This window comes from Zoogloea dura (assembly GCF_012927165.1).
Lineage (GTDB): Bacteria > Pseudomonadota > Gammaproteobacteria > Burkholderiales > Rhodocyclaceae > Zoogloea > Zoogloea dura.
On the sequence record NZ_JABBGA010000029.1, the window covers coordinates 1 to 52,843 of the forward strand.

The 52,843-nt window shown below is 66.9% G+C and carries 40 protein-coding genes and 1 rRNA gene; 25 read left to right on the top strand and 16 right to left on the bottom strand.

Going from position 1 to position 52,843, the window contains the following annotated elements; genetic code table 11:
- Positions 1–119: 119 nt before the first annotated feature.
- A 5S ribosomal RNA gene (rrf, locus tag HHL15_RS22480) occupies positions 120–232 on the top strand.
- Between the two features lie 412 nt (positions 233–644).
- Here rrf and HHL15_RS22485 read toward each other — a convergent pair.
- The 12 genes from HHL15_RS22485 to HHL15_RS22540 are packed head-to-tail and all read right to left on the bottom strand — an operon-like array spanning position 645 to position 13,056.
- Positions 645–2,147, bottom strand: coding sequence for an aldehyde dehydrogenase family protein (locus HHL15_RS22485; protein WP_169148060.1), 1,503 nt, complete (start codon positions 2,145–2,147; stop codon positions 645–647).
- Between the two features lie 46 nt (positions 2,148–2,193).
- The gene (locus tag HHL15_RS22490) at positions 2,194–2,673 is read right to left on the bottom strand and encodes a tellurite resistance TerB family protein (protein WP_169148061.1); all 480 of its coding nucleotides are present in this window, start codon (positions 2,671–2,673) and stop codon (positions 2,194–2,196) included.
- A gap of 16 nt (positions 2,674–2,689) precedes the next feature.
- Positions 2,690–3,655 carry a WD40/YVTN/BNR-like repeat-containing protein gene (locus tag HHL15_RS22495; RefSeq protein WP_169148062.1) on the bottom strand — a complete coding sequence of 322 codons (966 nt, stop codon included), beginning with the start codon at positions 3,653–3,655 and terminating at the stop codon, positions 2,690–2,692.
- A 13-nt stretch (positions 3,656–3,668) separates the two neighbouring features.
- Complete coding sequence (locus HHL15_RS22500) at positions 3,669–6,032, bottom strand: efflux RND transporter permease subunit (protein WP_169148063.1); 2,364 nt, start codon at positions 6,030–6,032, stop codon at positions 3,669–3,671.
- Positions 6,033–6,081: 49 nt separating this feature from the next.
- Positions 6,082–7,860: a DUF1302 domain-containing protein gene (locus HHL15_RS22505; RefSeq protein ID WP_169148064.1), complete on the bottom strand. Its 1,779-nt coding sequence runs from the start codon at positions 7,858–7,860 to the stop codon at positions 6,082–6,084.
- A 32-nt stretch (positions 7,861–7,892) separates the two neighbouring features.
- Positions 7,893–9,266, bottom strand: coding sequence for a DUF1329 domain-containing protein (locus tag HHL15_RS22510; RefSeq protein ID WP_169148065.1), 1,374 nt, complete (start codon positions 9,264–9,266; stop codon positions 7,893–7,895).
- 34 nt (positions 9,267–9,300) lie between these two features.
- Positions 9,301–9,738 (bottom strand): c-type cytochrome, encoded by a 438-nt coding sequence (locus tag HHL15_RS22515; protein WP_169148066.1) that lies wholly within the window; start codon positions 9,736–9,738, stop codon positions 9,301–9,303.
- Positions 9,735–10,193 carry a c-type cytochrome gene (locus tag HHL15_RS22520; RefSeq protein ID WP_169148067.1) on the bottom strand — a complete coding sequence of 153 codons (459 nt, stop codon included), beginning with the start codon at positions 10,191–10,193 and terminating at the stop codon, positions 9,735–9,737. Before HHL15_RS22520 ends, HHL15_RS22515 begins: the two co-directional genes overlap by 4 nt.
- Before the next feature lie 9 nt (positions 10,194–10,202).
- Positions 10,203–10,736, bottom strand: a complete 534-nt coding sequence (locus tag HHL15_RS22525) for a methylamine dehydrogenase light chain (protein ID WP_169148068.1) — start codon at positions 10,734–10,736, stop codon at positions 10,203–10,205.
- 27 nt (positions 10,737–10,763) lie between these two features.
- On the bottom strand, positions 10,764–11,360 hold the full coding sequence (gene mauD, locus HHL15_RS22530; protein WP_169148069.1) for a methylamine dehydrogenase accessory protein MauD: 597 nt from the start codon (positions 11,358–11,360) through the stop codon (positions 10,764–10,766).
- A 2-nt stretch (positions 11,361–11,362) separates the two neighbouring features.
- A complete protein-coding gene (locus HHL15_RS22535) occupies positions 11,363–11,902 on the bottom strand; it encodes a MauE/DoxX family redox-associated membrane protein (protein WP_169148070.1) in 540 nt (179 codons plus the stop codon).
- Positions 11,902–13,056: an amine dehydrogenase large subunit gene (locus HHL15_RS22540; protein WP_169148071.1), complete on the bottom strand. Its 1,155-nt coding sequence runs from the start codon at positions 13,054–13,056 to the stop codon at positions 11,902–11,904. Before HHL15_RS22540 ends, HHL15_RS22535 begins: the two co-directional genes overlap by 1 nt.
- Before the next feature lie 358 nt (positions 13,057–13,414).
- Here HHL15_RS22540 and HHL15_RS22545 point away from each other — a divergent pair, with 358 nt between their 5' ends.
- On the top strand, positions 13,415–14,431 hold the full coding sequence (locus tag HHL15_RS22545; protein ID WP_169148072.1) for a helix-turn-helix domain-containing protein: 1,017 nt from the start codon (positions 13,415–13,417) through the stop codon (positions 14,429–14,431).
- A gap of 32 nt (positions 14,432–14,463) precedes the next feature.
- On the opposite strand, the gene HHL15_RS22550 is transcribed toward HHL15_RS22545, so the two are convergent.
- A complete protein-coding gene (locus HHL15_RS22550; RefSeq protein WP_169148073.1) occupies positions 14,464–15,096 on the bottom strand; it encodes a hypothetical protein in 633 nt (210 codons plus the stop codon).
- 119 nt (positions 15,097–15,215) lie between these two features.
- Between HHL15_RS22550 and HHL15_RS22555 the strand changes: the two genes are divergently transcribed.
- Positions 15,216–17,924 carry a CHASE domain-containing protein gene (locus HHL15_RS22555; protein WP_169148074.1) on the top strand — a complete coding sequence of 903 codons (2,709 nt, stop codon included), beginning with the start codon at positions 15,216–15,218 and terminating at the stop codon, positions 17,922–17,924.
- 16 nt (positions 17,925–17,940) lie between these two features.
- Here HHL15_RS22555 and HHL15_RS22560 read toward each other — a convergent pair whose 3' ends face one another.
- On the bottom strand, positions 17,941–19,983 hold the full coding sequence (locus HHL15_RS22560; protein WP_169148075.1) for a methyl-accepting chemotaxis protein: 2,043 nt from the start codon (positions 19,981–19,983) through the stop codon (positions 17,941–17,943).
- Positions 19,984–20,035: 52 nt separating this feature from the next.
- Between HHL15_RS22560 and HHL15_RS22565 the strand changes: the two genes are divergently transcribed.
- From HHL15_RS22565 to HHL15_RS22585, 5 genes are all read left to right on the top strand, one after another.
- On the top strand, positions 20,036–20,905 hold the full coding sequence (locus HHL15_RS22565) for a class I SAM-dependent methyltransferase (RefSeq protein WP_206198928.1): 870 nt from the start codon (positions 20,036–20,038) through the stop codon (positions 20,903–20,905).
- 144 nt (positions 20,906–21,049) lie between these two features.
- Positions 21,050–21,805 carry a DUF3348 domain-containing protein gene (locus HHL15_RS22570; protein WP_235943613.1) on the top strand — a complete coding sequence of 252 codons (756 nt, stop codon included), beginning with the start codon at positions 21,050–21,052 and terminating at the stop codon, positions 21,803–21,805.
- Positions 21,806–21,807: 2 nt separating this feature from the next.
- Complete coding sequence (locus HHL15_RS22575; protein ID WP_169148077.1) at positions 21,808–24,018, top strand: DUF802 domain-containing protein; 2,211 nt, start codon at positions 21,808–21,810, stop codon at positions 24,016–24,018.
- 2 nt (positions 24,019–24,020) lie between these two features.
- A complete protein-coding gene (locus HHL15_RS22580; RefSeq protein ID WP_169148078.1) occupies positions 24,021–24,713 on the top strand; it encodes an OmpA family protein in 693 nt (230 codons plus the stop codon).
- A complete protein-coding gene (locus tag HHL15_RS22585; RefSeq protein ID WP_169148079.1) occupies positions 24,706–25,389 on the top strand; it encodes a DUF2894 domain-containing protein in 684 nt (227 codons plus the stop codon). The genes HHL15_RS22580 and HHL15_RS22585 overlap by 8 nt, the downstream gene beginning before the upstream one ends.
- A 16-nt stretch (positions 25,390–25,405) precedes the next feature.
- Here the strand turns inward: HHL15_RS22585 and HHL15_RS22590 are convergent, their stop codons facing one another.
- On the bottom strand, positions 25,406–28,123 hold the full coding sequence (locus HHL15_RS22590) for a LuxR C-terminal-related transcriptional regulator (protein ID WP_169148080.1): 2,718 nt from the start codon (positions 28,121–28,123) through the stop codon (positions 25,406–25,408).
- A 274-nt stretch (positions 28,124–28,397) separates the two neighbouring features.
- Here HHL15_RS22590 and HHL15_RS22595 point away from each other — a divergent pair, with 274 nt between their 5' ends.
- From HHL15_RS22595 to HHL15_RS22670, 16 genes are all read left to right on the top strand, one after another.
- Positions 28,398–29,651 (top strand): acyl-CoA dehydrogenase family protein, encoded by a 1,254-nt coding sequence (locus HHL15_RS22595; RefSeq protein ID WP_169148081.1) that lies wholly within the window; start codon positions 28,398–28,400, stop codon positions 29,649–29,651.
- 21 nt (positions 29,652–29,672) lie between these two features.
- Complete coding sequence (locus tag HHL15_RS22600; protein WP_169148082.1) at positions 29,673–31,292, top strand: AMP-binding protein; 1,620 nt, start codon at positions 29,673–29,675, stop codon at positions 31,290–31,292.
- Positions 31,293–31,318: 26 nt separating this feature from the next.
- On the top strand, positions 31,319–32,434 hold the full coding sequence (locus HHL15_RS22605; protein WP_169148083.1) for a saccharopine dehydrogenase family protein: 1,116 nt from the start codon (positions 31,319–31,321) through the stop codon (positions 32,432–32,434).
- Positions 32,435–32,448: 14 nt separating this feature from the next.
- Positions 32,449–33,696: a thiolase family protein gene (locus HHL15_RS22610; protein ID WP_169148084.1), complete on the top strand. Its 1,248-nt coding sequence runs from the start codon at positions 32,449–32,451 to the stop codon at positions 33,694–33,696.
- Positions 33,672–34,490 (top strand): SDR family oxidoreductase, encoded by an 819-nt coding sequence (locus HHL15_RS22615; protein ID WP_235943615.1) that lies wholly within the window; start codon positions 33,672–33,674, stop codon positions 34,488–34,490. Before HHL15_RS22610 ends, HHL15_RS22615 begins: the two co-directional genes overlap by 25 nt.
- 42 nt (positions 34,491–34,532) lie before the next feature.
- Complete coding sequence (acuI, locus tag HHL15_RS22620; RefSeq protein WP_169148085.1) at positions 34,533–35,507, top strand: acrylyl-CoA reductase (NADPH); 975 nt, start codon at positions 34,533–34,535, stop codon at positions 35,505–35,507.
- A gap of 113 nt (positions 35,508–35,620) precedes the next feature.
- Positions 35,621–36,748 (top strand): NAD(P) transhydrogenase subunit alpha, encoded by a 1,128-nt coding sequence (locus HHL15_RS22625; RefSeq protein WP_169148086.1) that lies wholly within the window; start codon positions 35,621–35,623, stop codon positions 36,746–36,748.
- Complete coding sequence (locus HHL15_RS22630) at positions 36,748–37,035, top strand: NAD(P) transhydrogenase subunit alpha (protein WP_169148087.1); 288 nt, start codon at positions 36,748–36,750, stop codon at positions 37,033–37,035. The genes HHL15_RS22625 and HHL15_RS22630 overlap by 1 nt, the downstream gene beginning before the upstream one ends.
- Positions 37,032–38,402, top strand: a complete 1,371-nt coding sequence (locus tag HHL15_RS22635; protein ID WP_169148088.1) for an NAD(P)(+) transhydrogenase (Re/Si-specific) subunit beta — start codon at positions 37,032–37,034, stop codon at positions 38,400–38,402. The genes HHL15_RS22630 and HHL15_RS22635 overlap by 4 nt, the downstream gene beginning before the upstream one ends.
- A gap of 1,399 nt (positions 38,403–39,801) precedes the next feature.
- Positions 39,802–42,237 carry an efflux RND transporter permease subunit gene (locus HHL15_RS22640; protein WP_169148089.1) on the top strand — a complete coding sequence of 812 codons (2,436 nt, stop codon included), beginning with the start codon at positions 39,802–39,804 and terminating at the stop codon, positions 42,235–42,237.
- A 42-nt stretch (positions 42,238–42,279) separates the two neighbouring features.
- Positions 42,280–43,659, top strand: a complete 1,380-nt coding sequence (locus HHL15_RS22645; RefSeq protein WP_169148090.1) for a DUF1329 domain-containing protein — start codon at positions 42,280–42,282, stop codon at positions 43,657–43,659.
- Position 43,660: 1 nt separating this feature from the next.
- Positions 43,661–44,641, top strand: coding sequence for a WD40/YVTN/BNR-like repeat-containing protein (locus HHL15_RS26635; protein WP_169148091.1), 981 nt, complete (start codon positions 43,661–43,663; stop codon positions 44,639–44,641).
- Between the two features lie 44 nt (positions 44,642–44,685).
- On the top strand, positions 44,686–46,509 hold the full coding sequence (locus tag HHL15_RS22655; RefSeq protein WP_169148092.1) for a DUF1302 family protein: 1,824 nt from the start codon (positions 44,686–44,688) through the stop codon (positions 46,507–46,509).
- A gap of 18 nt (positions 46,510–46,527) precedes the next feature.
- Complete coding sequence (locus HHL15_RS22660) at positions 46,528–46,938, top strand: hypothetical protein (RefSeq protein WP_169148093.1); 411 nt, start codon at positions 46,528–46,530, stop codon at positions 46,936–46,938.
- A 36-nt stretch (positions 46,939–46,974) separates the two neighbouring features.
- Complete coding sequence (locus HHL15_RS22665) at positions 46,975–48,789, top strand: acyl-CoA dehydrogenase (RefSeq protein ID WP_169148094.1); 1,815 nt, start codon at positions 46,975–46,977, stop codon at positions 48,787–48,789.
- Complete coding sequence (locus HHL15_RS22670; RefSeq protein WP_169148095.1) at positions 48,779–49,729, top strand: NmrA family NAD(P)-binding protein; 951 nt, start codon at positions 48,779–48,781, stop codon at positions 49,727–49,729. The genes HHL15_RS22665 and HHL15_RS22670 overlap by 11 nt, the downstream gene beginning before the upstream one ends.
- Positions 49,730–49,783: 54 nt before the next feature.
- On the opposite strand, the gene HHL15_RS22675 is transcribed toward HHL15_RS22670, so the two are convergent.
- Positions 49,784–50,623, bottom strand: coding sequence for an SIR2 family NAD-dependent protein deacylase (locus HHL15_RS22675; protein WP_169148096.1), 840 nt, complete (start codon positions 50,621–50,623; stop codon positions 49,784–49,786).
- A 1,014-nt stretch (positions 50,624–51,637) separates the two neighbouring features.
- Here HHL15_RS22675 and HHL15_RS22680 point away from each other — a divergent pair.
- Positions 51,638–52,606 carry a hypothetical protein gene (locus tag HHL15_RS22680; RefSeq protein ID WP_169148097.1) on the top strand — a complete coding sequence of 323 codons (969 nt, stop codon included), beginning with the start codon at positions 51,638–51,640 and terminating at the stop codon, positions 52,604–52,606.
- Positions 52,607–52,843 lie beyond the last annotated feature (237 nt).

Genomic DNA, 52,843 nt, shown 5'->3' on the forward strand with positions numbered 1-52,843 from the left:
TATAACCTTGCATCAATAGAAACGCTCGCAAGAAAATACAGTCACACACCCCAAAGAACACACAAAACACTTCTTCCAGTTTGCGGTGCAGGCCACAGCCAGCACCGGACAAGTTACAGTCTGACGACCATAGCGTCTTGGAACCACTCCTTCCCATCCCGAACAGGACAGTGAAACGGGACCGCGCCAATGATAGTGCACACGCGTGCGTGAAAGTAGGTCATCGTCAGACTCACCAACAAAAACCCCCTGAACAAATGCGTTCAGGGGGTTTATTGCGTCTACAAAGCCGCTTTGTATGCCTGCGGTTCGAACAGCACTACATTCTGATCGCCAGTGCAAAAAGGCCCCGCCCTTTCGGGCGAGGCCTTTCTGAAACGCGTGGCAAGGACCTTCCTCACTTGATTGCGGCCTTGCTGCGGAGCTCTGCATCAAGACGAATGGTCCTGGCCTGGAGAGCAGAGTGGATACGGGTAAAACGTGTGCCTGCAAGTCCCTGTTTTCATTACTGGACTGGCTGGAATACAGGCTTGTCGGGCTGGAGATGAACGAATCTCCCGTTGCGCGGGCTCCATGAAAATGAAAAGGCCCGGCCGGGACATGAATCCCGGTCGGGCCTTTGTTCGTGTTGCGCAGGGATATGGTCAGAGCATCATGACGACCGACTTGGATTCCGTATAGAGATCAAGCACTGCCCGACCCATTTCACGGCCAATGCCGGACTGCTTGTAGCCGCCGAAGGGCATCGAATTGTCGAGGATGTTGTGGCAATTGACCCAGACCGTGCCGGCCTTGATCTTGGGAATGAGGCGGTGCACGCGGGACAGATCGTTGGACCAGATGCTGGCGGCAAGGCCGTAAGGGGTGTCGTTTGCGCGGCGGGCGACTTCGTCCAGGTCCTCGTAGGGCATGGCTACGACGACCGGTCCGAAGATCTCCTCGCGGACGACGCGCATGTCTTCGTGGGTATCGACGAGTACCGTCGGTTTGACGAAGTAGCCTGGTCCGTTGCCGGCGCTGCCGCCAGCGACGGCGCGAGCGCCTTCGTCGAAACCGCTCTTGATGTAGCCGAGGACTCGCTGATGCTGGGCGGCGGAAACCAGGGGACCGATCTGGGTGCCGGGATCGATGCCGGCACCGATCTTCATGCTGTTGGCGATTCCGGAAAGGCCTTCGACGACTTCATCGAAGCGGCTGCGGTGAATGTACAGACGCGAGCCGGCGGTGCACACCTGCCCCTGGTTGAAGAAGATGGCCTGAGCCGCGCCGGCTGCAGCCTGGGCAGGATCGGCGTCATCCAGCACGATTACCGGGCTTTTGCCGCCCAGTTCGAGGGAGAAGCGGGTCATGTTGTCGAGGGCGGCCTTGCCGACCAGCTTGCCGACTTCGGTGGAGCCGGTGAAGGCGACCTTCTCGATGCCCTTGTGGGCGGCCAGGGCTGCGCCTGCGGTGTGACCGTGGCCGGTGACGACGTTAAGTACGCCATCCGGGTAGCCGGCTTCCTGCACAAGTTCGCCGAAGCGCAGGGCAGACAGGGGAGTCTCCTCGGCGGGCTTGAGGATCATGGTGCACCCGGCGGCCAGGGCCGGACCGACCTTCCAGGCTGCCATCAGCAGCGGGAAGTTCCAGGGGATGATGGCACCGACGACACCCACCGGTTCCCGCCTGGTGAAGCCGAAGAATTCCCGGTCGCGCACCAGCGGAACGGAGAGATCCATCGTCGAGCCTTCGATCTTGGTGGCCCAGCCGGCCATGTAGCGCAGGAAGTCGATGGACAGGGCCACGTCCACATGGCGCGCCATGGTGACGGGCTTGCCGTTGTCGATAGCTTCAAGTTCTGCCAGTTCCTGGGCGTTGGCTTCGATCAGGTCGGCGAGGCGGAGCAGCAGGCGCTCCCGGTCGATCGGACGCATGCGGGACCAGTCACCAGCCTCGAAGGCATGCCGTGCGGCGGCCACCGCCCTGTCGATGTCTGCTGCGTCCCCGGCGGGGACCTGGCAGAAGGCTTCGCCGCTGGCCGGGTCGACGACGGGAAGAATGGCGCCGCTCAGCGCCTCGACCCGCTGGCCTCCGATCAGCATGCGCTGGGGACGGGCAAGAAAGGCTGCGGTGCCTTCACTGAGGGGGATGCCGTGGAATGTCTTCATGCGTGTTGTCTCCTTCTATCGGTCTTGTGGTTGTAGTAATGGGTAATCAGCATTCGCCAGGGGTGCCGCGCAGGACTCCGGCGCGGGTGCTTGCCGTGGCCCGGGCCAGTGCCACGGCGTCTTCGTTGAGTTCCAGGTGGGTTGCGAGGCGCTGCATGAGGTGGCCCTCGAGCTTCTCGAGGCCGTCCACATAGGCGACTTCCCAGAGCATGGCGAGGATTTCCTGGCGGTCGGCCAGATCAAAGCCCACCCGCACGGCCTCGGCGAACTCCCAGTCGTCGAGGGCCTCGGCGTAGCGCACCTCGGCGATGCCGAGCAGTTGTTCGACGCGTTCGGGCGGGAGCTGGAAGCGGGCCATCAGCAGTCGTTTGACGGCCTGCTGCTCGACCTCGGAGGCCGAGCGGTCCACATACATGGTCTCCAGCAACAGGGCGGCCACGGCAATCAGGCGGCGCTCGAAGGGGCCCTGCTCGGTGGCTTCTGCCTGCACGTCGCCCCGCAGCAGGCCAATCAGTCTTTCCAGCATGCTTTTTTCCTTCTGCTCAGTGAGTTTGAGGGTCCTGGATCAGGCCGTTCTGACCCAGGAGGATCAGGTTGCCGCCGCTGGCCGCAACGGCAGCCAGGTTCTGTCTGTCATCGCGGATGCCGGTGACGAGCTGGCCGTCCTTGTCCGTGATGGTGGCGCCTCCGGTACCGACCAGCACGAGGTGGCCGTCAGCCTTCTCGACGCCACCGGTCAGGGCCTGGTTGGTGCCGGTCTCGAGCACCTTCCAGTGGTCGCCCAGATCGGTGCTTTCCAGCACCTTGCCGCTCATGCCGAGGAGCAGGAGCTGGCCGCCCTTGCGTTGCAGCCCGCTCCACAGGGAGCCGGTGACGCCGGTGTTCAGGCGCTCCCAGTGTTGGCCGCCGTCCTTCGAGCGGAAGGCGCTGCCGCTTTCACCTGCGGCGAAGAGCGTGCCTTCAGGGCCGGAAAACACATGGTTGAGGTGCAGGTCGGCATCCCGGCCCTCACCGACCTGCATGGGTTCCCAGGACTTGCCGCCGTCGGCGGTTTGCAGGGCGGTACCGTAGGCGCCCACCACGTAGCCGTGGTCGGCGTCGGTGAAGAACACGCTCAGCAGTACCGGCTTGCCGTCGGCAGTGTGCTGGATCGCCCATGTATCGCCGCCATCTCGGGTGACAAGGATGATCCCGCCATGCCCGACGGCCCAGCCGTTCTTGGCATCGGCGAAGCTGACGGAGGTCAGCAGCCCGCTGACGGGCACCGCGGCAGCCTGTTGCCAGGCCTTGCCGCCATCAGTGGAGCGGATGATGGTGCCGTAGTCGCCGACGGCCACGTAGGCGTCGCCTGCGGCGGTGACCGACACCAGGCTGGCGTGGCTGGCGAGCCGGGCCTTCATGGCGGGTACCTCGCCTGCCGGGGAAGTGGGGGCCGGAGAGGTGGCCAGCACGATGCTCGCAGCCAGGCTGGCCAGCAGCGTGAGGCTCGCAGTGAGTTTCAGTTTCATGCGTGCGTCTCCATCAATGCATCATCAGGGGGGCCTTGACCGGTCCGCGCCGAGGGATCAGCACGTCGATCATCACGGCCAGGGCGGGCAGTAGGGTGATGGCCATGATCATGTTCACCATGAACATGAAGGTCAGCAGCATGCCCATGTCGGCCTGGAACTTGAGGGCCGAGAAGGACCAGGTGGCCACACCGATGGACAGGGTCACGGCGGTGAACACGGTGGCTACACCCACCTCGCGAAGGGCCTGCTTGAAGGCGGTGACGATGTCCTCGCCGTGGGACAGGTGCATCTGCAGGCGGTTGTAGATGTAGAAGGCGTAATCCACACCGATGCCCACCGCCAGCACCATCACCGGCAGGGTTGCCACGGTGAGGCCGATGTTCAGGGACTTCATGAACCAGTAGCCCAGGAAGGTGGCCAGGGTGAGCGGCACGCAGCAGGCGATCATGGCGCGCCAGTCGCGATACACCAGGAAGACCAGGATCAGGATGGTGGCATAGACGTAGAGCATCATCGGCAGCTCGGAATGTTCCACCACCTCGTTGGTGGCGGCCTGCACACCGGCGTTGCCGCTGGCCAGCCGGACTGTGACACCCGGGAAGGGGTTGGCGTCCCGGTAGGTCTTCACCGCAGCCACGACCTCCTTGATGGTGCTGGCCTTGTGGTCGGTGAGGTAGAGGTTCACCGGCAGCAGGGTGCAGTCCGCGTTGTAGAGACGCAGGCCTTCCGGCACCTGGCGTACCGCTTCGCCGAGGGTCAGCTCCTCCTGGGGCAGGGAGGCCCACTTGGGATTGCCTTCATTGACGCCGGAGGCGGCCAGCTTGGTCAGGGTCGGCAGGGACTGGGTGGACAACACGCCGGGGACGTTGGTCAGATACCAGGTCAGGCGGTCGGCGTAGGCCATGATCTCGTGCTTGTAGCAGCCGTCCTTGGGCGTCTCGACGACCACCGTGAGCATGTCGAGGCCCAGCCCGAAGCGGCTCACCACGGCTTCCACGTCCTGGTTGTAGCGGGAGTCGTTGTGCAGCTCGGGGGCGCCTGGCAGCACGTGGCCCACATGGCGGCCCTGGCTCTGCCACACCGACACGACCAGCAGCACCAGGCACACCGCGGTGCCGATGAAGGCATTGCGGGGGTTGGCGATATGCACGCCGAGGCCGGCCATCAGGCGGTTGCGCATCTCTTCCACCTTGCTGGCGCGGGCCACGAAGTTCTTGTCGAAGCTGAAGAAGCTGGCCAGCACCGGCAGCATGATGAGGTTGGTGACGATCTTGTAGGCGACCCCCACCGAGGCGGTGATGGCCAGCTCGCGGATCATCGGGATCGGCACCAGCACCAGGGTGGCGAAGCCCACGAAGGCGGTGATCAGGGCCAGCGTACCGGGCACCAGCAGGCCGGTGAAGATGCGCGTGGCGGCGGTGAAGCCGTCGGCGCCGTTGATGACCTCCTTGGCGATGTAATTCACCTGCTGGATGCCGTGGGACACGCCGATGGCGAAGACCAGGAAGGGCACCAGCACGGCCAGCGGATCCAGCCCGAAGCCGAGCAGGGTGATGGTGCCGAACTGCCACACCACCGAGACCAGCGAGGAGGCCAGGGGCAGGAAGGTGAGCACCCAGGAGCGGGTGTACCAGTACACCGCCGCGGCGGTGAGCAGGAAGGCCAGGGCGAAGAACTCGACGACACTGGTGGCGCCCTCGGAGATGTCACCCATCTGCTTGGCAAAGCCGATGATGCGGACGTTGGTGTCGGCATCGGCGAACTTGCTGCGGACTTCATCCTCGAGGCGCTTGCTGAACTCGAAATAGTCCAGGCGCTTGCCAGTGGCCGGGTCCGGGTCGGCCAGCTCGGCCACCACCATGGCGCCCGAGCCGTCATTGGCCACCAGGCTGCCAATGAAGCCGCCGATCACGGCCCGTTCGCGGATGCCGGCGATGTTGTCGGGGGTCAGGGACTTGACCGTCACGTCGCCGCCGATCACGTCCTCGGCCTTCATCCCCTCTTCGGTGATCTGCACGGCCCGGGTATTGGGCGTCCACAGGGAGGTGACGGTGCGCCGGTCGACGCCGGGCATGAAGAACAGGGCCTGGGTGACGTCGTAGAGTTTGGTGAGGGCCTTCTCGTTCCAGATGTCGCCCTTCTTCGCTTCCACCACCACGATGATGCGGTTGGCGCCGAAGAGGACGTCCCGGTACTGGTTGAAGGTCTGGATGTATTCGTGGTCCTGCGGCAGCTGCTTGTCGAAGCCGGCTGACATCTTGAGCTGTGCGGCAAACACCCCCATGAGGGCGGTGAAAGCCAGCAGCACGCCCAGCGTCAGCAGTCGATTTCCGAAGAAGAAGCGCTGCAGACCAATGACCAGTTTCTCGATCATGTTGGGGTTCCTGTCTGGCCGGGGGCGCGAGGCCCCCGGAGTCTGCGGGTCAGAACGAGTAGGAGACGCTGGCGGCCAGGAAGTCCCGGTCGCGCATCAGGTTGTTGTCGCCACCACCGGAGAAGTTGGCGTACTGGAGGGCGCCTTTCCAGCGGTCCCGGTAGTTGGCGAAGACGGACAGGGTCACCGCCTTGCGACCTTCCACGAAGGGCAGGGCATTGGGCGCGGTGCCCTTCACGTCGTGGGCAAAGTCGATCTGCGGTGTGAGGGTGATGCCACTGCCGGCGACGTTAGGGTAGTTGATGCCGATTTCCGCCACATAGCCCCAGGAGGTGCGATTGGGAATGCCATAGTTGGGCAGGAAATAGGGAATGTTGCCGCTGCGGTCGAGGTCAGGGTAGTGGGCCACGGCGGCTTCGGCGAGGATGAAGCCGTCGGTGGCTCCCAGTGCAGTGGCGAGTCCGCCGAGGGGGTCATTGCGGGAGAAGGTGTAGAAGGCAGTGGCGTGATACTGCCACTTCTTGTACTCCACGAAGCCCGGGTGGCGGCCTACGTCATACACGCTGTTCTTGTTGTAGCTACCGCCAAAGATGGAACCGAAGGGCACTGTCGGATCCACCCCCACGCTGTCCCTGGGCCGGAACGACAACTCCATCCCCACCGCCACATCACCGACCTTGGTGTTGCCCGAGATCGCAAACAGGTCGCGGTCTTCTCCGTAGGCCAGGAAGTAGCCGGTCACGGCACCTGTGTTGCTGCCGGTAAAGCCCAGGAAGGGCAGCTTGTCGTGATAGCGCTGGTAGGTGAAGGCGAACTCGGTGTCGATGGACTCGGCGTTGTAGCGGAAGTTGACGCCATACTGACCGCCCTGCTTGGGCTTGGCCTGGCCCAGGTAGGGGACGGCGGTGCCATTCAGGAGCATCTGCCGGTCGGTCAGGCCCGAGCGGTCGCCACAGGGGGTTGGCAGGGCAAAGTCGTTACAGATGGACGTAGGGTAGTAGGCCACCCGGTTGCCCTGCCCGATAACGTCTGCGCCCGAAAAGAAGGTGCCTGCCGGGTCGAACTTGAAGCTGTTCCAGGCAAACTGGTAGTAGGCCTCCATGCCCAGATGCTCGGTCAGGCTGCCGGACCACGACGCCATGGGGGCCGGTATGAACACCTCCTTGATCTGGGTGCCCGGCACGTGAAACTTCTGCAGGTCGATGGCATTGATCTGATTCACGCCACCAAGGATGAAGATGTCCTCACCCCAGGAGATCACCTGGTTGCCCAGCTTCACTTTGCCGCGTTGATCGCCGTAGCGGATCTCCTTGGCCACCCAGGCATCCAGCAAGTTGGCCCGCGAGGTGGCGGACGATTCAGTGACCTCGGTGCGGCGGGTCTGGTCGGCCTTGAAATCATGCAGCCAGTAGAAGCGCGCGAGGGCGCTCCAGCCGTCCGGTGCCTTGAGGGACAGATCGTGGGTACCCTTGAGTGCCATCGAAACGATGTCGCCCTTCTTGTAGTTCAGGGTGCCGTCGTCGAAGTTGGTGTAGTTGAAGTCTGCGTTGGCGTAGCCATTGCTGCCCTGGCGGGCCTGCAGCTGGGTGTTGGAGCCCCGGTTGCTGCCGCCGCTGTCGTTGCCGATGATCCGGGAGTCCGGGGAGGACATGCGCCGGATCGCACCGAACGACACCACCGAGTCGAAACTGCCGGAGAGGCCTTCCTCCGAGCCGAAACGGAAGGCTTGTGAGGGGTCGGACCAGGCCGACAGCGCTGCGGCCACGGCCAGGGTAGCCGGTGCCAGGCCGAGCCGGGCCCGGCGATGGGAAATCGCCTGTGTATTCATGATGGGAATCTCCTGGGTGAGGGCGCGGTGGATCAGCGCTCGCCGCGGCGGCGCAGCTCGTCCTGGCTGAAGGTGCCGGCACTGACGCGGCCTTCCTTGCCGGCGGTGATGTCGAGCACTTCCCCTTCGGCGGTCCAGTTGTCGGTCACGTAGCGGCGGGCCACGAGGTCGTACATCTGGTACTCGTAGGACATGCAGGCGCCCACGTCCGGGGCGGCCCACAAGCTGCCTTCCTGGACACGCCACAGGTTGCCCTTGGCGTCATACATGTCCACGTGCAGCAGGGCCCAGGAGTCCTCGTCGATGTAGAACACGCGCTTGGTGAAGCTGTGGCGCTTGTCACCCTTGACCGTGGCCTCCACGACCCACACCCGGTGATTCTCGTAGCGCATGAAGTCGCGCTTCACGTACTCGGGTCCGAGCATGTCCTTGAACTTGTTCTTCTTGTCGATCAGCTTGTAGTTGTTGTACGGGACGAACATCTCCTTCTTGCCGATCAGCTTGAAGTCGTAGCGGTCGGGTGCCCCGGTGAACATGTTGATCTGGTCGACGAAGTACAGGTTGTCGAAGCCGGCGATCGGGTTGTCATAGGCAAAGGTCGGCGAGCGGCGCACGCGGCGCTGGCCCGGGAAGTAGATCCAGGCGTCCTGCGGCTTGTCCAGGTAGGCGTGGATCAGGTAGCCCTCGCCGGCCCGGGAGGGGGGGCTCTGCACGTCGAAAAGCAGCTTGGAGTCGATCCCTTCGATGTCCTTCAGGGTGTTGTTCTTGGGATCATTGAAGGGATACAGCTCGAAGGCCCACTGTTTGGTCTCGACGAGCGAACCGTCCTTTTCGGGCATCAGGGCAGCAATCTGGGCGCGGCGGCCCAGGCCGGTGTAGCGGGTCTTGTAGTTCCACAGGACCTCGACACCGGTCTTGGGGATCGGGAAGGGCACGCCGGCGGTGTGAGCCTGCTCCAGGCGCCAGCCATCTTCGCCGATCTTGGCGTAAGTGGCGTTCTTCTTGGAGCGCTCTGCCACCAGGTCGGGGGCCGGGCAGCTGCGGTGGGTCGGATAGACGTCGAGCTTGTAGCCCTTGTAGGTCTTGATCAGCGTCGCCTGGCCGGGCGGGATCTTGTCCTGGTACTTGTCAAGGTTGGAGGCGTCCACCGAGAACAGCGGCTTGTCGGCCGCGTAGGGGTCGAGACGGCCGGGCTTCCAGCCGGCGGGCACCTTGGTCATGCCGCCGTCCCAGGCCGGGATGGAACCGTCCTTGTTGCCCGCCTTCTCGGCGCCTATGGGGGTGAGGTCCTTGCCCAGGCGTGCAGCTTCCTGCTCGCTGACGGCAGCATGGGCGGAGGCCGTGAAGGCCAGGGCAAGCGCAAGGCCCAGGGCCCGCGGCCGGAGGTGTGAGGCAGTTTTTTTCATGGGTTACTCCCTGTCGAACGATTAAAGCGGTGGGCTATTGGATCGGGATGCCCCGTTCCGCCAGCCTGGTCACGACCGTCGCCCGGGCGGCGGCCACGTCATCCAGCGGGGCGCTGCGCAGGGCAGTGACCTCGCTTTCGGTGTAAGGGACGAAATCCGCCGGCAGGTTGGCCGGGGCGAAGCTCTGCAGCATCCAGTTGAGAAGGCGGGTCAGCTCGGCGTTGTTGAGGGCCGAGTTGGATGAGCCCGGGACCTTCACCAGGAAGGCCCGGCCTTCCGGAATCTTCACGAAATGGCCGAGCTGGCCACGCATGTCGGGAACGCCGGAATGGGTTGCGCCGTGTCCGTCCGACTGGTGGCAGCCGGCGCAGTGCAGGATGTACTGCAGGCGCGCCGAGCGGTCGCCGTCGGCCATGCCGGTGGCGGGCAGCAGCAGGGTGGCGGTGAGCAGGGCGAGGCGGGCGGCCTTCATGATCCGCTCCCCTTGCGCACGCCGTCCCGCAGCTTGCGCACCTCGTGGGGGGCCAGCTTTTCAGCACGGGCTTCGGCCAGCTCCGCCGCGCTGAAGGGCTGGTGCCCTTCCGGCAGGCTGTCGCCGTTGAAGCCGGTGACCACGTAGTTGAGGACGGCGGCCAGCGCCTCGTCGTCCATCTGGGCGCCGAAGGGCGGCATGGCGCCGGTGTAGCGCTGACCATTCACGGTGATGGGGCCGGTCATGCCGTGGGTCACCACCCGGGGCAGGTAGCCCCGGCCGGCGATCTTCAGGCGTTCACCGAGGGTGCCGGCGAGCGGGGGGGCCAGGCCTGGCACCCCGACGCCGCCGGGTTGGTGGCAGGCCGTGCAGTGGGTGGAGAACAACGCGGCACCGTCTGCTGCCCCCGCAGGCAGGGCCGTGATGCATAGAAGGCTTGCGAGGAGGGCACGCATGACAGCTCCTCAGCCTTGACCGTCGGCGACGCCGACCACCGCTGCCAGGGTGCAATGGAACATCGTCGAGTCGTTGGACATGCACCAGTTGATGTCGTTGTGCACGCCCATCCGGTAGGCCGGACGTTCCCGCTCGTTGGTGTTGCACAGGCAGCGGCCGCAGGCGGTCTTGCCACAGCAGTCGTTGTAGCTGATCAGGTAGTCCTTGCCATCGTCCGGATTGCGGCAGGTGCCGATCCAGGCCACCTTGGACGCCTCGGTGCCCGGCGGGCAGGTGTTGGCGTTGCCGCCGCAGCAGTTGCACAGATAGCCGTCCTGGGCACAGTAGCGCCAGTATTCGCAGTCGGTCTCGCCGGGCTTGGCCTTGGCGGCCTTGCGGGCGGCGCCGGCGGCGGCCTGGGCGCTGCGGTCGAAGGGCAGCACCGGTAGCACGAAGGCGGTGCCCACCAGCAGCTTGCCGACGCGGATCAGGGCGCCGCGGCGCGAGGTCTGTTGCGCCACCGTGCGGGTTTTTCGCTCGAATAGATCATCAAGCCATTTCATGGTTTTCTCTCCTTGGTTGGGGGGCGATCACGCGTGCTGGTGATCGATGAACTCCTGCACGGACGCCACGCCGAGTTCCTTGGCGGTGAACAGGCTCTCGAGCTGTTCGCGGGAGTTCACCAGGCCCTTGGCGACGATGCGGCCCTGTTCGTTCAGCAGCACGGCGTAGGGCAGCTTGGCCACGCGGTAGGCCATGCCGGGTTCGCTGGACAGAAGGTAGGGGAATTCCTTCAGATCGGCCTTTTCATAGAAGGCCAGGTGCTCGGGCTGCTCGCCATCGGAGGTGAGCACCACGCGCAGCCAGTCCTTCTCGGTGTTGTTCACCGAACGGAGGATCGGCAGCAGCTTCTTGCACACCGGGCAGGTGGGCGACAGGAAGAACAGCAGGGTGCTCTTGTCGCCGGGGCGGCCGATGGTGACGCGGGCGTTGCCGACCAGGTTGGGCAGCTCGAAGACCGGCGAGGGCTCGCCGACCTTGGGGCCCGTGTCCATCATCAGCGCGCCCATCGGGGCGACGCGCTCGTACAGCACGCCGATCTGGCGGGCCAGGGCAAACAGTCCGACAAGGGCGGCCAGGACGGCGACCCACAGCAGCACGTTCGAAATCATCAGGGCTTCGTTCATGATCAGTTCCTCAGTTGAATCAGGCGGGGGTGGTTGGCCATCAGCTGGTTGGCCGTGGCGTAGAGTCCGAACAGGGCAAGGGTGCCGCCAGCCACCGACAGGTAGTCGATCCACATCAGTTCGCGGCCGCTGCCGTCCTGGCCACCCAGTACGGCTACAAGCAGCAGCAGGGCGTTGCGGGCGGGCAGGGCCCAAGACAGGGTGGTGTGGCCTTCGGCGCCGCCACAGCCGCAGTCGATCTCGGTGTGGCCGCGCAGCAGGTTGAACACCACGCCGGCGGTGGCCACGCCGAGCACGGTGACGGACAGGAGCAGGCCGATGCTGCGGGTCGAGTCGAACAGCAGCGCCGTGCCGGCCAGCGCCTCGAGCACTGGGAAGCCCCGGGCGAAGAGCGGCACCAGGCTGTCGGGAAGCAGGCGGTAGAGATCCACCGAGGCTTCGAAGACCGCCAGGTCGCGCAGCTTCTGCCAGGCTCCGGTGAGCAGCACCACCGCGATGGCGGCACCGCAGGCGCGGGCCAGGACCGGATCGAGGGCGTCCATCAGTGCAGCTCCATCAGGGTGGGCGTCTCGCCAACGCCTTCCATGCGCTTCGCCAGGCTCAGCTTGCGGCTGGCGTCGAACACGGCGATGGCGGCCTTCACGCCGTCGTAGGCGAACAGCTTCGACCCTTCGCCCTGGCTGACGGCCAGCGCGATGGCGTTCTGGCCCGGGGTGCGCTCGATGCGCTTCCTGCTGGCCAGGTCGATGGTCCAGATCTCCTTGGCCGGGGTCTTGTGGCTGCCTTCCATGCCCTTGTCGTGCATGCCCACATACAGGCGGCCGCTGGCGTTGTGCTGGGCGATCAGCTGGTAGCCGCCCGGGCGCCAGCCCTGCTTGCGGTCGGCGGCGGTGAGGATGGACCAGGGGGTTTCAAAACTAGCCACCTCGGCGCCGACCTTGGCGGTGTAGACGTCGCCGAGGAAGGACACGAAGCGGTAGGTATCCTTGTCCTGCTCCGCGTGGATGAAGATCGGGTCCTTGTCCGCGTCGAAGAACTTGGCGCTGCGCTTCTGGGTGGCGACCTGGCCCTTGTCGTCGAGGCTGACGGTGAGCAGGGTGCCGTCGCCGCACACCGTGGAGAAGCGGCCACCCACGCTGGCGGCGGGCAGGATGCTCCAGCAGCCGGGGGTGGCGATCTCATTGACGGTCTTGCGGGTCTTCAGGTCGATCACCCCCACCGAGGTGGCCGGGGTGGCGTACTGCACGAACAGCCAGCGGCCATCGGCCGACGGGCGGATGGTGCCCTTGTAGTTGAGGGACTGGGCATGGCGGGGCGGCAGCTCCACCTCGCCGGTCTTGGTCAGGGTCTGGGCGTCGTGGATATCCACCACGTCGGTACGCGTGCCGTGGGACAGGCGCGAGTAGTAGGTGGTGGCGACGTAGACCTCGCGGCGGTCGGCCGACAGGATGGGCTGGCCGGCATAGCCGGTGGCGATCACCCCTTCGTAGCGCAGCTTGTCGCCATCGATGACGTGCAGGCGGCCGTCCACGATGTGGCCGATGGAGATGTCCGCCAGGTAGATGCGGTAGGGGCTGGGCGGCGGCAGCTTGCCGACGGTGATGGGTTCCGGGGGCAGTTCGGCGAGCGCACCGCCGCTGGCCGCGAGGGCGAGGGCGGTGGTCAGCAGGCGTCCCGCAAAGGCTTTTCGAAGCACGGTTTCCTCCTTGTTGTCGTGGTGCCCGGGTCAGCCATCTCTCTCTGCTGGGGGGCACCGCCAAGTCCTCCCCCGGCGACGGGATTCGGCCGGGGACCCCGCGGCGCCGGCTGGGGGGCCGGACTGCGGATGAGCGGATCTTGAGCGGGAGCAGGGCAAGTCCGTTATCCGATATTGGCAACGCAAGATTGGTGCAAGTTATTGTCCAAAAAGGGGAATTTCCTGTGCACTGCACCATTTTTGTGCATAGCAGCGCCGTAACTCAAATATCTTGCGGTACTGCCCATAGTGGTATTACTTTAGAAAAATAGAGAGTCGTAAGACCGCGCCTGCACACACCGGAATCGAGAGCCCTGCCATGACACACGCCGCCCAGCCGGACGACGCTGACGCGCATTTTTCCTATGCGCTTGCGCGCTCGGACGATGCGCACGACCACGCCTGCAGCCTGCAGCACTGGAAGCAGCGCTACGAGCAACTTTCCCAGGGGCGCTTCACGGGCGAGGTCGAGGAGGTGTGGTTCGGCAACGTGCAGATCTTCCGGGAGAGCACCAACCAGATCGTTCACGAGGCAGGTGTGGCCTGGGAGGGCTCGCGCACCTTCGGCATTCCGCTGGAGGCCGAAGGTGAAGGCTGGTATTGCGGGGAGATCTTCGACCGGAATTCCATGCTCACCCTGAAGGGCGGCGAAGAGCTGGACTTCCGCACCCCGCGCAAGCTCGACATCCTGGCCGTGACGGCCGACATGCAGGTCTTCAGCGATTACGCCAAACGTGTCGAGGGGCGCGACATCGAAGCCGAAATCGGCAGGCAGCGGGTGATCTGTTCGGTGCCCGAGAAAGCAGAGGAATTGCGCTCCTTCCTGCTCACCGCCCTCAATACCGTCAAGGCCGCGCCGCACCTTCTTGAACACGCAGCGATGCGCAAGGCACTGGAACAAGCCATTTTTGGCAGCCTGCTAGCCGCAATCGGCAACGGCAATGGCCAGGAAGTGGCCCGGCCGGCCTCCACGAGTGAAACCAGGCGCCAGATCGTCAACCGGGCCCGCGACTACATGCGCCAGCATGTGGATGGGCCCATCACCATGGCCGACCTGTGCGCCGAGCTCAATGTGTCCCGGCGTACCCTGCAATACAGCTTCCAGGATGTGCTCGACCTGAACCCGGTCGGTTTCCTGCGAGCGATGCGCCTCAACGGTGTCCGGCGCGCCCTGCGCCAGGCCGAGGAGCATGTGTCGGTGGCCGACGTGGCGGCCAGCTGGGGCTTCTGGCACCTGTCCCATTTCGCGGCCGACTACAAGGCCATGTTCGGCGAGCTGCCTTCCGAAACCCTGCGCGCCGGCAGCGTCCGGCGCCTGTCGGTGCCGTCCGGCTGAGCCTGCGGCAGTCTCCCGCCAATTCCCGGTTTTCAGTGGATGCCGTAGTTGAAGGCCAGTTCGATGCGTTGCTGGCGGTTCAGTCGTTCCAGCCCGATCAGCCTGCCGCCCTCGGTCTTCAGGCCGTAGCGGGCCTGAATTTCCGGCAGATGCCGGGAAGCGCGCCGGAAGCGGCCGGCGTAGGCATCCACCGGCAACAGGTACAGGTGGGACGCCCAGTACAGTGCGCCCGGCTTCAGCGCCAGGCCGTTCAGCTGTCGCACATGGTGGCAATGGCGCACGTCGGTGTATATGACCAGCGCGTTGTAGCCGCGCTCACCCACGAAGTCATAGCAGCGCCGGGCATCCGGAATGAAGAGGCTCCAGCCGTCGCAGGAGAAGGCGTGAGGTGAAAGATCGACGAGCTGTCCCTCCGGCGACAGCCACACCGAATGGAAGGTGAAGCCGTGGGCGCCGCGCTGCAGGTCTGCCGGCGCCGGCACGGAATGCAGCCAGCCATAGCATTGCCGCCCGCCGTGGCGGGCCACCTGGTCGCGGACCACGGCGTGGCAGAACAGGTCACTGCCTTCCCTGGCTGCGCCCGGATGGCGGACCCGCAACGGGCCGTGCCCGGCGAAATCGCGCATGCGCTGCTCGACGAGGGAGGGAAGCGGGGGGATTGGCATGGGGTTCCTTGCGGCATTCCGCACTACGCACTATTTTGGCATGTGCCCTGTGAGTAAGGCGCGGGACGCCGCCATTGGGCGCGATAATGCAAAAAAGAATGTCGGGGAGACGCTGGCGCATGACAAGAATGCCTGGAGCAGGCTGGCTGTTGCCAGGCGCCCTGCGGACGGCCGTGATCGCGATCGTCCTGCTGGTGCCGCCGGTCTACTTTGCCGCGCTGGTCGGCGAGGAAGAGCAGATGACCCACCGCCTGCGCTTCGAGCAGCTCGCCGCCACCCAGGTCAACACCATCCGCCGGGAGGTGCTGGTCACCTACGATCTGCTCAAGACCCTCACCGAGCACTTCGAGATGACCGGCGACGACAGCGCCAGTGGCTTTCGCCGGATCACCGCCCCGCTGCTGCGTGACCACCCCTACCTGCAGGCCATCGGCCTCAATCCGCGGGTGGGGCGTAGCGAGCGGGTGGCCTTCGAGGCGCGTATCCGCAAGGAGATCCCCGACTTCGCCATCACCGAGGCGGTGGCGCCAGGCCAGTTCCGGCCGGCCGCAGATCGTGACGAGTACTACCCCTTCCTGCGCGTCGAGCCGCTCGCCAGCAACCACCAGGCCCAGGGCTTCGACAGCCTCACCGATCCGGGCGGGCCGCGTGGGGCACCGGGCAGCGAGCGGCTGGCTGCATTCCGGCGGGCTGCCCGGTCGGGAGAGATGGCCACCACCGGGCCGATCCGCCTGGCCCTGGAGAGGGCCAGCGGGGCGACCGGCGTGATCGTCTTCTCGCCGATCGAGGGGCCGGCAGACGGGCCGCTGGCCGGTTTCCTCACCCTGGTCATCCGCATCGGCGACCTGGTCGGCGCGGCGCGCGGCAGTGTCGGCGCCCAGAGCGAATCCCTCGCCATCTCGATCGACGACATCGGGGCGGATGGCCGCCCGCAGGCCCTGCACATGGAGGCCGGGGCTGCCACGGCCGCCGCCTACGAGGAGACGATCAAGCTGCCGGACGGCAGGGCCTGGCGCGTGAGCATCCGTGCCCGCGAGGAGGTCCCGGGTCGCGGGCGGAACAATGCCATGTGGGTCACCCTGGCTGGCGGGCTGCTGGTCAGCCTGACGCTGGGCATGCTGATCCATGCCCTGGCCAGCCGCAACCGGGTCATCGGCAGCAAAGTCGAGGAACAGACTGCCAAGCTGACCCGCGCCAATGCCGAACTGGCCACCGAGCGCCAGCGCTACCAGCAGATCCTGCGCACCGCCACCGATCTTGTGCACATCTTCGACGAAGACCGCAGGCTGCACGAAGTCAGCGATTCCTTCGTTGCGCATCTGGGCTACACCCGCGAGGAGCTACAGGGGCTCAAGGTCAGCGACTGGGATACCGGCTTCCCGGAGGCGGCATTGAGCGAGCTGTTCGAGCGCATGAGCCGGGAGCCCACCACCTTCGAGACCCGGCATCGTCGGCGCGATGGCAGCCTGCGCGACGTGGAGATCTTCGGTGGAGCGGTGGTGATCGACGGCAGGCGCTACGTGTATTGCTCCGCCCGGGACATCACCGAGAAGCGCCAGATCGCCGGGGAGCTGGAACAGCACCGCCACCACCTCGAGGAAATGCTCGCCGAGCGGACGCGTGACCTGACCCGCGCCAACGCCCAGCTGATCGAGGCCAGGGACGAGGCCGAGCGGGCCAACCAGGCCAAGAGCAGCTTCCTGGCCAACATGAGCCACGAGATCCGCACCCCCCTGAACGCCATCACCGGCATGGTGCATCTGATCCGCCGCTCCGGGTCCATGCCCGAGCAGGCCGCGCGGCTCGAGAAGATCGACGTGGCGGGGCGGCACCTGCTGGAGATCATCAATGCCATTCTGGACTTGTCGCAGATCGATGCCGGCAAGTTCGTGCTCGATGAAGTTCCGTTGCGCGCCCCGGCGATTGTCCGCAACGTGGCCTCCATCCTGGCCCAGGAAGCCCACAACAAGGGCCTGCGCCTGGACGTGGATGTGGACCCGGAAGCCCTGCCCGAGCCCCTGCTGGGCGACACGACCCGCCTCAGCCAGGCCTTGCTGAACTACGGGACCAACGCGGTGAAGTTCACCGACCGCGGTGCGGTGACCCTGCGCCTGCGCGTGCTCGAGAAGCAGGCCGACAGCGTGGTGCTGCGCTTCGAGGTTCAGGACAGCGGCATCGGCATCCCGGCCGACAAGATCGGCAAGCTCTTTTCCCCCTTCGAGCAGGCCGACAACTCGATCCGGCGCCTCTATGGCGGCACCGGGCTGGGCCTGGTCATCACCCGCCGCCTGGCCCAGCTGATGGGCGGTGACGCCGGTGTGACGAGCACGCCTGGCGAGGGCAGCGTCTTCTGGTTTTCAGCCAGACTCAAGCTGGCGGCCGCGGTGCAGCCCGAGGAGCAGGCAGGCAATGATGCGTCGCCGGAGCTGCAGCTCGGGCGGGCGCATGCCGACTGCCGGGTCCTGCTGGTGGAGGACGAGCCGGTCAATCAGGAGGTGGTCATCGAGCTGCTGGCGGAATTCCTGCCGCACATCGATACCGTGGAGAACGGACTTGAGGCTGTGCGCAAGCTTGAGGCACAGGCCTACGACCTGGTGCTGATGGACATGCAGATGCCGCGGATGGATGGACTCGAGGCCACCCGGCGCATCCGCAGCCTGCCCAACGGCGCCACCGTCCCGATCCTGGCGATGACCGCCAACGCCTTTGCCGAGGACCGGGCGCGCTGCCTGGAGGCCGGCATGGATGATTTCGTCGCCAAGCCGGTCGACCCGGCGCTGCTCTACGCCGCCGTGCTGAGGCAGCTCGAGGCGGCGTCCTGCAGCTAGGCCCTGCCGGGCCCGCTCAGGTCTTGAAGTGGGTCACCGCCTGGCGCAGGCGGGTGGCGAGCTCTTTCATGCCGATCGCCTGGGCCCGGTTGTGGCCGGAAGAGCTGGCATTGCTCTCGGCCATCCGGGATATCTCCTCGACCTGCTGGGCGATGTTGCCGCTGGCACTCGATTGTTCCTGGGTGGCCGCGGCGATGTCGTGTACCACCCCGGTGGCGTGGCTGTTGCGCTCCTCGATGCGAGCCAGCACATCACTGATGCTGCTGATGTGACCCAGGCCGGCATCCATCCGGCTGCGCACCGTCTGCATGCGGCTGGCGGCCTGGTTGGTCTCGGCGCCGATGCTGCTGATCATGCTGGCGATTTCGTGGGTGGACTGGGCAGTCCGCTCGGCCAGCTTGCGCACCTCGTCGGCCACCACGGCAAAGCCGCGCCCCTGTTCGCCGGCGCGGGCGGCCTCGATGGCGGCATTGAGGGCGAGCAGGTTGGTCTGGTCCGCAATCTCCCGGATCACGTCGACGATCCGGGCGATGTCGGCCGATTTGGCACCGAGGGCCACGACGCCTTCTGCGCTGACATGGAGCTCCTCGGCCAGCTGACGCAGATCCGAGGTGGCTACGCCGACGACCTGGCGCCCTTCGGCGGAACCGCTGCGGGCCTGCTCGGCAGCCTGGGCGGCTTCCCGGGCGTGGTCGGCCACCTGGCTGATGCTCACCGACAGCTCTTCCACCGCGGCCGCCATGCCGGTGGCGGCCTGGCTCTGCTGGGCCGAGGCGGTGGCCACCTCGGCGGATGAGCCTTCCTGCTGGCGGGCGCTGGCATCGATCTCCTCCGTTGCCCGGGCAATGTCGCGGATCAGCGCGGCGAGGGCGGCCAGGGTGGCGTTGAGCGCCGTGGACAGCACGTCCACCTCATTGGCGCTGCTGGCCGGCCCTTCGCGGAAGCGGAAGCTGAGCTGGCCCTGCTGCACCTGACGCAGGCCTTCCACCATGCCCTTGAGCGGCGACAGGCCATTGCGGATGGCCAGGAACAGTACCAGGATGATGATCAGGCCGGAGGCCGCCGAGGCGATCATCAGCAGGTTGCGCAGGTGCAGCGCATCCTCGAGGAATTCCGCCACCGGGCCGGTGGCGCCGATGACCCAGTCCCACTTGCTGGAGTAGATGAAGACCATCAGTTTCTTCTCCATCCCGCCGTCGGCGGTGGGCCAATCGTAGATGAGAGTGCCTTCCCTGGCCTTGATCTGGTGGCGGGTCACCGCCTTCACGTAGTCGGGCAGGTCGGCGTCGCTCTTGCCCTCGAGCTTGGGATGCAGGGCGAAGCGCACCGCCTCGGACTTGGGCTCCTGGGCCACCGCGTACAGGTAGCCGGTGCGCGCCACGGAGATCTTGCGCATCTGCTCGCGCAGGGCCTGCAGGCCGGCCTTCTCGAGGTCGAGGCGGATCGCGATGGCGGCGATCACCGCGTTGTGGCTGTCCTTCAGCGGGGCGTAGCCGACCATCACGTACTTGCCGTCACGGATCGCCAGGTCGATCACCGATTCGCCGGCAATCAGCTTCTGGCGCATGTCGACGCGCACCGAGGGCATCAGCTTCTTGCCGAACATGCCGGTGGCGGGCTGGCCCTGCACATAGCCGGAGACATAATGGAATTCGTCTCCCCTGCGCACCATCAGCACGTTGTCCAGCTCGGTCTGCTCCAGGAAAGTCCTCTGCCGTGCCAGGTTGGCGTTGAGGACTTCTCCGTTCAGACTGAGCACCGGCACATCGGCGTCGCCCATGCGGGTGGTGTCGGCACTGCGCTCCAGGCGGCCGTCGTACTGGCGGGCCATCTGGCGCAGGCTGCGTTCGGCGCGGCTGCGTTCGCTGTCGTAGGCAAGGTCGAGCAAGGCCCGCACCGACTCGATCTGGCGCTTCACGTCGGCCTCGGCGTTGTCGAGGGCAAAGCGGGTGACCTGCTGATGCACGACGAAGGCGAGAATGCCGGTCACGATCAGGACGATGCTCGCCGCGTAGAGTGCGAGCTTGCTGGCAAGGGACAGTCTGTGGAAGCGGGTCATGCAAATGGGCTTGAAAATGTTAAAAAGAATTTCTGATGGTAATATAAAAAACATGAATGTTCACGTAATCGAAAGCGCCGGGCCGGGTACCGGCCGGGGCCGCCCGATGCAGTGCCTGAGCCGTCTCCTCCTCGGGCTGGCCCTGCCCTTAGTCCTTGCCGCGCCCTGTCAGGCAGCCGATGCATCCCTGCAGCAGTGGGTGGACGGTGCCCAGCGCAGCGAACGCAACCGGCTCCGTGACCCGGCCCGCAAGCCGCTGGAAACCCTCGCCTTCTTCGGCCTGAAGGACGATCAGACGGTGGTCGAGGTGTGGCCGAGCGTCGGCGCCTGGTGGTTCGAGATCCTGGCACCCTATCTGCGCGACCGCGGCCGCTACATCGCCGCCCTGCACGAGGGTGATCACAACCCCGCCGCGGCACAGGCCGAACACGAAGCCATCAAGGCGCGCATCGCGGCGCAGCCCGGGCTGTACGGCAAGGTCGTGCTGGCCGGCAGCCCCGGCCTGGCCGACGGCGTGGCACCGGCTTCGGTGGACCTGGTGCTGACCTTCATGAACCTCCACAACTGGATCACCGACGGCAATGCGGAAGCCGTCATCCGCGAGTTCCACAGCGTGCTCAAGCCCGGTGGCGTGCTCGGCGTGGTGGACCACCGGGCCCGCCTCGACCGGCCTGCCGACGAGCAGTTGAAGGCCGGCTACCTGCGCGAGGACGCGGTCATCGCGCTGATCGAGAAGGCCGGCTTCCGCCTGGAAGCCCGTTCCGGGATCGCCGACAACCCGCGGGACACCAAGGACCATGCCGCCGGGGTGTGGAGCCTGCCGCCCACCCTGAGGCTCAAGGAGGTGGATCGGGCGCGCTACCTGGCGATCGGCGAGAGCGACAAGTTCACCCTGCGTTTCGTCAAGCTGGCACCCCATTAGGCGGCCTTGCGGCCGTCCAGCCTCCAGCGGGGAGCGGACGGAGCGCAAGGCGGGGCGCGCGATTCCGGCGGGCGCTGCCGACGGCGGCGTTTTGTAGTAGCCTTGCCCGCTTTTTGGACGTCCATTTCCGGTATGGCGCGAGGTTTGCCGCGTACGAGTCTCTCTGCTTCCGCGCTCGTCCGCACCCTCGAGGAACTGGCGGTGGCAGACCCCGCCGACACGCGTCAGTCCTTTGGCGAACGGGTCGGGCAGTGGCTGGATTTCAAGGATGCGATCACGCTCTATTCCGTGCTCAATGGTGGCGCGGGAGGGGCTGCGAGGCCTCCGGCCGGAGCATCGTCCGGGGCGCGTGCCGCCCTGCAGGATGAGCTGGTCCGCGTGAGAAACACCCTGACCGAGGCGATCCAGGCCGACGGCCTGCTGGACCCCGGCCGGACAACGAAGAAGCTGCATCCCGCAGCCATGCCTGGCAGTACTGAGGGCACGGCCGATTTCGTGCCCTGCCACCGGTATTACCTGGCCCATCAACGGAACATGAGTACCAGCATCGGCGCTTTGCGCGCCCAGGCGCGCGCGGTGCTGGCCGAGCATTCACCCTCCCTCAAGCGGCTGGCAGCCCTGGATGGCGTGCTGGAACAGGCCCTGGGGGCCCGTGAGCGCAGCCTGCTGGCGACCCTGCCCCAGCTGCTGTCCAGGCGTTTCGAGCATCTGTTCGAGATGCACCGGCGTGCGCTGCTCGATGGGCAGGCGCCGGACGATCCGGACCAGTGGTTGCAGCCGGGTGGCTGGCTGGCCACCTTCTGCAGGGACATGCATGGCGTGCTGATGGCAGAACTGGAGCTGCGCCTGCAGCCGGTCCTGGGGCTGGTCGAGGCACTTGGCAAGGAAGTCACGGAGTAGCGATGAATACAAGGATGTGTTGGGCGGCCTTTTTCGTGGGCCTGGCTGCCGTGGTCTGGGTCGGTGCCGGCTATATCGGCGGGAGTCCGCTGGCCCTTGCCATGACGCTGGTCATCGGGGTGGTCTACGTCATCGGCGCACTGGAATTGCGGCGCTTCCACCAGGCGACGGCGTCGCTGGCCGGCGCGCTGGCGGCGATTCCCGAGGATCTGCCCAGCCTGGACGAGTGGCTGCGTTCGCTGCATCCGACCCTGCAGAACCCGGTGCGCCTGCGCATCGAAGGGGAGCGGGTGGGCCTGCCCGCGCCGGCGGTCACGCCCTACCTGGTGGGGCTGCTGGTGCTGTTGGGGATGCTGGGCACTTTCCTCGGCATGGTGGTGACCCTCAACGGCGCCGTGCTGGCCCTCGAGAGCACCACCGACCTGCAGACCATCCGTGCCTCCCTGGCAGCCCCGGTGAAGGGCCTCGGGGTGGCCTTCGGCACCTCGGTGGCCGGTGTGGCGGCCTCGGCGATGCTGGGCCTCGTCTCGGCCCTGTGCCGGCGCGAACGGCTGCAGGTGTCGCAGGGGCTTGATGGCCGCATCGCCACCGTGCTGCGCCGCTTCTCCATGGCCCACCAGCGCCAGGAGACCTTCCAGGCCCTGCAGCTCCAGGCCCGTGCCCTGCCCGAGGTGGTGGGCAGCCTGCAGAGCATGATGGCGCAGCTGGAACGGCACAACCAGCAGTTGAGCGAGCGCCTGCTGGCCAACCAGGAAAGCCACTACCGCGAGGCCAAGGGCTTGTACACCGGGCTGGCCGCCGCCGTCGATGTGTCGCTCCGCGAGAGCCTGAGCGAAAGCGCCCGCCTGGCCGGCGAGACCATCCGGCCGGTGGTGGAGGCGACCCTGTCCGGCATCGCCCGCGAGACCCACGCCCTGCAGGGCAGCCTGGGTGCCACCGTGGAGACGCAGCTGAATGGCCTGGCCGAGCGCTTCGACCGCAGCGTGACCGGCGTGGCCGACACCTGGACCCAGGCCCTGGCGACCCACGCCCAGACCAGCGCAGCCCTGCACCAGCACCTCCGCGAGGCGCTGGACGCCTACGCCGACAGCTTCGAGCAGCGCTCCGCCGGCCTGCTGGCCTCGGTGGCGCAAACCCACTCCGCCCTGCAGACAGACCTGGCTACCACTGTGGCTGCGGCGGCCCAGGACACCCGCAGGCTGCACGAGCAACTGGCCGGTGCGGTGGAAGCCCGCCTCGATGGCCTGTCGACCCGCTTCGAGCACAGCGTCGGCACCGTGACCACGGGCTGGACCGATGCGCTGGCCCGCCATGAGCGCACCAGCGGGCAACTGAGCCAGGACACCCGGGACGCCCTGGCCGCCTTCGTGGCCCGCTTCGAGACGGGGGCGACGGAGCTGCTCGCCACCGTCCGCGAGGCCCATGCCGGCCTGCAGGCCGACTCGGCAGCCCATGACCAGCAGCGCCTGGCGGCCTTCACCGGGGTGGTGGAGTCCATCACGGCGTCGCTGCAGCGGGAATGGCAGGAGGCCGGTGTGCAGGCCGCCGCCCGCCAGCAGCAGCTGTGCGAGACCCTGGCCGGCACGGCCCGCGAGATCGGCGCCAGCACCCGGGAGCAGGCTACCCGCACCATCGACGAGGTGGCCCGCCTGATGCAGACCGCCGCCGAAGCCCCTCGGGCCGCCGCCGAGGTGATCGGGCAACTGCGCCAGGAGCTCTCCGCCAGCATGGCGCGGGACAACACCCTGCTCGAAGAGCGCAGCCGCATCATGGAGACCCTGGGCTCCCTGCTGGACGCCATCAACCACGCCTCCACCGAGCAGCGCGGGGCGATCGATGCCCTGGTGGCATCGTCCTCCAGCCTGCTCGAAAGGGTCGGCAGCCGCTTCGAGGCGCGCGTGGACACCGAAGCCGGCAGGCTTGCCGAGCTTGCCGCCCAGGTGAGCAGTGGGGCCGTCGATGTGGCCAGCCTGGGCGAAGCCTTCGGCTTTGCGGTGGAACTGTTCAGCGAATCGAACGACAAGCTGATGAGCGCCCTGGAGCGCGTCGAAACCGCCCTGGGCGCCTCGATGGCGCGCAGCGACGAGCAACTGGCCTACTACGTGGCCCAGGCCCGCGAAGTGATCGATTTGAGCATCCTGTCGCAACGCCAGATCGTCGAAGACCTGCAGCGCCTGGGCAGCCAGCCGGCGGCCGTGGCCGGCGGGGTATGAGCATGGACGAGATCGACGGCGGCATCGAGCACGCCGCGCCGGTATGGGCCGTGTTCGGCGACCTGATGTCGGGCCTGCTCGGGGCCTTCGTGCTGATCCTGGTGGGCGTGCTCGGCGTGCACCTCGAGCTGGCCACCAACCTGGAGGCCGAGGTGAACAAGCGCAAGGTCGAGGAACAGCGGCGGGTGGCCCTCGAGCAGGCCCTGGCCGGCCCGTTGGCGTCCGGCCGGGTGACCCTCAACGACGGCCGCATCGGCATCAGCGGCAGCGTGCTGTTTGCCCTCAACTCCGACCACCTGCAGCCGGAAGGCCGGGAGCTCCTCAAGACCCTGGCTGTGCCCCTCACCGCCTACCTGGCCAGCCGCGACGAGATGCTGATGGTCAGCGGCTTCACCGACGACCGGCCGGTGCGCGACAGCAACCGCCAGTTTGCCGACAACTGGGAGCTGTCGGCCCAGCGTGCCCTGACCGTGACGCGGACCCTGATCGAAGAGGGCATTCCCTCGTCCTCGATCTTCGCCGCCGCCTTCGGCCCGGAACAGCCGGTCGCCTCCAATACCGACGCCCAGGGGCGGGCCCGCAACCGCCGCGTGGAAATGGCTCCGGTGCCCAAGTCGTCGAAGGGGAACACCTCAGCTGCGCCCGCAGAGCCTGCCGCAGCTGCCGCGGCGCCCGGCGAGACGCCACGTGAGTGAGATCCGGTCCGCCAGCGGCGTCGCCCCGGATCCCGGGGCGCGGCTGCAGGCCCTGCGGGCGCGTGGCGCGGACGCTTTCGACCGCGTCCGCTTCCGCCACATGGAAGCCCTGGTGGCCCGCGCGGCAGCGCGCGATGGCCTGGCCGGGCAGTTGCTCGCCGGGAAGCTGCAGGCATTGCTGGCCGACTATGAACAGCGTCTCCAGCATGCCCGGCCGCAGTCCGGCCAGGCGGTGGCGCCGGCCAGGCGGCCGCTCGCCGAATTGCTGGCTCATATCGGACACCGCACCGGGGCGGGCACCGGAAGCGGCTCGCCCGATGCCACCGAGCGCGTCACCGAAGCGGCCGGCGAACTCAAATCCGTCGCCTATTTCCGGGACACCTGGCTGAACATCAGCGTCAATCAGCAGGTCACCCAGGCCCTCGCCCAGGCTCCCGACAATGCCGGCCCGCTCAATTCCCATATCCTCGTGCTGCAATCCCTCGAATTGATGCGCGAGATTGCACCCGAATACCTCAAGCGCTTCATGGCCCACAGCGAAGCCCTGCTGTGGCTGGAGCAGGCCGAGAGCGCCGGACAGAAGAGCGTGCAGAAAGCGGTGCAGAAGCCCGCCCCGCGGGCCGACAAGGGTACGAAGCGCAAGGCGGCGCGGGGCGGCACGGGCGGCCAGGCCTGACGTCCGGATCCGCCCCTCAGATCAGCCCCCTCTCGCGGGCCCGGGCGACGGCCTGGGTGCGGTTGCGGGTGCCCAGCTTTGCGTAGATGCGCCGCAGGTGTGTCTCGATGGTGTTCTCGGTGACGAACAGCTTGCGGCTGAGGTCCTTGTTGGAACAGCCCTCGGCCACCAGGCGGAGGATCTGCAGCTCGCGCTGGCTCAGGTCGCCCTCCGGATTGCGGTTGGCTTCCGCGCTCAAGGTCGAGGGCATGTAGGCCACGTTTGTCTCCGAGGCAGCCTTCAGCAGTGCGGTGATGTAGGTCCGCGGGACCACGTGGGAGCGCACCTCCAGGGCTTCGAGAAGTGGTGCGAGCAGCCAGGAGTCGTCGGCGACGACGCGGAACAGGCCTTTCGACTGGGCCTGCACCAGGGCCCGCTCCAGCACCTCCAGGGCATGCTGGCGTTTGCGCGCCGACTCCAGGGCTTGGGCCAGCAGGCAGCGCAGGCGGATCGCCCGGCGCCCCCGGTTGGCCATCTCGGCGGCCTGGATGGCCTCCTCGAGGCGCCCGGTCAGGCCCGGCGCGGTGCCGGCCACCAGGGCGATGCGCACCTCGGCGATGAAGGGGTCGTCCAGATCTTCCGCGTAGGGGAAGAGGCCCTGCCAGTCGCGCCAGATCTCGGGTTCCGACAACAGGGTCAGCAGCCGCCGCGCCGCGGCGAGGTCGCCTGCCCGCAGGGCCAGCCGCAGCTTGCCCTGGCGGGCCGCCGCCGACAGCCGCGGGATGCCCCGCAGATCGCCCATGTCCTGCAGGCAGTCGAGGGTTTCCAGGGCTTCGCGCTGGCGCCCGCGGATGAAATGGATGCGCGAGGCGGCCCGGTAGGTGACGATCAGGTGATCGGGCAGGCAGCTGTCGCGGATCAGGGACAGGTAGTCGGCGATCAGCATCTCGGCCGAGTCGAGTTCGTTGAGCTCGTAGAAGGCTTCAATCAGGTGGGCCGCGGCCACCGCGGTGGAGCTGGTGAAGCGGTAGCCCCCACTTATGATGCTCGACAGGGTGGCGCGGAAGCGCGCGCAGGCCTGGATGGCGTTGCCCTGCAGCAGGTCGATGGCGCCCTCGAAGCACTGGCTGTAACTCAGGCCGTGGATGGCCTTGATCGGCTCCAGGGCGTGCTTGGCCACCACCAGGTGCTGGTGGGCGGCGTAGTAGTTGCCCACCGCGATCTCGCCATAGGCGGCGGCATTGCTGATCAGCCCGACCATGTAGGGGGCGGCCCGGCCCGGCGCGGGCAGCGCGGCGATGGCCGTGCGCAGGGCCTCGGGGAGGCGGTCCATCCAGGCGCCGAGCATGACCTGCAGCACCAGCAGGTCCTGGGCGAACTCTTCCGAAGCCTTCACCTCCGGGCTGATCAGCCCGACCAGGCGGGTGGCGTCCTGGTAGCGGTGCAGGAAGGCGAGGGTGTAGGCCCCGGCGATCAGCAGGGTCGGCTGGGTCTGCAGGACGGCGTCGGGCAGGGCTTCGAGCCACTTGCTGACGATGCCGAACTGGCCGGTGCGCACGTAGTCGGTGGCGCGCCGGGCCATCAGCCGGGCGGCCAGCTCGGGCGCGCCGGCGGCCAGGGCGTGCTCGATGGCCGGCAGGCTCTTGTCGGCGCCATCCAGCCACTGCGCGGCGCGCAGGTGCCAGCCCTGCCGGTCGTCGGCGGCACCGGGCAGGCGGTGGATCTGAGACTGCAGGAAGTCGCGGAACAGCGGGTGGTAGCGGTACCAGTGCCCCTCGGCGTCGATGATCTGCAGGAACAGGTTGTCCTGGTCGGTCTGCAGCAGCAGTCCGGTGCTGTCCTGGCGATCGAACACCGCGTCGCACATCTCCGGGCAGAAGCTCTCGAACAGGCTCGACTGGATCACGAAGGTCCGCAGGGCAGGCGGGAGGCGGTCCAGCACGTCCTCCGCCAGGTAGTCGGTGATGCCCCGCGACGGGCCGTTGAGCCCCTTCAGCACGGCGCTCGGGTCGGCCTTGCCGATCAGCGCCGAGGTGGTCAGCTGCAGCGCCGCGGCCCAGCCGTCGGTGCTCTCCTGCAGGCGCGCCACGTCGGATTCCCCCAGCTCGGCCTTCAGGCGGTTGCGCACGTAGTGGCGGGTCTCGTCGAGCGAAAAGCGCAGGTCCGGGACTTCCAGCTCCAGGAGCTTGCCCTGCACCCGCAGGCGTCCCAGGGGCAGCATGGTCTTGTGGCGGCTGCCCAGGATCAGGCGCTGGCCCGCATTGAGGCTCGACACCAGGCTCATCACGAAGGCCAGCACCTCGCTGGAGGTGATGTGTTCGAACTCGTCGATGAACAGGGCGAGCGGCCCCTCGTGGAGAGCCAGGGCGTCGAGCAGCTCGAAGCTGCGGCCGCTGGCGGTAGCCGATGAGGCCTCCATGGCCGAGGCCTCGAAGTTCTGCCCCTGGAAAGCGGGCAGGGTGGCGCCGAGGCTGAGCCAGACGTACTGGGAGAAGCGGCCGAGATCGTTGTCGGAAGGGTCCAGGGTCAGCCAGCCGACCACCGCGCCCTGATCCGCCAGGTGGCGGTGCAGCTGCCCCATGGCCGTGGATTTGCCGTAGCCCGCGGGGGCGCTGACCAGCACGAGGTTGGCGCCGGACTCTTCGGTGCGCTGGCAGAAGGCGCTGCGCGCGACCAGATCCTGTCCGGCCCGTGGCGGCCTCAGCTTGAGTGGATTCTGCCTTACGGCGGGCAGGGAATCGGGATTCTGGAACATGGGTCGGCGGCGGTGGCGGTCTGTCCGGCGCAGGCGGGCTGCGCAGCAATGTGTATTGGGCCCGGTATTTCCGATGCTCGGCTTCCTATTGTGCAACGGGTCTGCCGATTGTTGCTTCGCCGCATTTGTCCCGGATTTCCGTGTATTGGCGGAGCGACCCATATCCCGGGTCTCCGCGATTGAGAGGGGAGGGGGGCGTCTCCACAATTCGAAAAAGCCAGATCGGAAATGGAATACCGGTTTGCCCGACGAATGTCATGACTGGAGACTGAGAATGAATAAACCCAATAGCATCAAAAAGTCCCCCCGGCTTGGCCCCCTGGGCGCCGAGCCGCCTCTTTTCGATACGGCGGCGATGTTTCAGGAAAGCCTGCATCGATATGCCGAGGAAATCATGCGCCCGGTGGGGACGGCCCTCGACCGGATGGCCCCCGATGCGGTCGTCGCCGCGGATTCACCCTATTGGGAGGCCCGCCGCAAGTTCGTCGAGCTGGGCTTTGGCGTCGAATTGCTGCTGTCCTTCGAGCCGGCCGAGCGGGCCAAGATGATGTCCATCTTCTTCGAGGAACTCGGCTGGGGCGATGCCGGCCTGTCCATTTCCTTCGGCGCCAGCATGCTGCCCGCGTATATGTGTGCGGCGCTGGGGCGCCAGGATCTGCTGGCGCGTTATCCGGAAAGCCTGATTGGCTGCTGGGGCATCACCGAGCCCGATCATGGTTCCGATTCGCTCGATCCGAACCGGATGATCTTTCATGCCGAAGGCAAATACGGACGCCCCAATTGCATTGCCGCCATCGAGGGCGATGAGATTGTCATCAATGGCCAGAAATCCGCCTGGGTATCCAATGGCACGATCGCCGACGTGTGCGTGCTGTATTGCGCCGCCGCCACCGCCAGCGGGCCGGACCACCGCAACGGCTTTGTCGTCATCGTGCCGATGGATGCCCGCGGCGTGTCCCGCGGCAAGCCCCTGGACAAGCTCGGGCAGCGCGCCCTCAACCAAGGCGAGGTGTTCTTCGACGACGTGCGCCTGTCGCTGGATCACGTGCTGGCCGGGCCGGACACCTTCCAGGAGGCGGTGTACATCATTCACACCGCCGCCAATGGTCTGATGGGCGCGGTGTTCACCGGGGTGGGGCGGGCGGCCTTCGAAATGGCCCTGGAATACGCCCACGAGCGCAAGCAGGGCGGCGTACCGATCATCCGCCACCAGTCGGTGGCCCAGCGCCTGTTCCACATGTTCCGCAAGGTCGAGGCCTCGCGGGCGCTGGTCAACCGCGTCCTGCACTACAACTTCGGCACCGAACCGGCCCTGCATGCGGGCATGGCAGCCAAGATCACCGGCACCCAGACCTCCTTCGAGGTGGCCAGCGATGCCCTGCAGATCTTCGGCGGCAACGGCCTGACCCGCGAATACCCGATCGAGAAGCTGCTGCGGGACGCCCGCGCCTCCCTGATCGAGGATGGCTGCAACGAGATTCTCTCCATCAAGGGCGGCTATTACCTGGCCGACCCGGATCGGCTCTGAGGACGGGAGCGGACGTCGATCATGAGCGAGCGCAACGAACTGATTCTTGCCAACCTGATTGCCAACCGGGCCGAGTCGGACCCGGATCGGGATGTACTCACCTTCGAACACGGCGACGGCCCCGACGAGGTCCGGACCTACCGGCAGCTCTGGGACAACGGCTGCCGGATCGCCGGAGCCCTGGGTGAGGAGGGCATCGGGAAGGGGGATTTCTTCGCCATCCTGATGCAGAACCACCCGGAGTTCGTCGATGTCATGGTCGGCGCGTCGATCAGCGGGGCCGTCTTCGTGCCCATCGATCCGCGCACGCGGGGCGAGAAGCTGCTCTACATGCTCCGCCATTCCGGCTGCAAGGGCGTGGTCTGCGCCGACTACAGCCTGCCGGCGGTGCGCGACGTGGCTGCGCAGCTGCCCAACCTGCGCTGGGTGTGGGTGCTCGGCGAGGCCGGCGAGGCGCCGGCGGGCCTGCGCCTGCGCAGCTTGGCGGTGATCCAGGAGGGCCCGGTGCCGGCTGTCGAGATCGCCGTCAGCGACCCCGCCGAGCCGATGGAGATCATGTACACCTCGGGCACCACCGGTGACCCGAAGGGGGTGGTGATCCGCCACGCCCGCTGGGGCGGGGTGGCCAACTGGAACGCCTTGCTCGGCTACCGGGCGGATGACCGGCCCTACACCGGCCTGTCCCTGACCCACGGCAACGCCCAGCTGGTGACCCTGGCCTGCTCCCTCAAGCTGGGCATGCGCGCGGTGTTCAGCCGGCGCTTCACCAAGTCGCGCCTGTGGGACATCGCCCGCAAGTACGGCTGCACCACCTTCACCCTCCTGGGCGGCATGACCACCGCCATCTACAGCGAGCCGCCACGCCCGGACGACGCCGACAACCCGGTGCGCTTCGTCATCTCGGCGGGCATGCCGGCGGGCATCTGGGAGGATTTCGAGCGCCGCTTCGGGGTGCAGATCCTCGAGTTCTACGGCGCCGTGGAGGGCGGCCTGACCATCAAGCCGATCGGCGAGGGCCCGATCGGCAGCATCGGCAAGGCACCACCCTTCCTCAAGCTGCGCCTGGTGGATGAATACGGGGCCGACGTCCCGCCCGGCACCCAGGGAGAAATCATCTTCCAGCTGGCGGACGGCAGCTCGCCGCTGGTCGACTACCTGCACAACCCGGAAGCCTCCGGCAAGAAGGTGCATGGGGGCTGGATGCGCATGGGCGACATCGGCCACCAGGACGAGAACGGCTGGCTGTTCTTCGATTTCCGGGCCGGCGGCGCGATCCGCCACAACGGCGACTTCATCAACCCGGCGGCGGTCGAGAAGCTCCTCGCCGAGAGCCCGCTGGTGGCCGACGTCTTCGTCTACGGGGTGAAGGCGGCGTCGGGCGCCCCCGGCGAGAAGGACGTGGTGGCCGCCGTGGTGCCGACGGACCCCCGCGGCGATGCCGGCTCCACCGCCGCGGCCCTGTTCGCGCTGTGCCGGGCCGGCCTCGAGCCCAACTTTGTGCCGACCTACCTGCAGTGGGTCGACGAGATTCCCAAGACGGCCTCCGAAAAGCCCATCGAGCGCTTCCTGCTGGAGGCCTTCGGGGCCGACGGGGCGCACATCTTCACCGCAGCGGGCCGGCAGTCGGACCGCGCAGCCTGAACCAGAGACAGAAAAAGGAGACAGCAATGGACGATCGTTACCAAGTCGTGGTGTATGGCGCCAGCGGCTACACCGGCAAGCTCACCGCCTGGAAGCTGGCCGAGCGCGGCATCCCCTTCATCGCCGCCGGCCGCAACCTGGCCCGCCTGGAGGCCGAGATGGCCCAGGTGCCCGAGCTGAAGGGGCACGATTACCGCTGCGTGGCGGTGGACAACACCCGCGAAGCCCTGGGCGAACTGTTCCGTGGCCGCCAGGTGGTGATCAACGTGGTAGGCCCCTTCATGCAGCTCGGGGTGCCGGTCGTGGAGGCCTGCCTCGACGCCGGCTGCCACTACTTCGACACCACCGGCGAGGCCGACTGGATGTTCCTGCTCAAGCGGGAATACGGTGCGCGCTTCGCCGCCAAGGGGCGGGTGCTGTGCCCGGCCAACTCCTACATGTGGACCGAAGGCCTGCTGGCGGCGGAGATTGCCCTCGAGACCCCGGGCATCGACTCCCTCAATCTGGTGTACCTGGCCGACTCGGGCGTCAGCGTGGCGTCCACCAAGTCTTTCCTGCGCATGTGCACCCAGCCCCAGTTCCACATCCACAACGGGGCCCTGGCCCAGTGGGAGTACGCCAGATCCCACGTGGTCAACGTGCCGGGCGAGCACGAGCCCTTCAATGCGCTGCCCTGGGGCGGTGGCGGCGAGCCGGTGTGGTACGAGGGCGATCCGCGGGTGCGCCACTGCAAGACCCTGGTGTCCTTCCGCAACCAGGTGGGCTTTGCCGCGGTGTTCGGCTTGCTGCAGAAGTTCGAGGCCGAGTGCCGTCACCTACCCCCGGCGGAGCAGGAGAGGATCACCAACCAGTGGGGCGGCGAGTTCACCACCAGCGAGCCCGGCCGCGAGGATCCGGACCTCAACCGCTGCGTGCTGTCCTGCCATGCCCGCGGCCGCACCCAGTCGGTGAGCGTGATCCTGCGCGGCAATTCACCCTACGTGCAGACCGGCGTGCTCGGCGCCGAGGCGGCCCGGCGCATCCTGCGCGGGCAATACGAGGCGGTGGGCTTTGCCTCGCCGGCCAAGGTCTTCGGGGCCCGCCGGCTGCTCGGGGCGCTCGCCGAGGAAGGCTTCCTCGAGTGGGAAGTGAAGAACGTCTGAGGGGGGCACAGCCCATGAATTCTCAAGTGTACGTGGCCGGGGTCGGCATGACCCACTTCGGCCGGCATACCGGCACCTCCCTCAAGGAGTTGGCGGCGATCGCCATCGAGCGGGCCCTTGTCGATGCCGGCGCCACTGCCGGCGACCTGGAGGCGGCCTTCTTCGCCAACTCGACCCAGGGGCACATGGACGGCCAGGACATGATCCGCGGCCAGATCGCCCTGCGCGCCTTCGGCATCCAGGGCATCCCGGTGGTCAACGTCGAAAACGCCTGCGCCAGCGCCAGCACGGCCTTCCAGCTGGCGGTGACCCAGGTGCGGGCGGGCGCGGCCGACATCGTGCTGGCCATCGGTGCCGAGAAGATGTTCTCCGATGACAAGGCGCGCATGTTCAGCATCTTCGACGGCGCCTGGGATGTGCATGACAGCGAGGCCAACCGCCAGCGCCTGCTGGAGATGGGCCACGGCATTGTCCCGCCGGAGGGCTCGCAGTCGACGCGGCCCTACTCGGTGTTCATGGACATCTACGCCGCCATGGGGCGCATGCACATGCGTGAGTACGGCACCACCCAGCGCCAGTTTGCCGCCGTGTCGGCCAAGAACCACGGGCATTCCGTGCATAACCCCCTGGCCCAGTACCGGGACGCCTATTCCATCGAGGACATCCTGGCGGCGCCACCCATCACCTACCCGCTGACCCTGCCCATGTGCTCACCGATCTGCGACGGCGCCGCTGCCGCCGTGGTGTGCAGCGAGGCCGGCCTGGCCCGCCTGGCACGGGGAGGGGCGCGCGAGCGGGCCATCCGGGTGCTGGCAGCGGTGATGCAGACCGGTTCCGACCGGGCCGCCACCGACATGGAGCGCCACGTGGTCCGCCTGGCCTCGCGACGGGCCTACGAGCTGGCGGGGGTGGGGCCGTCCGACATCTCGGTGGCCGAAGTGCATGACGCCACCGCCATCGGCGAGATCATCCAGTCCGAGGTGCTCGGCTTCTGTCCCCCGGGGCAGGGTGGCTTCCTGGCCGAGCGGGGCGAAACCCGCATCGGCGGGCGGATCCCGATCAACCCGTCCGGCGGCCTCGAATCGAAGGGCCATCCGATAGGGGCCACCGGCCTGGGGCAGATCCACGAGCTGGTCACCCAGCTGCGTGGCGAGGCCGGCGCCCGCCAGGTGGAGGGCGCGCGGCTGGCCCTGGCCGAGAACGGTGGCGGCCTGCACGGCATCGAGGAGGCCGTGGCATGCGTGACCATCCTGGGGCGCTGAACGCCATGACGGAAGATCTGGCAGGCCAGGTCGCCCTGGTCACCGGGGCGGCCCGCGGCCTCGGTCTGGAGGTGGCCGGTGCCCTGGCCGCCGCCGGCGTGCGGGTGATGCTCACCGACGTGCTGTCCGAGGCCGGGCAGGCCGCCGCGGGCGGGATCCCCGGCGCCCGCTTCATCGCCCATGACGTGACCGTCGAGGACGACTGGATACGCGCCGTCGATGCAACGATGCAGCACTTCGGGCGGCTCGACATCGTGGTGAACAACGCCGGAGTGGAGAGCGCCCGCCTCTTCGCGGACTGTTCCCTCGAGGAGTTCCGGCGCATCCAGGCGGTGAACGTGGACGGCAGCTTCCTCGGCATCAAGTGGGGCATCCGCGCGATGCGGCCGGGCGGCTGTGCCGGGCGTGGCGGCGCCATCATCAACCTGTCGTCGGTGGCCGGCCTGATCGGCGTGCCGGGGCTGGGGGCCTATTGCACGGCCAAGGGCGGGGTGCGCCTGATGACCAAGGCGGCGGCCATCGAGTGCGCCCGGCTGGGTTATGGCATCCGGGTGAACTCCATCCATCCCGCCATCATCCGCACCCGGATGGGCGACGAGGTGGTGCAGGGCCTGGTGGACTGCGGCCTGGCGCCGGATCCGGCGACGGCCGAGGCGGCCATGGCCGGCCTGCATCCGATGGGCTACGGCCAGCCGCAGGACGTGGCTTCGGCGGTGTACTACCTGGCGTCGCCCGCCGCCCGCTGGATCAACGGCGCGGAGCTCGTCCTCGATGGCGGGTTGACCGCGTGCTAGGCCGCCTGCAGAGGCCCATTTCATACATACGAAGGACAAGCCATGTTTCAAGCGATTCAGGTCAATGAAGACGGCAGCGCCGCGCTGCGCGAGCTCGACGAATCCACGCTGCCGGACGGCGACGTGGACATCGATGTCGAGTACTCGACCATCAACTACAAGGACGGGCTGGTGATCACCCAGCGCATGCCGCTGGTGAAGCACTTTCCGATGGTGCCGGGCATCGACCTGGCCGGGGTGGTGCGCACCAGCACCCATCCCGCCTGGCAGCCCGGCGACCGGGTGATCCTCAACGGCTACGGGGTCGGCGAATCCCACTGGGGCGGCTTGTCGACCTGCGCCCGGGTCAGCGGCGAGTGGCTGGTGCCGATGCCGGACAGCTTTTCGTCGCGCCAGGCGATGGCCATCGGCACGGCCGGCTACACCGCCATGCTGTGCGTGATGACCCTGGAGCGCCACGGCATCCGGCCCGACAGCGGCGAGGTGCTGGTGACGGGGGCCAGCGGCGGGGTGGGCAGTGTGGCCATCGCCATCCTGTCCCGGCTCGGCTACCGGGTGGTGGCCAGCACCGGCCGGCCGGAGGAGGCGCCTTACCTCAAAGCCCTCGGGGCCGCGGCGATCATCGACCGCAATACCCTGTCCGCCCCCGGCGTGCCGATGGCCGAGGAGCGCTGGGCCGGCGCCATCGATACGGCCGGCAGCCACACCCTGGCCAACGTCTGCGCGGCGGTGCGTTACGGCGGCGCCGTGGCGGCCACCGGCCTGGCCCAGGGCCTGGATTTCCACACCACCATGCTGCCCTTCGTGCTGCGCAACCTGGCCCTCTACGGGGTGGACAGCGTCCGCGCCCCCCAAGCCCTGCGCCGGGAGGCGTGGGCGCGCCTGGCCCGTGACCTGGACACGGGCTTGCTCGAATCCATGGTCACCGAGATCGGCCTGCAGGATGTCCTGCAGTGTGCCCCGCAGATCCTCGAAGGCCGCATCCGCGGCCGCATCGTGGTCAAGGTGGGCACCTGAGGGCCTGCCCAGCTTCAGCCCACCGCCGCACCCCCCCTCCCCAAAGCGGCCGGTGGCTTTCCGGTTCGGGGGCAATCCCCGAACCATTTTTTCTTCCCGAATCAGGAGTACCTATGCCGCTGACCATTGCAGTGGCGCGAGAGCGCGCGCCCGGCGAAAAGCGGGTCGCCCTGTCGCCCGAGAGCGCACGACGCTTCAAGGATCTCGGTGCCGAGCTGCGCATCGAGGCCGGGGCGGGCCTGAGCAGCCATTTCGTGGACGCGGACTACGCGGACGTGGCATCCGCCCACAGCCTGGAAGAAACCTACGCGGGGGCCGACGTGATCCTGCGGGTCAGCCCGCCCTCCCCGGAGGAGATCGCGGCGATGCCCGTCGGCAGCGTGCTGATCGGCCTGCTGCGGCCCTTCGAGCTGCCGGCCCGCCTGGATGCGCTCAACGGGCGGCGCATCACGGCCTTCGCCCTCGAACTGCTGCCGCGCATCTCCCGGGCCCAGAGCATGGATGTGCTGTCGTCCCAGGGCGCCTGCGCCGGCTACCAGAGCGGCCTGATCGCGGCTGCGCGCTGCGCGAAGTTCTTCCCGATGCTGACGACGGCATCGGGCACCGTCCGCCCGGCGCGGGTACTGGTGATCGGTGCCGGTGTGGCGGGCCTGCAGGCCATCGCCACCTGCCGCCGCCTCGGCGCTGCCGTGGAGGCCTACGACGTGCGCGCCGCGGCCCGCGAGCAGATCGAATCCCTGGGCGCCAAGTTCGTCGACACCGGGGTGCAGGCCGACGGCGCCGGTGGCTATGCGCGGGACCTGAGCGCCGTCGAAAAGCTGCAGCAGGCGGAGCGTCTGGCCCGTGCCGTGGCGGCGGCAGACGTGGTCATCACCACCGCGGCGGTGCCCGGCAAGGCCGCGCCGGTGATCGTCACCGAAGAGATGGTGGCGCAGATGCGGCATGGCGCCCTGATCGTCGACCTGGCCGCGGAAACCGGCGGCAACTGCGCCCTGACGCAGCCGGGTGAGCACGTGGACGTCGGCGGCGTGCATATCCACGGCCCGCTGCACCTGGCCTCGCGCATGCCGACCCATGCCTCCGACCTGTATGCCCGCAACCTCTACAACTTCCTGTCGCCCTGGGTCCGTGAAGGGCAGCTCGCCTTCGACGGGGCTGACGAGATCCTCGCCGGGGCGCTGCTGTGCCGGGACGGCAGCACCGTCCATCCCCTGGTGAAGCACGTTCTGGGAGAAGCCTGATGGACCCCGTACTGACGCTCTACATCTTCATGCTCGCCGCCGTTGCCGGCTTCGAGATCATTGCCCGGGTGCCGGTGATCCTGCACACCCCGCTGATGTCCGGCTCCAACTTCATCCACGGTGTGGTGGTGGTGGGGGCCATGATCGTGCTGGGCAGCGCCGACAGCATGCTGGAAAAGGCTATCGGCTTCTTCGCGGTGGCCCTCGGCGCGGCCAATGCCGCCGGCGGCTACGTGGTCACCGAACGCATGCTGGCCATGTTCCGCAGCAAGGGGGAGGGGAAATGACGCTACCCGCATTCGTCCAGGGGGCGTGGTTCGCCGGCGCCCTGTTCTTCATCTTCGGCCTCAAGGGCATGAGCTCGCCGGCCTCCGCGCGGCGCGGCATCATCGTCGCCGGCTACGGCATGCTCACCGCCATTGCCGGCACCTTCCTGATCCCGGGCCTGCAGAACATCGGGCTGATCGCCATCGCCCTGGGGCTGGGCAGCGCGGTGGCCTGGCTGTCCGGGGCGCGGGTCAAGATGACCGACATGCCCCAGATGGTGGCGATCTACAACGGCATGGGCGGCGGCGCCGCGGCGGCCATCGCGGCCGTGGAGTTCGTCAAGGGCGACACCCACGACCTGGCGACCACCGCGCTGGCGGTGCTCGGCGCGCTGATCGGGGCGGTGTCCTTCACCGGGTCCTGCATCGCCTGGGCCAAGCTGCAGGGCGTGCTCAGGAAGGCCGTGCGCCTGCCCGCCCAGAATGCCCTCAATGTGCTGCTGGCGCTTGGCACCGTGGCGCTGGGGCTGGCCACCGTGATGCTGGCGCCGGCCCGCCCCGAGCTGGTGTGCGCCTTCTTCGCCCTGGCGCTGATCCTGGGCCTGGTGGTGACCCTGCCGATCGGCGGCGCCGACATGCCGGTGGTGATCTCCCTGTTCAACGCCTTCACGGGGCTGGCGGTGGGTTTCGAGGGCTATGTGCTGGGCAATCCGGCGCTGATCATCGCCGGCATCGTGGTCGGCGCGGCCGGCACCCTGCTCACCCAGCTGATGGCCAAGGCCATGAACCGGCCGATCAGCAACATCCTCTTCGTGCCGATGGCCGCCGCCGGCAGCGGCGCGGCGGTGGAGGGCGAACAGAAGGAGATCGGCGCCATGGATGTGGCGGCGCTGATGCGCTATGCCGACCGGGTCATCATCGTGCCGGGCTACGGCATGGCCGTGGCCCATGCCCAGCACAAGGTGTGGGAGATGACCGAGCTGCTCGAGGAGGCCGGGGTGGAGGTGAAGTTCGCCATCCACCCGGTGGCCGGCCGCATGCCGGGCCACATGAACGTGCTGCTGGCCGAGGCCGGCGTGCCCTACGACAAGATCTTCGACCTGGACGAGATCAACGGGGAATTCGCCCAGGCCGACGTGGCCCTGGTGATCGGCGCCAATGACGTGGTCAATCCGGCGGCCCGCAGCGACAAATCCAGCCCCATCTACGGCATGCCCATCCTCAATGCCGACATGGCCCGCAATGTGATCGTGGTGAAGCGCGGAAAAGGCTCCGGCTATTCCGGCGTGGAGAACGCCCTGTTCTATTCGGACAATTGCCAGATGCTGTATGGCGATGCGCAACCGATGGCGGGCGAAATCATTCAGCACCTGAAGGCCATGGGGTGATCCGTGATGGGTTGATTCTATTTCTCTCCGCTGTTGGTTCGTGTGCTTGGGAACCTGCAGGTTTGGCCGGATGGGGGATCCTGTCCGGCCTTTTTTCTGGGCTTTGTCGGGGGGCTTCATTCGCCCGTGGTGCGTTGGGCCTTTGCTGGTCGGTTTTCCTTTGTTTTACGTTGTATTGGCCGGGATTTCGCCCCGGCGGGCGACTTACTTCTTTGCTTCGCCAAAGAAGTAAGCAAGAAAGGCGACCCGCCTCCCCGGTCATTCGCTTACGCGAATGACTGCCCTGCGCTGCTCACGGCAGGCGGCCGGCGCGGAACTCGCCCTTCGGGCTCAAACAGCCGCGCCGGACTTCCCCGCCTGCCGTTCCGCTGCTCGGCGGGTCGGAACGGGCTTTCAGCAAGCACCGAGCCTCTACGGAAAATCCGGCGGATGCGAGACGTTGGGGTTTTGCTTTTGCGTTGATCATCACCCCCTGCTTCAGCAAACGCGCGGTGTTTGCGAAAAGCCCGTTCTGACCCGCCGAGCAGCGGAGCAGCGGGCGGGGCCTTCCGGCGCGGCTGTCTGAGGAGGCGCAGCCGACGAGTTCCGCGCCGGCCGCCCGATGCGAGCAGCGCAGGGGAGTCGTCCGCTACGCGGACGACCGGGGAAGCCGGGTCGCCTTTCTTTCCCCCTTTCTTTGGCGACGCAAAGAAAGGGGTCGCCCGCCGGGGCGAAATCCCGGCCAATCCAACGTAAAACAACGGAAAGCCCCGGAACAACAGAAAGCCCTCCAGCAACCCCCAAAAACCGCCTCAAACACAAAAATCCAGACACTCCCGCTCCCGGATCGCAGAACTCAATCAAGCCACCGCAGAACTGAGTCAAGGATCGCGTTAACTGAGTTAACGCGCCGCTTAACTCAGTTAACGGACCGCAGATGTCAGTTAACGCATCGCGGATGTCAGTTAACGAACTCGTTAACTCAGTTAACGCACAGCGGATTTGAGTTAACCGACCGCGGAATTGAGTTCACGACCGGCGTAACTCAAATCCGCGACCGCGGATGTCAGTTCCAGCACCGCGGATTTGAGTTCTCGCACTCCGGATCTGACATCCGGCCCCGCGGAAGTGAGTTCACGCATGGCGGATGTGACATCCGGCGGCGCTTCATTCAGTTCCGCGGGCCCGGAAGTGACATCCCCGCGCCCTGCACCCCCGAACACCGCGCCTGCAGCCAGTCCCGATGCTGCTGTGCACCGTCCGTCACGGATTTCCGTGCTTTCCGGGATGCGTGAACCTAACGGCTCTCCGTGATTGAGAGGGGGAGGGGGGCGGCAGAAAATTGAATCGTCGGGAATGGCCATTTGCCTCCAGGCAAATAGGCAATGAGCCCGACGTCAATCAAAAGTGGGGAAGGCAATTGAACACTATCAGGCACAAGATCGCGCACTGGACCCTCAAACGGCCCTGGTTGTCGCTGCTGCTGGCATTGGCCGTGACTGCATTCTTTGCAGTGGGGGCGGCCCGGGTGGAGGTGAGGACCATTTTCTCCGACCTGTTTCCGGAGACTCATCCATTCGTCCAGACATTCCGGGATCACGCCAATTTCGGCAATCCGCTCACCGTGACCATCATGGTCCAGCGTACCGACGGCAAGGACATCTATGCCGCCGACACGATGGAGAAGATCTGGAACCTGTCCCGCGACATCGACCTGACGCCGGGTGTGGACCATGACCAGGTGGTCTCCATCGCCACCGAGAAGGCCCGCTACACGGTGCTCACGGCCGACGGGATCTTCTCCAATCCGGTGATGGACGATCACCCGCCGGCGACGCCGGAGGAACTGGAGGAGGTGCGCCGCCGCATCGGCGAGTCGCCGGCGGTGCGGTCCTTCCTGGTCTCGGGTGACCAGACGGCGGCCATCATCAATGCCACCTTCATCGAGCGCCTGGTGGATTACCGCCAGGTCTTCGAGGCGGTGCAGGCGCTGAGCAGCCAGTACTCCGACGGCCAGCACCGCATCCACGTGGCCGGCTGGCCGATGCTCACCGGCTGGATCTACCACTTCGGCGAGGACACCCCGAAGATCTTCGCGGTGACCCTGGGGCTGATGTTCGTGTTCCTGTTTGCCGCCATGCGCAACCTGGCGGGGGTTGTCACCCCGCTGGTGGTGAGCCTGGTGTCGGCGGTGTGGGGCTTTGGCTTCGTGGGCTGGATCCACCAGCCGGTGGAGCCGCTGCTGATGGTCGTGCCCCTGCTGCTGATCGCCCGCTCCTTCAGCCACTGCGTGCAGGCCACCGAGCGCTATTACGAGATCCTGCTGGAGGTGGGCGATCGTCGCAAGGCGGCCGAGATGTCCCTGGCGATGATGTTCGCACCGGGCACCCTGGGCATCTTCACCGACGTGTGCGGGTTGCTGCTGGTGGGCATCGCCCCCATCCCGGCGATGGAGCGCTTCGCCTTGTTCACCGGCTTCTGGGCGATGTGCCTGGTGCCCACCAGCGTGCTGCTGACGCCGGTGATCCTCAGCCTGCTGCCGGCGCCGGGCAACCTGCGCAGCCTGGTGGGAGAGGGCGGTGGCGGTGCCGGGCAGAAGGCCGGCCTGGTGCAGCGTGGCCTGCACGGGCTGCTCTCCGCGGCGGGCTGGCTCAGCACCGGCGGGCGGGCCCGCTTCACCGCCGCCGCCTTTCTGGCGATGACCGGCTACTCGATCTGGATGATGTTCCAGCTGCAGGTGGGTAATCCGGTGGAGGGCAGCAACCTGCTGCGCCACGATGCGGAGTTCAACACGGCGGTGCGCCAGATCAACCGGAACTTCCCGGGCAGCATGACCCTGGAGGTGGTCTTCGAGGGCAAGGAAGGGCGCATCGTGCGCCAGTCGGACACCCTGCAGACCATGCAGCAGCTGCAGCGCTGCCTGGAGGGCAAGGAACATCCGCCGCGCGCCACCCTGTCCTTTGCCGACTACGCGCCGGAGGCCAACCGCCTGTTCAACGGCGGCCACCCGAAATGGCTGCCGCTGGACCGCAACGATGCCGCCGCCTCGGCCGCTTCCGGCGCGCTGATGCTCGGCTCCAGCCCCAACGCCTACCTGCACATCGCCGACTTCCAGCAGAAGAACGCCACCGTGTCCCTGTGGTATTCGGACAACCGGCAGGCCACCGTGGATGCCGCCCTGGCGGATGCGCGCAGCTGCATCGGCGAGGTGGGGGAGGACCACAAGACCTTCCGCATCCGCCTCGCCACCGGCTCCATCGCCTTGCAGCAGTCGGTCAATGAAACGGTGGACCTGTACCAGTGGTACATCCTGGCCGGCCTCAACCTGGCCATCGGCATCGGCTGCAGCCTGGCCTACCGCTCGGTGGCCGCGGCGCTGATCCTGCTGCTGCCGGTGAACCTGGCCAACGCCATGCTCACCGCCTTCATGGCCTTCTTCGGCATGGGGCTGGACGTGAACAGCCTGCCCATCCTGGCCATCGGCATCGGCGTGGGCATCGACTACGGCATCTACCTGCTCAGCCGCATCTGCGAGGAGTTCAAGGACGCCCAGCACTACGGCAAGGCCATCCAGGCGGCGCTGACCACCTGCGGCAAGGCGATCCTCTTCACCGCCGTGCTGATGACCATCGGCATCGCGCCCTGGTACTTCCTGTCCGAGCTGAAGTTCCTCGCCGACATGGGCCTGCTGCTGGTCATCGTGATGTCCATCAACACGGTGCTGGCCCTGGTGCTGGTGCCCCTGCTGATCTACCTCTTCAAGCCCCGCTTCGTATCCGCGGAGCACCACTTCCTGTCCGAGTCGGTGGATGGCTGGCTCGACACCCACCGGCTCGAACAGAAGACCCAGTCCTGAGCCCCCGCTGCGCAATCCACAAGAACCTTCAGGAGACGAGACATGCATCTGCTCAAGTACGACTTCAACTACAGCCGCCGGGCCTTCCTGGCCAAGGCTGGCACCCTGGCCGGCGCCGGCGTGCTGGCCCCCCTGTGGCCACTGATCGCCCGCGGCGCCGACATCGGCAAGGCCTACCCGGACGAGCTGATGTCCATCGAGGCGTGGACCAAGGGCAAGATCAAGACCGGCGACGTGATCACCGCCGCCAACGTGGACGTGGTGAAGGAGCTGCTCACCCCCATCGCCTACCGCCAGATCAAGGAGATGGGCCGGCGCATCCGCATCGTGGCGACCACCCGCGACGTGTCGCGGCTGTTTCCCCACGATTACTTCGAGGCCACCCTGCGCAATGCCGGCAAGGCCAGCTTCGGTGCCGACGGCAATGTGTATGCCCCCAACGGCGAACGCTGGATCGGCGGCAACCCCTTCCCCGACGCGAAGACCCCGGTCGAGGCCTATGCCAACCTGACCCTCAGCTGGGGCCGCCACAACAACGCGGTGTACGCGGTGAAGGACTGGGACATCGGGCCCGACGGCAAGGTGAACTACCAGTACGACTTTGTGTGGTTCGAGGAGAACACCTGCGGCCGCCTCGGCCCCGGGGGCGCTTTCGGCAGCTACACGGGCGACGGGCACAAGGACAAGCTGCGCTACCAGACGGTGATGTTCACCGGCCCCTCCGACGTGCGCGGCACCGCCTACCTCAACACCTGGTACTACGACCAGCGCAAGTTCCCCGAGCTGGTGGGCTATGTGCCGGCCTTCAAGCGGGTGCGCAAGTTTCCCACCAACCAGCGCTTCGAGCCCCTGGCGCCGGGCCTCACCTTCTATTTGTCCGACGCCTGGGCGGCGGGCGATCCGATGCTGATCTGGGGCAACTACAAGCTGGTGGAGCGGCGCCCGATGCTCGGCGCGGTGTCCCACAACCAGGTGGACGACCCCAACTGGGAGCTGGCCACCCATGGCGGCCCGGAGGGCAAGACCTTCTTCGAGTACGACGTGGAGCTGATCCCCGAATGCCTGGTGGTCGATGCGGAGCCGGTGGGCTTCCCGCGTGCCCCCCTGGGCCGCAAGCGGGCGTGGATCGACGCCCGCAACATGATGTACATCGGCTACCACACCTACGACCGGCGCGGCGAGCTGTTCAAGAGCTTCGAGCCGGCCTACGGCCTGTACGAGAAGAAGGGCGTCAAGGATCTCACCGGCAAGCACACCACCTGGTCGTGGACCTCGGTGATGACCCACGACATCCAGAACAACCGCATGTCCCGCTTCGTGCAGGCCAAGCAGATCGCCGGCGGCTACAAGTCCGCCCGCAACGTGGAGGGCATGTACGACAAGTACCTCACCGAACAGGCCCTTGGCCGAATGGGGGCCTGAGGTGCGGCGCCCGGCATGTTTACGCACCCTGGCCCTGCTGACTGCCACGCTGCTGGCCGGCGGGGTGGGGGCCGCGGAGGCACAGGACCCGCAGGTGAAGATCCGCGGCACGCCCCACGACTTCCTGTACGGCATGAGCTTCGAGGGCAGCGCCGGCACCGCAGTGGGCGACCACGGCCTGGTGCTGGCCACCCGCGATGGCGGCCAGACCTGGACGCGCCAGCCGGCGGTGGCCGGCGGACTCGGCCTGCTGACGGTGACCCGCAGCCAGGGGCGTTGCCTGGCGGGAGGGCAGCAGGGCGCCATCCTGCGCTCGGACGATTGCCTCCGCTGGGAAACCCTCAAGGCCGTCACCGACGCCCGCATCCTCGGCATGCACATGAACGCGCGGGGCGTCGCCTACGCCGTGGGAGGCTTCGGCACGGTGCTGCGCTCCGGCGACTGGGGGCGGACCTGGGAAGTGTTGGCCATCGACTGGAAGGCGGTGCTCGGCACCGACGCCGAGCCGCACCTCTATGGGGTGAAGGTGGATGACGAGGGCGTGGCCACCCTGGCCGGCGAGTTCGAACTGGTGCTGCGCAGCCAGGACGGGGGCGCCCGCTGGCAGGTATTGCACCGTGGCGAGCGCGCTTTGTCGGCCCTGGCGACGGGGCCCGGCGGCCGCCTCTACGCGGTTGGCCAGGAGGGCCTGGTGCTGCGCTCCCAGGATGACGGCCGGACCTGGGCCGCCGTGGACACCGGCTCCCACGCCGTGCTCACCGACGTGTGGGCCAGCCCCGACGGGGCGCTGGTGGTGGCCGTGGGGGTGCGCACGGTGCTGGTCAGCCGTGATGGCGGGGGCAGCTTTGCGCCCGCCGCGGCGGCCTTGCGCCAGGGCATCCATTCCACGGTGCACGGCACCCAGGACGCGTCTGGCGGATCCGGCGGCTATGCGGTGCTGATCGGCGGCAGTGCCGGTGCGGTGACCAGGGCCCGTTTCTGAAGCGCAGTTCTAGCTCAATCAAGTGCTTGGAGGAGAACAGAATAATGAATACGTTTCGAATCTGCGGTATCGCGTCGCTGGGCTTGCTGACCTCGATGCACCCGGCGCTGGCGGCCGACTGGACGGTGTCCGGCCTGCTGCGGGAGGAGATCGCGGTCAAGCTGGGCAACGGCCAGAATCCGCTCAATCACGCTGGCAATGTCTACAACGGCGTGGCGGTGCCGAACACCGGGCTGGGGCCCTTCCTCGCGCCGGGCGCTGCGCCGGCCACTCTGACCCGGCCGGCCTCCCAGGCCAAGGGCAGTGACCTGAACATGCTGGCGACCCGGGTCGAGCTGAACCTGGACGGCCAGCTCGACGACAACTGGGCGGCCCATTTCAAGCTGCGCGGTTTCACCGACCAGATCGGCCGCGTCGAGAACGCCTTCAAGAACCAGAACCTGTACGAGCAGAGCTATGGCGGCAACCGCTACGGCGCCGGGCTGGGCGTGGCCGGCAAAGACTGGATGCTGGATCTGCCGCTGGCCTACCTGGACTACAACAAGGGCCCCCTGTGGCTGCGCATGGGGAACCAGCAGATCGCCTGGGGCGAAGCCGTGTTCTTCCGTGTGGCGGATGTGGCGAACGGACTCGATCTGCGCCGCCACAGCCTGTTCGACGTGGCGGCCGAGGAGTTCTCGGACAAGCGCGTGTCGTCGCCGGCGATCCGCGGCAGCTACCGGGTGGGGGAGCAGCTCCAGGTGGAGGGCTTCGTGCAGCAGTTCAGCCCGTCCGTGCTGCCCGGCGCGACCTCGCCCTACAACCCGATTCCGGCCCAGTTCGTGATCGACCAGAAGACGGGCTACGACAAGGCCCGGGGCGACATCAACCTGGGGCTGCGCCTGCAGGCCAAGGTGGACGACGTGGGCATCCAGGCCTTCGCGGTACGCCGGACCAATCCGGACGGGGTGTATCGGTGGACCGAGGCCAAGGGGGCGGGGGCGATTGCCGGCACGCCCTTCTCGGCGGGCTCCGGGGTGGGCGTGTATAGCGCGAAGGAGTGGTTCCGCTACGCCAGCCTGGCCCGCCTGGACGGCGTGGGCGGGCTGATGAGCGCCCTCAACGAGTTCTCGGCGACCCGGCCGGGGGGCGCACTGGCCAGCACCGCCGCGGCGGTGGCTGGCGGCTGCGGCGCCTCCGGCAGCACGCCGGGCGCCATGGCAGGGGGCGGCGCGGCGTCCTCGTGCATCCTCGACACCTTCTTCGACCCGGTGGCCGGCTTCGGCAACCTGCAGGGCTGGCTGGTGCGCGAGTACCTGCGCGAGAACGTCTTCGGCTTCGGGCTGAACACGGTCTTCAGCGGCGAGCCGGACTCGCTGACCGACCAGCTGATCGGCCGCTTCGAGCTGTCGTACACCCCGAACAAGAAGCTCACCAATCCGAACCTGTCGCAGCGCTACCTGGAGCGGGACGAGCTGAACTTCGCCTTCATCGCCGAGAAGTACCACAAGTTCAGCACCTCCCTGCCGGCCACCTACATGGTGCTGCAGTGGATGCACAAGTCCGACACGGACCTGTTCGGCCGCCCCCTGGCGGGCAGCAACAACACGCCCGGCGAGGCGCCCCGGGGCAAGCGCGGCGGGGCCGACTACGTGGCCTTCGTGCTGCAGCAGCCGTCGCCGTCGCTGGAATGGCGCTTCGACCTGGCGGCCCTGACGGACATGAAGGGCGGCTGGTACCTGCAGCCGGGCACCCGCTGGAAGCCGGGCAAGGACTTCCAGCTCGATGTGTATGCCAACTACCTGCGCAGCAGCAACAAGGGCCAGGACTTTGCGGAGGGCTATGCCTATGCACGGGAACTGCTGCTGCGCGGCTCCTGGTATTTCTGAGCGGCACTGGAGGGCGGAATGATGGATGGAGCGATGAACGGCGTGGCGGACGGCCATGCAAGAGCCCTGTTTTCCTCGGCGGCCCTGTTCAACTTTTCGGCAGGCATCACCTTCCTGGTCGGCATGCCCTGGTTTGCGGCCCTGATCGGCATGCAGCCGGTTCCGGCGGATCCGCTGTTCTGGCATTTCGGCGCGGTGCTGGTGCTGGCCTTCGGCTGGGGCTACTGGCGGGTGTCCCGCGACCCGGTGGCCAACCGCCCGATCATCCACATGGGAATCGTCGGCAAATCCCTGGTGGTGCTGGCCGGTTACACGGACTGGGCGCTGGGCAATACCAACTGGCCCTTCGTGCTGCTGATCAGCGGTGATGCGGTCTATGCGCTGCTGTTTGCCCACTACCTGAGGCAGCGGCCCGTCCGGGCTGCATAGGCAGGACGGCGTGATGAACGGGATTGAGGATGGACTATGAGTGACTATCGAGCGCCGCTCGCCGACATGCGCTTCGTGATGAACGAACTCGCCGGCCTGGGCGAGCTGAGCGGGCAGCTGGCGTGCTTCAGCGAATCGACGCCGGACATGGCCGAGGCGATCCTGCGGGAGGCGGCGCGCTTTGCCGAGGAGGTCCTGGCGCCGCTGAACCGCCGGGGAGACATGGATGGCTGCACGCTCGCCGAGGCGGAGGTGAGCACGCCGGCGGGCTGGAAGGAGGCCTACCGGGCGCTCTGCGAGGGAGGCTGGGGCAGCATCAACCTGCCTGCCGAGCACGGTGGCCATGGACAGCCCGAGGCCATCGGGGTGGCGGTCAAGGAGATGATGTTTGCCGCCAACCTGTCCTTTTCCCTGGCCCCGCTGCTGACCCTGGGGGCCGTCGAGGCCTTGCTTGCCTGCGCCGGCCCGGAAGTGAAGGCGGCTTACCTGGCCCGGATGGTGTCGGGCGAATGGTCCGGCACCATGAACCTGACCGAGCCCCAGGCGGGCTCCGACCTGGCCCTCATCCGGACCCGCGCGGAGCCCCACCCGGACGGGAGCCACCGGCTCTTCGGACAGAAGATCTTCATCACCTACGGCGACCACGACCTCTGCAGCAACATCGTGCACCTGGTGCTGGCGCGGCTTCCCGATGCACCACCGGGGGTCCGGGGCATCTCGATGTTCCTGGTGCCGAAGCGCCTGGTGAATGGCGACGGGACGTTGGGGGCGCACAACGATGTGCGTTGCGTGTCCCTCGAGCACAAGCTCGGCATCCATGCGAGCCCCACCTGCGTGATGGCCTATGGCGACGGGGGCGGTGCGGTGGGCTACCTGCTGGGCCGGCCCAATCGCGGCCTCGAGTACATGTTCATCATGATGAACGTGGCCCGCCTGGCCGTCGGGCTGCAGGGGATCGCCCTCGGCGAGCGGGCCTGGCAGCAGGCCCGGGCCTATGCCGCGGAGCGCCGCCAGGGCCGCGACGCCCTGAGCGGGGCGGCGGCGGTCTGCATCGACCGGCATCCCGACGTGCGCCGCATGCTGATGCTCATGAGATGCCAGGTGGAGGCCTGCCGGGCGGTGGCCTATGTGACCGCTGCCCAGCTCGACCGGGCCCAGGCCCATCCGGATGCCGCAGAGCGGGCGCGCCAGCTGGCGCTGGCCGAATTCATGATCCCCATCGTCAAGGCCGGCGGCTCGGAGATGGGCGTCGAGGTGACGTCGCTGGGCATCCAGGTGCACGGCGGGATGGGCTTCATCGAGGAAACGGGGGCCGCACAGTTCTGGCGCGACGCGCGGATCACCACCATTTACGAAGGCACCACCGGCATCCAGGCCAACGACCTGATCCTGCGCAAGCTGCTGCGCGACGATGGAGCCGTGGCGCGTGACCTGTCCGGGCAGATCGGCACTGTGGTGGATCGATTGACAGCCAGCCCGCGGCCGGACCTGCAGCGGTTGGGCACGCGCCTGCGGTCGGCGCTGGAAGCGTGGACCCGGGCCACCGACTGGGTGCTGGCGCAGGCGGGGCCGAACCTGGCGGGCGTGCTGACCGCGGCGGTGCCCTACCTGCAGCTCGCGGTATCGCTGTGCGGTGGCTGGCAGATGGGCAGGGCGGCTCTGGCTGCCGCAACAAAGCTGGCCGATCCCGAGGCGGATCGCGCCTTCCTCAACAGCAAGCTGGCGTCCGCATGCTTCTATGCCGATCACGTGCTGCCGCGGGCCATCGCCTGCGCGGGGACCGTGCAGGCCTGCGATGCCGATTCGATACGCCTGATGGCGCATGACTGGGAGAACGACGATGACAAATAGAAAGACCGTGACCGTGTTTGCCGCCACTGGGGTGGCGGGGTCGGCGTGCGTGGAGGAATTGCTGCGCCAGGACCTGTTCGACGTGCAGGTGCTCGTCCGCGCCTCCGGCCAGCAGGAGAAGTCCTCCTCCGGGTTGCTCAACGCCGAGGACGGCAAGAAGAAGCGCTGGGACGACTGGCAGCGCCGGGGCGTCGTGGTGCGCTCCGCCGACGTGACGGATCACGCCTCGCTGATCCCTGCCCTGGAGGGGACGGACTACCTGGTGTCCTGCGTGCCCCTGTTCGCCACCGAATCCCAGTATCCGTTGATCTGGGCCGCGAAGGAGGCGGGAGTCGAGCGTTTCGTTCCGTCGGAGTTCGGCTTCATCTACGACTGGGAGCAGTTCTGGCCCACGGACAACGCGCACAAGACGGCGGCGCGCCAGAAGGTGTTCATCCGCAAGATGATCGAGATGGCCGGCCTCGATTTCACGATCATTCCGGCGGGCCTGTGGATCGAGTATTTCATGGCCGAGCCGGTCGCCGTGATGGGCGACGGCAATACCCGCTTCTCCTGGTCCACCGGTCGCGACGTGGGGCGCATCATCCCCCACATCCTGGCCCACCCGGCCTCCCGCAACGCCGTGTGCCCGGTTGCCGCGACGGCCTATTGCACCTGGAACGAACTGCTGGAGATCCGCGAAGGCCTGCTCGGCCGCAAGGTCGCCCGCAACTACCTGTCGAACGAGGACTGGAAGCGGATCTACGCCGCCGCGCCCGACGGCCCCATGAAAGCCATCCTGGGCATTGGCGTGGCTGCCACCGAATGCCCCGAGGGCATGGCCCTGTGGGCCAACTGGAATGCCCTGCACCTCCCCGGGTTCAGGGGGACGCCGCTGGAAACGCTGTTCCCGGAGTACATCGAGCCGCGGGTGTCGGAATTGCAGGGGGCTTTGGGCTAGGCGTCCAGGGTGCGTGGAGCGCCCCTGCCAATGGACTGGCAGGGGCTGCCTGGTTCACAGCAGCCTCTCCGCCAGACGCCTGATGCCGTCCAGGGCTCCCAGTTCAAGGACGAGTGCATCCTGCCGGGGGCGTTGGGCATCCCGCGGGTTGATGCGGATGAAGCTGCCGCCCACCCGCTCGCCAAAGTGGCGCACGGTGGGGATGGCGGTGCCAGCGCCCAGCTCGACCACCACCGGCCGCCGGACCCGGGCCAGCCAGTCGTCGATGCGTAGGTGCTGCTGCCGTGTCCTGTTCTCCAGCCAGTTCCAGTCATCGAACATCAGGATGTTGGGGCGGGCGATGCCGCTGCATGCGGGGCAGCGCGGGAAGGCGTTGGTCAGCAGGCATCCGGCTTCATCGATGGCGGGCGCAAAGCCCGCTGCAGGCCAGATGTGGGACGAGCAGGCCGATGACAGGCATTGCAGATGGTGGATGGAGCCATGGCATTCAAGGATGCGTGATTCCGGGAAGCCCGCCTTCTGGAATTGACCATCTACATTGCTGGTGAACACAAAGAGCCCATGCGCCAGGGGCTCGGCGATGCGCTGGAGCAGGGCAAAGCCCTCGTGCGGCCGGGTGTCCCGATAGCGCTTCAGGCGGTGTCCATAAAAGCCCCAGGCAAGCCGCGGATTTGCGAGGAAGGCCGCGGGGTTGGCGATGCGGGTGAAGTCCAGCCGGGCCCGGCCGAGGGCCGGGTAGGCGGCCCACAAGCCTTCGTTACCGCGGAAGTCGGGCAGGCCGGAGTCCACGCCCATGCCGGCGCCGGCAGTGACCAGGAGTCCGTCGGCCTCCCGGATCGCGGCGACGGCGCGGGCGAGGGTGTCGTCGATCTCATCGGGCGCTGGGCTGTTCATGGGTGTCCTTTTCCATGGAGAGAATAGCCTGCCAGAGTCGCCACCGTGTTGCCGCAATTCGCCACCCGGTCGGGTGAGGATCTCTGGAATGACGACGAGGATCGATTGAGCGACGTTCTGCCGAGAATTGCAGGGGCCTGCGGGCGCTTGTGATGCGATTGCTGCATCCAATAAAAAGCGTCAATCCCGTCGGGGATATGGGGTGAGATTGGTGGGTGTGAAATCAGTGAAGGCCATAAAGGCGATGAGTCGGGTCGTCAGGGTAATTGACCGGATGATTCTCCGCACAAAACAAAAATGCCTTCGGAGGGTAGGCTATGTAATCTGTCTTAAACGGATTAGTTTTGAAATATATAGGCTAGATAGTTGAAAATTTGACATATTTAAGGGAGTGGAGCACTGTGATGGCTCCCTATCGTGCCCCATGCATCACAAACATTGACACTTAAAGCCCACCCGGCGGGCCCCGAGGTTCACCCCGCCAAGACGACCCGTGCTCCCACCGACACTTGGTTCCCTCTTGTAGAGTGGGCAAGCGCTGCAGGCTGCTTCAATGAGCTCGGCCTGCTCGCGCTCGTTTGCCAGAGTACAAAGAACCCTGAATGGCTCGGCACCGTCTTCCATCGGATGTCAGCCTTCAAGGCTCGCCAACTCTTGATCGATTGGACTGCCTGCTTACCCGAACTCGAGTCCCTGTACACTTTGGCGTATGAGGTGAGCGTTACCTCTTCGCCAGTGATCCCTTCCGCGTTGCCGGCCTCCGTTCCGCCAGAGCGGCAATTGCGGGGGAGCCTCTCCACCGCCTTCATTGTCGCGTCACTGATCGATCCTGCCCCGCCTGCGCGCCATAGCCGTCAAGCGTCAGCATTTCCAGAGTGGTTTGACACCCTACGCTTGTGGTTGCTTGGCCAGGCCTGGATTCGGGGGTTACGCAGAAATTATCTGGATCAGAATTTGAGGACAGTCACGGATGCTGTCCGGCACGCAGCTGGGCGCGATCCAGGTTGGCTCAAATTGCTGTCGGAACTTTATGAGCCATTGCCGGCTGACTTTGAATCAGTGTCCAACGCCCTTCGGCGAAAAGCTCAGGCACGACTCCTCGCGTCCGATGAGGATCTGGCCGGCGCAGAGCGGCGGGTGCTGCAGGCCATCATTAGGTTGGCGAAGAACGAGGACGCGCCGATCGCAGTTGCGTCGTCCGAAGACGATGAGTTCCGTGTGCAGGTGCCGAACCGTTTTTCCCGGGGTGATGGGGGGGCACCCATACACGCCCTTCCGGGATTAGAAGAAGGCGACAGCGATCTTGTCGTCGATCTGGATGAAGGCGCTGACGCTGATGGCCAGCGTGTCGCTTGCTTTGTCGGCAAGGCTGCGGAGACCCCCACCCAACGGAACATCACCGGCAAAACGATTTTGCTGCGTAGCAACGAGTTCGGACAGTACCTACCTTGGTCTTGGCATCAGCTGACACCGCAAGAGCGAACCGCTATCGAAGCGTGGCTTGAGTCTCAACCTGAGAGCTTCGGGCAGGACGCCTTGATTGCTTCGATGGCTTGGATTTCTCTTGTCACAGGATATTCGCTCGCGCAAGTGCTCAACTTTGGGGTCGCCGGCGACGTGCACGGCGACTGGCAACTTTCCACCGAACTCGATGCGTTGTTCCGCAAGCCTCCCCGCCCTTCGTATATGCGAGAGTTGCCGAGTGCTGTTGCAGAGGTGCTGGCGACTCCGGCGTCCGTCCATACCATTCGGTTGCCGGAGTGGATCCGAGCTGCGCTAGCGGGTGCCACGCCGATCTCGGCCCCCAAAAAATTGGCTGATTTTTGGACGTCGGTGACGGAGACTCCCAGTCAGGCTTTTTCGCGTATAGCCACGGCACGGGGTTTTGTACGCGTCACGACAAGTATGCTCGGTCATGTGCTGTGTCCGTACCGGTTTAAAACTGACCAGGTGTACCGGTTGAATTTTGACCAGGGACGATAGCCGCCCGTCATTCAGGCTGCTGTGGATAAGTCTATCGGTTTTTCCCTTCCTGGGAAGCTCCTTCCACGTCGATGGCGAGGTGTGTGTTGGCGGTGCGCCCTCCGCGCAGGGCGGAGCCCGGAGCGGAGGGCGCACCGGGGCGCCGTCAGAAGGGTTCAGCATCCTCGGCCGCGCCCGATGTCCGCCTCGCTTTCTCCCGGGTCTTGATCTTTGATCTGGCCACCGCGCTGCTGTGTT

Bases quoted from the DNA above. Each gene is read 5' to 3' on its own strand.
- HHL15_RS22655 (WP_169148092.1), top strand. From the start codon at position 44,686: ATGAATACGTTTCGAATCTGCGGTATCGCGTCGCTGGGCTTGCTGACC.
- HHL15_RS22595 (WP_169148081.1), top strand. From the start codon at position 28,398: ATGAATAAACCCAATAGCATCAAAAAGTCCCCCCGGCTTGGCCCCCTG.
- HHL15_RS22500 (WP_169148063.1), bottom strand. From the start codon at position 6,032: ATGATCGAGAAACTGGTCATTGGTCTGCAGCGCTTCTTCTTCGGAAAT.
- HHL15_RS22630 (WP_169148087.1), top strand. From the start codon at position 36,748: ATGGACCCCGTACTGACGCTCTACATCTTCATGCTCGCCGCCGTTGCC.
- HHL15_RS22560 (WP_169148075.1), bottom strand. From the start codon at position 19,983: ATGACCCGCTTCCACAGACTGTCCCTTGCCAGCAAGCTCGCACTCTAC.
- HHL15_RS22525 (WP_169148068.1), bottom strand. From the start codon at position 10,736: ATGAAATGGCTTGATGATCTATTCGAGCGAAAAACCCGCACGGTGGCG.
- HHL15_RS22610 (WP_169148084.1), top strand. From the start codon at position 32,449: ATGAATTCTCAAGTGTACGTGGCCGGGGTCGGCATGACCCACTTCGGC.
- HHL15_RS22565 (WP_206198928.1), top strand. From the start codon at position 20,036: ATGAATGTTCACGTAATCGAAAGCGCCGGGCCGGGTACCGGCCGGGGC.
- HHL15_RS22505 (WP_169148064.1), bottom strand. From the start codon at position 7,860: ATGAATACACAGGCGATTTCCCATCGCCGGGCCCGGCTCGGCCTGGCA.
- HHL15_RS22665 (WP_169148094.1), top strand. From the start codon at position 46,975: ATGAGTGACTATCGAGCGCCGCTCGCCGACATGCGCTTCGTGATGAAC.
- HHL15_RS22605 (WP_169148083.1), top strand. From the start codon at position 31,319: ATGGACGATCGTTACCAAGTCGTGGTGTATGGCGCCAGCGGCTACACC.
- HHL15_RS22625 (WP_169148086.1), top strand. From the start codon at position 35,621: ATGCCGCTGACCATTGCAGTGGCGCGAGAGCGCGCGCCCGGCGAAAAG.
- HHL15_RS22550 (WP_169148073.1), bottom strand. From the start codon at position 15,096: ATGCCAATCCCCCCGCTTCCCTCCCTCGTCGAGCAGCGCATGCGCGAT.
- HHL15_RS22645 (WP_169148090.1), top strand. From the start codon at position 42,280: ATGCATCTGCTCAAGTACGACTTCAACTACAGCCGCCGGGCCTTCCTG.
- acuI (WP_169148085.1), top strand. From the start codon at position 34,533: ATGTTTCAAGCGATTCAGGTCAATGAAGACGGCAGCGCCGCGCTGCGC.
- HHL15_RS22520 (WP_169148067.1), bottom strand. From the start codon at position 10,193: ATGCGTGCCCTCCTCGCAAGCCTTCTATGCATCACGGCCCTGCCTGCG.
- HHL15_RS22495 (WP_169148062.1), bottom strand. From the start codon at position 3,655: ATGAAACTGAAACTCACTGCGAGCCTCACGCTGCTGGCCAGCCTGGCT.
- HHL15_RS22510 (WP_169148065.1), bottom strand. From the start codon at position 9,266: ATGAAAAAAACTGCCTCACACCTCCGGCCGCGGGCCCTGGGCCTTGCG.
- HHL15_RS22675 (WP_169148096.1), bottom strand. From the start codon at position 50,623: ATGAACAGCCCAGCGCCCGATGAGATCGACGACACCCTCGCCCGCGCC.
- HHL15_RS22670 (WP_169148095.1), top strand. From the start codon at position 48,779: ATGACAAATAGAAAGACCGTGACCGTGTTTGCCGCCACTGGGGTGGCG.
- HHL15_RS22590 (WP_169148080.1), bottom strand. From the start codon at position 28,123: ATGTTCCAGAATCCCGATTCCCTGCCCGCCGTAAGGCAGAATCCACTC.
- HHL15_RS22580 (WP_169148078.1), top strand. From the start codon at position 24,021: ATGGACGAGATCGACGGCGGCATCGAGCACGCCGCGCCGGTATGGGCC.
- HHL15_RS22490 (WP_169148061.1), bottom strand. From the start codon at position 2,673: ATGCTGGAAAGACTGATTGGCCTGCTGCGGGGCGACGTGCAGGCAGAA.
- HHL15_RS22600 (WP_169148082.1), top strand. From the start codon at position 29,673: ATGAGCGAGCGCAACGAACTGATTCTTGCCAACCTGATTGCCAACCGG.
- HHL15_RS22535 (WP_169148070.1), bottom strand. From the start codon at position 11,902: ATGGACGCCCTCGATCCGGTCCTGGCCCGCGCCTGCGGTGCCGCCATC.
- mauD (WP_169148069.1), bottom strand. From the start codon at position 11,360: ATGAACGAAGCCCTGATGATTTCGAACGTGCTGCTGTGGGTCGCCGTC.
- HHL15_RS22545 (WP_169148072.1), top strand. From the start codon at position 13,415: ATGACACACGCCGCCCAGCCGGACGACGCTGACGCGCATTTTTCCTAT.
- HHL15_RS22575 (WP_169148077.1), top strand. From the start codon at position 21,808: ATGAATACAAGGATGTGTTGGGCGGCCTTTTTCGTGGGCCTGGCTGCC.
- HHL15_RS22515 (WP_169148066.1), bottom strand. From the start codon at position 9,738: ATGAAGGCCGCCCGCCTCGCCCTGCTCACCGCCACCCTGCTGCTGCCC.
- HHL15_RS22555 (WP_169148074.1), top strand. From the start codon at position 15,216: ATGACAAGAATGCCTGGAGCAGGCTGGCTGTTGCCAGGCGCCCTGCGG.
- HHL15_RS22660 (WP_169148093.1), top strand. From the start codon at position 46,528: ATGATGGATGGAGCGATGAACGGCGTGGCGGACGGCCATGCAAGAGCC.
- HHL15_RS22485 (WP_169148060.1), bottom strand. From the start codon at position 2,147: ATGAAGACATTCCACGGCATCCCCCTCAGTGAAGGCACCGCAGCCTTT.
- HHL15_RS22635 (WP_169148088.1), top strand. From the start codon at position 37,032: ATGACGCTACCCGCATTCGTCCAGGGGGCGTGGTTCGCCGGCGCCCTG.
- HHL15_RS22615 (WP_235943615.1), top strand. From the start codon at position 33,672: ATGCGTGACCATCCTGGGGCGCTGAACGCCATGACGGAAGATCTGGCA.